This is a genomic window from Actinoplanes sp. G11-F43, from assembly GCF_050589265.1.
Taxonomy (GTDB): Bacteria; Actinomycetota; Actinomycetes; order Mycobacteriales; family Micromonosporaceae; genus Actinoplanes.
The window spans coordinates 40271-97941 of record NZ_JBNZCE010000029.1 but is presented as its reverse complement, the minus strand read 5'-3'; the positions used below and the strand labels follow the sequence as shown (position 1 = coordinate 97941).

Here is a 57671-nt window from a genome sequence, read left to right as displayed (position 1 = left end):
CCACGGGTAGATGACCGCGGACATCACCAGGTCCGGCACCGGCTGGTCCATGAACACCGTGCCCGGCTCGGCGGCGGCCAGCTCGGCCTGGGTGTTGCGGATGTAGTCGCGGGCCGCCTTGGACGACCAGTCGGCGGCCCAGTCGCGGCTGCTCCAGACGCTGTTGGCGACCAGCAGCACCAGGCACACGCCGAGCCCGACGGCGAACTGCTGCGGGAACCGGCGCACCGGCGCGGGCAGCGGATCGGCGGCCGGTTCCGGCGCGTCCCCGGGCCGGCGCAGCCCGCACACCGCGACGCCGACGCAGAGCGCCGCGACCAGCAGGACGTCACCGAGGTAGCGCGGGACCAGGCCGGCCACGCCGCTCATCTCCGAGCCCAGACGGGTGGTGGCGATCAGCCCGGCGGCCAGCCCGGCGAAGACCACCATCAGCGACCAGGCCCGCACCGCCGTGGCCCGGCGCAACGCCACGGTGAGCGCGACGACCAGGGCGATCACCGCCCAGGAGATCCACTGCGCCTGGACCGACGGCGCGGCGACCGCCGGGCCGTCCTTGGCGTCCAGCCAGCTCCACGGGCCGCCGATCAGGCCGGAGGCCAGCGACGAGCCGTAGAACTGGGTGAGGAAGTCACCGATCTCGGCCGCCGACCGGGGCACCCGGGCCGACGATCCGGTGGCGGTGCCCAGGTAGGCGCCGATGAACAGCAGCGAGATCACGGTCAGCATCGCCCAGGCCGGCCACCAGCGCTTGATCGTGGTGACCACGGCGCGGACCGGGCCGCCCGGGGCGTACAGGAAAAGCGTCGCCAGGAAGACCATCGGCACGATGAGCAGCGACTTCTCGAAGAAGAGCAGTCCCACCAGGACCGCTGCGGCGAGCGAGACCAGGTGCCTGCGGTCGCCGGTGAACACGTATTTCACCTGGGCGCCCATCGCGATCACCATGGCCAGCTGCATCGGCAGCATGTTGACGCCGACCGCCCACCACGCGCTGATCTCCAGCGTCATCGGGGCGAACAGGAACAGCGCCAGCGGCACCAGCTGCCCCCAGCCGGACGGCAGCATCAGCCGCAGCAGGCGCCAGAAGGCGATGCTGACGGCCAGCTGGCCGAGGATCATCAGCGCGGCGTACGGCCAGTACTCGTAATCGGTGAACCGGTCGACCAGATAGGTGACCAGCCGGCCGGCCGGCATGAAGTGGTTGTTGTAGAGGGTGAACAGACCGCTCAGCCCGTACTCGTCGGCCTGGGCGATGATCGCGAAGTCGTCCGCGGTGAGGTAGCCGCGGCCGGTGACCGAGGCCCGCCAGAGGACACTCGCGACGATCAGCACGGCCGCCACCGCGCCCACCGGATCGAGTCGTGGAGCCGTCGCGACCGGGGTCTCCGGCTGAGTGGTGCTGGTGCTCATCGATTTATCCGCAGCCTCTCGCGGGCGCCCGGTGGTGGGCGGCTCACCTGCCATGGTGACGAACCATAGCGTCTCAGCTACGCGCCAGTAGCCCCGCGGTTGGCTCGGTCAAGCAGCCACTAGACCCGAAGTTTCCTCACCAGTAACCTGCACGAGCCGACACCCAGCCGACACAACGCCGTCACAGAGCGGCATCGAGGCGATTTGCGAGGCGTGATGACCGATTCCCCGGAAACCACCGGCGTGGACGTGTGCGTGGTCGGCGGATGTGGCCGCGTGGGCCTGCCGCTGGGCATCGCGCTCGCCTCGCGGGGTCTGACCGTGCTGCTCTACGACATCGACCAGGCCGCGGTGGACCGGGTCAACGCCGGGGTCCTGCCGTTCGACGAGCCGGGCGCGGCCGGCCCGCTGACCGAGGCGCTGAGTGCCGGGCGGCTGCGGGCGAGCACCGCGCCGGAGACCGTCGGGCGGGCCGAGGCCCTGGTCGTGGTGGTCGGCACCCCGGTCGACGAGCACCTCAACCCGGATCTGGGTGCGGTGCCGCGGGCCATCGAGCGCTGTGTCGAGTTCCTGCACGACGGGCAGTTGATCGTGCTGCGCAGCACCGTCTACCCCGGAGTGACGGCACTGACCGAGAAGCTGCTGAAGAGTCACGGCCTCGACGTCGACGTGGCGTTCTGCCCGGAACGGATCGCCGAGGGCAAGGCGATGACCGAGCTGTTCACGCTGCCGCAGATCGTCTCCGGGCGTACCCCGCAAGCCCTTGATCGTGCCGAGAAGCTGTTCCGCCGGCTGACCGACTCGATCGTGCTCCTCGAACCCGAGGAGGCCGAACTGGCCAAGCTCTACACCAACACGTGGCGCTATCTGAAGTTCGCCGCGGCCAACCAGTTCTGGATGATGGCCAACGACTTCGGGCTGGACTTCGCCCGGATCCGGCACGCGGTCGCCCACGACTACCCACGCGCGGCCGACCTGCCGATGCCCGGGTTCGCCGCCGGGCCGTGCCTGCTCAAGGACACCATGCAGCTGGCCGCGTTCAACCGGAACAACTTCGTGCTCGGCCACTCGGCGATGCTGATCAACGAGGGGCTGCCGCTCTATCTGGTGTCGCGGCTGGAGGACCGGTTCGACCTGGGTGAGCTGACCGTCGGCATCCTCGGCATGGCGTTCAAGGGTGGCAGCGACGACTCACGGGACAGTCTCGCGTACAAACTCCGCAAGATTTTGACCTTGAAGGCGAAAGAGACACTCTGCACCGATCCGTACGTCCGGGACGACCGCTTCCGGCCGCTCGGCGAGGTGCTGGAGCGGGCCGATCTGCTGGTCATCGCCGCGCCGCATCCGGAGTACGCCGAGCTGCGCACCGACCAGCCGCTGATCGACATGTGGGGCCTGACCGGGCAGGGGGTGCGGGTGTGACACCACGGGTCTCGGTGGTCATCCCGGTCTACAACGAGGGGCCGGAGGTGGTCCGCCACCTGGAACGGATCCTGCGCGAGGTGCTGCTGCCGGCCGAGATACTGGTCGTGCACGACATGCCGGAGGACACCACCGTGCCGCACGTCGAAGAGCTGCGGCGCAGTGATCCACGGGTGCGGGCGGTGCTCAACACGTACGGCCGCGGGCCGGCCAACGCCATCCGGTTCGGCATCGACGCGGCCCGCGCCCCGGTGGCCGTGGTGACCATGGCCGACGGCTGCGACGACCCGCGGCAGATCGACGACCTGGCCCGGCTCGTGGATCGCGGGGTGGTGGTCGCGGCGGCGTCCCGCTACATGCCCGGCGGTCAGCAGGTCGGCGGCCCGCGGTTCAAACGGATCGCGTCCCGGTGGGCCGGCAAGACGCTCAAGCACTTCGCCCGGGTCGGCACCCGGGACGCCACCAACAGTTTCAAGGCGTACGACACCGATTTCGTCCGGGAGGTGGGCATCGAGTCCAACACCGGTTTCGAGATCGGCATCGAGCTGACCGCGAAGGCGACCCGGCTGCGCCGGCCGGTCGCGGAGATCCCGACGATCTGGCTGGACCGCCAGCTCGGGGAGTCGCACTTCGACGTGGGACGGTTCCTGCCGAGCTACCTGCGCTGGTATTTTTTCGCGTTCGGCCGGCGCATGACCGACGAGCAGATGACCGCCCGCTGGGCGACGAAGAGGCCACAACCGGCCCGGCAGAAAGAGGACACCCCCGCATGAAGGTCCTGGTCACCGGCTCTGCCGGCTTCATCGGCGGCTACCTGGTGGAGGAGTTGCTCGGGCGGGGACACCAGGTCGTCGGGCTGGACGACTTCTCCAAGTACGGGCCGGTGTCGCACAGCTACGACAGCCACCCGAACTACTCGTTCACCCAAGGTGACGCCCGGGACGCCGACCTGGTCACCGCGCTGCTGGACGGCTGCGACCACTTCGTCGCCGGCGCCGCGATGATCGGCGGCATCTCCTACTTCCACGCGTACGCCTACGACCTGCTCGCCACCAACGAGCGGATCATGGCGGCCTCCTGCGACGCGGCGATCGCGGCACACCGGGACGGGACCCTGAAGAAGGTCACCTACGTGTCGTCGTCGATGGTCTTCGAATCCACCGACCGCTGGCCCAGTAAAGAGGGCGACCAGCATCAGGTGCCACCACCCAAGTCGTCGTACGGGTTCCAGAAGCTCGCCGTCGAGTACTACGCCCGCGCCGCCTGGGACCAGTACAAGCTGCCGTACACGATCGTCCGCCCGTTCAACTGCGTCGGCATCGGTGAGGGCCGGGCGCTGGGCTCCGCCGAGGTGATGTCCGGCAACGTCAAACTGGCCATGTCGCACGTCGTCCCGGACCTGGTGCAGAAGGTGCTCAAAGGCCAGGACCCGCTGCACGTGCTCGGCTCCGGCGAACAGGTGCGGCACTACACCTACGGCGGCGACCTGGCCCGCGGCATCGCCACCGCGATCGAACACGAGTCGGCGGTCAACGACGACTTCAACCTGTCGACCGCCGAGTCCACCACGGTCCTCCAGCTGGCCGAGCTGATCTGGCGCAAGATCAAAGGCCCGGAGACCCCTTTCCGGTACGTCAGTGACGAGCCGTTCGCGCACGACGTCGCGATGCGCGTCCCGGACGTCACCAAAGCCCGCGACGTGCTCGGCTTCACCGCCGGCACCAGCCTCGACACCATGCTCGACGAGGTGATCCCGTGGATCGAGCAGGCGGTCGCGGAGGGCCGGCTGTAACCGGACCGCCGGCCGCCCGCCAGGTCGGGATCGGAGCCGCCGCGGTCGCCGTGGCCAGTGTGGTCGCCAGCGCCTTCGGCTACCTGGTCCCGGTCCTCGGCGCCCGCACCCTGACCGCCGCCGACCTGGGCGCCCTGGCCACCGTGCTGGCCATCGCCGGGATCGTGGCGATGCCCGCGATGGGCCTGCAGATCGCGGTGGCCGTGCACCGGGCGAAACGGCCGGGCGCCACCGCCGGGCGGGCCGCCCGGCTCACCGCCGCCGCCTGCACCGCCGTGGTCGCGGCGCTCGCCCCGTTCGCCGGGCCGCTGTTCGACCTGCCCGCCACGGTTCTCCTGCTGCTGGCCGTCTACACCGGCGCGATCGTGCTGTCCGGACGGTGGCTCGGCGAACTCCAGGGCGACGAACGGTTCCTGCCGCTCGCCGCCGGCATGGCCATCCAGGCCGCCGGGCGGTACGGCGGGCTCAGCGCCGGCCTGCTCCTCGGCGCCGGAGTGACCGGCTCGATGCTGATCGGCACCGTCACCACCCTGCTGGTCCCGGCCGCCCTGGCCGTCCTGCACCGGGCCGGCACCCCGGCCGGACCGGGCATCACCGTCCGGCAGGTGCTCACCGCCTGCTCGGCGGCACTGGCCATGCTGGTGGTCTCCTACGCCGACCTGCTGATCGCCCGGGTGCTGCTGCCGGCCGCCGAATCCGGGGCGTACTCGGTCGGCACCGTCCTCACCAAAGGCGCGATGTGGGCGCCCCAGGTGGTGACCGTGCTGGTCCTGCCCCGGCTCGCGCACCGCAGCCGGCGGGCGCTGCTGCTCGCCGCCGGCCTGGTCACCGCCTCCGGGGCGGTCCTGGTGACGGCGTCGGCGCTGGCCGGCGGGCTGGCGTTCCAGGCGGCCGGCGGCCCGGACTACGTCCATCTAGGTCGGTACGCCTGGGTGTTCGCGGCCACCGGCGCCCTCTACGCGCTGGTCTATGTGCTGGTGAACGCCCAGGTCGCGGCGGGAGCGAGGTGGCCGTCGGCGCCGTTGTGGGCGGGGACCGGGGTGCTGCTCGCGGTCGCCACCCTGATCCCGCACACCTTCCCGGCGATCATGTGGTCGGCGACCGGCACCGCGCTCCTGGTCCTGGCCGCCACCACGGTCTCCGTACTGCGGCGATCCTGAATCGAATCCGGCGTGAACGCGCGTCTCAGCGCGCGGTCCCGTGCCCCACTTCTCTAGGGTGATCACATGAGCACGGGTCTTAACTCCCGCAAGACCAGGAACACGCTGCGGACGACGGCGAGCATCTCGCTGCAGCTGTTGCTGGTCCTGCTGATGACATGGGTGGCCTTCCACCTCCTCGGGCAGGCGTGGTCGGTGATCTGGCCGGTCGTCATCGCCCTGCTCCTCACCACCCTGACCTGGCCGCCGGTGCGGTTCCTGCGCAAACACAAGTGGCCACCGGCACTGGCCGCCGCCCTGGTGACGCTCCTCTTCCTGGTGATCGCGATCGGCACCATCGTGGGCATCGCGGTGCCGGTCGGCGCCAAGTCCGGGGAACTCGCCGACCAGGTGGTCGCCGGGATCGGGCAGCTGCGGGACTGGCTGAACGGCCCACCGTTCAACATCAGCGACGCCGAGGTCAACGAATACCTGAACACCGGGGTCGCCAAGCTTCAGGAGAGTGTCGGCAGCATCGCGTCGGCCACGCTCACCGGGGTCGGCTCGTTCTTCAACGGCCTGCTGAACACCGTACTGGCGCTGTTCCTGATGTTCTTCTTCCTCAAGGACGGCCCGCGGTTCCTGCCCTGGCTGGCCCGTCAGCTGCCGGGCCGTCTCTCCGCGGACGTGCCGATCGTGGCCGGGCGCAGCTGGGAGGCCCTCGGCTCGTTCGTCAGGTCTCAGGCCATCGTCGGCCTGCTCGACGCGGTCCTGATCGGTATCGGTCTGGCGGTGCTGGGCGTCGACCTGTGGCTGCCGCTCGCCGTGCTCACCTTCGTCACCGCGTTCGTGCCGATCGTCGGCGCCCTGTTCGCCGGCTTCGTCGCCGTGATCATCACCTTCGTCACCGACGGCTGGGTCGACGCGCTGATCGTGCTCGCCATCATCGTCCTGGTCCAGCAACTGGAGGGCAACGTCTTCCAGCCCATGCTGCAGAGCCGGAGCCTGGGCCTGCACGCCGGTGTGGTGCTGCTGGCGGTCACCCTGGGCAGCAGCCTGTACGGCATCGTCGGCGCCCTGCTGGCCGTGCCGGTCGCGGCGATGGTCGCGGTGTTCTGGATCTACCTGCGCGAACAGCTCACCGACGCGCCGCCGCCCCCACCCACCGTCGAGCCGGACCCACGGCCGGACCCCACCCCGGACCCGATGCCCACCTCCCCCTCGCCGCCGTCCGCGCCCGACTCGCCCAGCTCCCCGGCTCCAGCCTGATCTTTATCGACGCTCACCGATGTTAGGGTGGCTCTGGGTTCTGCCCCGCTCTCCGGGACAGGACCCAGAGGCTCTCCGGGACGGGACCCGATGGGGTGAGCGCCGTGGTCCGACCACCGAGCGACCTCGTCACCGACGACATCCGGCTGCGTGACCGGCTGGTCTTCGGCGACGAGGCCGCATTCTCCGAAGTGACCGAACGATTCCACACGCGGGCGCAGCGGGTGGCCCTGCGCGTCACTCGCGACGCGACGGCTGCCGACGCCATCGCACAGAACGTTCTTTCCACCTTGTGGCGGAACCCGCTCGCCTTCGACCCGGCCGACGGCCCACTGGCCGACTGGATCACCCGGCTCGCCCATCGGCGAGCCGTCGGCGCCCTCCGGCACCCGCCACCCCCTCCCCCGGCCACACCGCCGCCAGACTCCCATCCCTCAACCACACCGCCGCCAGCCCCACCTCCCCCGGCCGCACCACAGCCGGCCACACCTTCCCCGGCCGCACCACTACCGGCCACACCTTCCCCGGCCGCACCACAGCCGGCCACACCTCCCTCAACCACACCGCCGCCAGCCCCACCTCCCCCGGCCGCACCACTACCGGCCACACCTTCCTCAGGGGCACCGCCACCGGCCACACCGCTGCCGGCCTCCCCTTCCTCAGGCGCAACGCTTCATCGGCGGCCCGCACCGGCCGCGCCCCGATGGGCCGAGCCGTATGTCGCCCAGGTGGCGGCACTCGACCTGCTGCTCAGCGATTTGGACGGCGCGCGCTGGGGCCGCGAGCGGAGCATCCACGACCTGCTGCGCCACCTCGCCACCGCGGACGCCGAAGTGGCGGCGGCTCTCGCCGCACCCAACCCCGCGTCCGCCTCGTCCCGCGGCCTGAACGACCAGCTCCGGGACGGCCAGATCGAGGACCGCCGGATCGAGGACCGCCAGATCGAGGACGACCAGAACGGGGACGACCAGAACGGGGACGACCAGAACGGGGACGACCAGAACGGGGACGACCAGAACGGGGACGACCAGAACGGGGACGACCGGGACGGGGAACCGGAAGCGATCCGCCGGGTCTGGTGGGCGCATGCCGAGCGCCTGTGCGCGTCCCTTCCGGGCACGCCCGGCCGGTCGGTGAACGGCACGCCGATCCAGGACGCGCTGGCCGCTCGGGCCTTCGAGACGTGGATTCACCGGGAGGACATCGCCACTGTCATCTACCGGCCTACCGTGACGCCGCTTCCGGAGCACCTGCATCCGATGGCTGACCTGGCGATACGGATCCTTCCGCTGGTCACCGCCGCCCGGGTCGCCGACCCCGACGAGGAGCGGTGGGTGCGCGCCGAACTGACCGGTCCGGGCGGCGGCATCTGGATGGTCCCGCTTCTCCCCGGAGGGGACGGCGCCCGGCAGATCGCCCCGCCACCCGCCACCGGCACGGAACCGGTGGCCGCGTCCGTTCCGGATCCGGCGGTGACGGTCGTTCTGGACGTCGTCGATTTCGGGCGGCTGGCGGCGGGGCGACGGGACCCGAATGCGCTATCGGTGACGCTCAGCGGTGACACCCGGCTGGGGCTGGACTGGCTGGCCGCCGTTCCCGCCGTCGCCGCCACCCTCGCTCTCCCCCTGGCCTGAGGGCCGATCCGCGTGCCACCACCAGCGGTCGACCACCACTTCCGACAGTTCGGTCAGCCACGGCGGTGGGGTGCCGGCGGCCACGGCCAGCTGGATGTCGGAGGCCAGGTGGGTGGCGTGCCGGACTTCGCACTCGTACCGCAGGAGGTCTGGTGGGGTTCCGGTCTCTCTGGCCACCACGTCCAGGACCGCCTCCCGGTGCCGGCCGCTGGAGGAGATCACGAAGAACCAGTCGTCGAGTGGATCGCCGTAGCGGGCCCATTCGAAGTCGAGCAGGGCGGTCACCGTGCCGTCGGCGGCGAGCCAGTTGCCCCAGTGGCTGTCGGCGTGCACCGGGACCGCCTCGCCGGCGTGCATCGGCGCGCCCTCGGCGATCCGGGACAGGCCGGCCACCACATCGTCGGTGAGAACCGCGGAGATGCCCTCGATCAGTGCGAACAGCCCGGCCCGGTTGATGAAACCGCCGTGGTCCAGGGGGTCCCGCAGGATCCGCTCGGCTTCCGGACCGGGAACCCAACTATGGAGTACGCCCAGACGCCGCACCGCCTGCGCGGCCAGCGAGCACGCGGTCTCGACGTCGACGCCGGGCAGGTCCATTCCGGGGCTGACACCCGGCACCCGGGCGTACGACGCGTAGCGGCTCCCGTCGTCGCCGACCCCGCTGGACAGCAGGGGCGCGGTCAGCCCGGCCGGCAGATGCGGCACCAGTGCGATCTCCCGGTCCAGCCGGGTGTGCTGTCCGGGATCGATCACTTTGACGACCACGTCGGCGGCGAGGAACACCTGGTGTGAACGGCTTTCGACGGCGGTCAGCGGGCCGGGGTCACGGCCGAGGGCGGTGGTGGCGATGGTCCGGGCGAGTTCCTGTGCATGGCTCACGTCAATCCACCGATCATCGAAGTCGACCCCTGTCCGCCGCATACCGTAGGCCGCCGAGATCCGGAACGGACGTTCCTCTTATTCTCGTACGGCCACTGAGCCAGCGAACGAGTCCTTACCCGTTTCTCGCCGTGCCCGATCGTCCCCGGCCGTCGACGCCCGGCTGAGCCGCCGATCGTGACCCTCCACTGCGGGCTCCGCACCCCGGAACCAGTGATCCACAGCACTCGAATCGCGAGCGGGCCGGGGGCCGGTACCCCAGGATGGATTCCTGTGCGGACCCTCCTGGCGGCCCTGAGCTGCGCCATCCTGACCCCGGCACCCTCGGCGCCCCCGGCTCCGGCCGCCGTGCACGTGATCCGCCCCGGCGACACACTGTCGTCAGTGGCCGTTCGGCACCGTCTCCGAACCGCCGATCTGCGCGCCTGGAACGGTCCGGCCCCACTACGGATCGACGGCCTGCTCCGGTTGACCCCGCCGCCCACGCCACTGCCGCGCTGGCGTACCCGGGTGACGACGGTGACCCCGGCCGAGGCCAACGGCGACCCGGCCAGACGGTGCCCGCTCCCCGCCCGTGAACTGCGCCGGATCGAGGTCCGCTACCTGGGCTTCGACAGCCGCGCCCACGACGGCCATGTGATCATGCACCGGACGCTGGTGGCACGGACGCAGCGCGCGTTCGCCACCCTCTACCGCTGGCGTTTCCCGATCATGGCGATGCCGCCCGCTGTCGTTCCCGACAAGACCGTGCTGACCCTGGGGTACGAGTGCCGCTACGTGGCCGGGACGAAACGGTGGTCGCAGCACGCGTACGGCCGGGCGATCGACATCAACCCACGGCAGAACCCGATGATCCGGGGAACCTACCTGGACCCGCCGAACAGCGCGAAGTGGATCCCGCGCACCAACCACCACCCGGGCATGCTGCACGCGGCCGGGGCGGTGCCCGCCTTCACCCGGGAGGGCTTCACCTGGGGCGGACGCTGGACCACCTTGAAGGACTACATGCATTTCAGTACGACCGGCCGCTGACCGGCACGCGGGTGTGCGCTGTGGGCCGGAAAGGGTGCACTGTGAGCCTGCGGGCGGCGGCGACTCGGTGCTTACCGTTCGTGATGTCATGGGGCTGCTGGGGCGGGACGGGGAGCGCCGGAGACTTCGGGAGTTCGCCGCGGCGCTCCGGATCGGGGCCGGTGCGGCACTGGTCGTCACCGGTGATCCCGGCGTGGGCAAGACCGCCCTGGTCGAGCAGATGCTGAACCGGCTCACCGGGGTTCGGGTGGTTCGGCTGCCGGGAGTGGAGTCCGAAGCCGGATTCCCCTACGCCGGGCTGCATCGCCTGCTGGTCCGGCATGTCCGGGACGGCACCCCCGGACAGCGGCTGATCCTGGAGACCGCCTGGGGCTCGGCCGGCGGATCCGATCAGCACCGGGTCGCCGGCGCCGCGGCGGGACTGCTCGGCCGGGTCTTCCGGGACGAGCCACTGCTCTGCTTCGCCGATGACGCTCAGTGGATCGACGTGGAGTCACTGGCTGTGCTCGTCCATTGCGCGACGGTCACCGCCGGTGTCATCTTCGCCCACCGTGGCGGCGCCCTCGGACCACCGGCGGGGATCGGAGTACGGGAGGTCCTGGAGGTCGGCGGGCTCGGCGTGACGGACGGTGTCGCCCTGCTGCGGACGGTGGTCCCCGGAACCCTGGATCAGACGGTGGCGGCGCGCATCGTGGCCGGCACCGGCGGCAACCCGCGGGCACTCGTCGACCTCGGGCGGGAACTACCACCGGACCAGCTGGCCGGGGCCCGGTCGCTGCCCGATCCGATTCCGGCCGGCAGCCGGCTGGAGGGGGTTCATCTGCGGCGGGCGCGGGAACTCCCGGAAGCCACCCGGACCTGGCTGTTGCTGGCCGCCGCCGAACCGGAACAGCCCCTGGTAGAGGCAGCCGCAACACTGGCCGGAGTCACCGTGGACGACGCGGCTCCGGCGGTGGCGGCGGGCCTGCTGACGGCCGGCGCCCCGGCCCGGTTCACCGATCCACTGATCCGGTCGGCGCTCTATCACGGCGCCACCGGCGGCCAGCGGCGCGCGGCCCACACCGCACTGGCCGAGGCGACAGCCCGAGCCCCGGAAAACGAGGCGACGGTCCGGACCGCGGACGGCGCAGCGACGGCTACAGCAGCGGAGGGTGAGGTCGCGGCCACAGCCGCCGAAGACGAGGCGGCGGCCCGGGACGGGTATGCCGATCTGCGGGCCTGGCATCGGGCCGCGGCATGCCTGGAGCCGGACGAGGATGTGGCCGCTGATCTGATTCGGACCGTTGCGGAGGCGGCTGCCCGGCGCGGGTATCCGGCCCGGATGTCGGTGCTGGCCCGGGCCGCGGAACTCACCCGCGACGACGTCGTCCGGGCCCACCGGATGCTGGACGCCGCCGAGGCCGCTCTGCGTGCCGGCTCGCCGCGGCAGGCGTTGTGGCTGGCCGACAACGCCGCGGCAGCGATACCCGGCACGGCCGGAGAACGAACCGGCGCGGCCGGCGAAAGACCAGACCTGGGCAGCGAGGAGGCGAGGGCCGGCATTCTTCGCGGGCGGGCGCTGGTGGTTCGGGCGGGGGCTTTGGTGATGCAGGGAGGTGAGGGGGCGTACTCGCAAGGGGTGTCGCTCTGTCTCGCCGCTGCCGTCGCCTTCGGTGAGAACGCGGCGGACCTGGCGCGGGAGATCCTGCTGGTAGCCGTGGAACACACGGTGCGCGGCGCTGACCCGGCGAAAGGAGCGGGCCCGGCGAAAGGAGCGGGCCCGGCGAAAGAAAGCGGCGCGGCAAGAGAAAGCAGCACGGCGAAAGAAGGCGGCGCGGCGGACAGTGTGGGGGCGGCGCAGATCGCGGCGGCCGTGCGGAGCCGGATCGTCGTCACGACAAAGCGACAAAACGGCATGAACGCCGGAGGCGAGGATCGCGGCGGCACCGGGGGCGAAGGCGGGAACGATACCGGGGGCGACCGTGCGAGTGTGGTCGATCAGCAGCTCCGGGCGTTCGTGACGCTCGTGGAGGACGGGGTGGTGGCGGCCGTTCCGCAGATCCGGCGGGCGGTGGAGACTCTGGTGGATCCGCGGACGCCGGACGACGTGGTGGCGCGGCATCACCTGACCGCGGTCACGCTGAGTGTGCTTTTGTGGGATGCCGGGCTGGAGCGGGCCCTCCGGCGGCGGGTTCCCGATGCGGTCGCCGCCGAGCCGGCCGGGGAGACGCCGATGGTCGTGGCGCTGGGGCGTGGGGACTACGCGCGGGCCCGAACCCTCGGCATGGCGATCGCGGAAGCTGACCGGTTCGGCGTGTATTCGCGGATGCTGCCGGATCTGGTGGAGGCCTCGGTGCGCAGTGGGGACCGGCTGACCGCGGCCCGCGCCCTGGACACCCTGACCGCCCGGACCGCCGCCGCCGGGACCGGGTGGGCGCTGGGGGTGCAGGCCCGCACCCGGGCGCTGCTGGCCGGGCCGGGTAGCGCGGAGCCCCTCTACCAGCGGGCGATCCAGCTGCTCGACGGCACCGGGACCGATTCGGGAGACGGCACCGGGACCGATTCGGGAGACGGCGCCGGGATCGATCTGGGGCGGGCCCACCTGCTTTACGGCGAGTGGCTGCGGCGGGGGCGGCGGCGACGGGACGCGCGGGAGCATCTGCGGGCCGCGCTGCGGATCTTCGGGGTGACGGGGGCCGGCCACCACTACACGACGCGGGCGGAGCGTGAGCTGGCGGCGGCCGGTGGGCGGCCGCCGCCGACCGGGCTGACCGCGCAGGAGCTGACGATCGCGAGCCTGGCCGCGGGCGGTGCCACCAACGGGGAGATCGCGGCTCAGCTCTACCTCAGTGCGAACACCGTCGACCACCATTTGCGAAAGGTGTTCCGGAAGCTGTCGGTGACGTCGCGCCGTCAGCTGCCGGCGGTGCTGGAACGCGCTATGGATGAGGGATGAAACGACGACTGCTGCTCACCGCGGGTTCCGGTGTGCTCGGGGTGACCGTCCTCAACACGATGTCCGGGTGCACGCGAACGCCGGCGAAGAAGGAGGAACAAGCGAACCCGAACGCGGTGACCGGCGACTGGCAGCGGGTGAATCTGGACTTCGTGTCGGTCTATCTGCTGGTGCGCGGCGGTGAGGTGGCCGTGGTCGACACCGGCACCCCGGGGTCGGCCGCCTCGGTGGAGGACGGGCTGAGGGCGGCCGGTCTGGGCTGGTCCGCGGTCAAGCACGTGATCCTCACCCACCAGCACCAGGATCACGCCGGCGGGCTGGCCGAGATGGTGCCGTTGACCGCCGCCACGCTGTACGCGGGTGAGGCCGATGTGACCGCGATCGGCGATCCGGGTGGCGGGCGCGGATTGCGGGCGGTCAAGGACGGTGACGAGGTGTTCGGGCTGCGGATCATCGGGACGCCCGGCCACACGCCCGGCCACGTCTCGATCTTCGAGCCGGCCACCGGGGTGCTGGTGACCGGCGACGCGCTGCGCAATCAGAACGGGCTGGAGGGTTCGGCCCCGCAGTACACCGCGGACGAGACGCAGGCCGCGCAGTCGGTGAGGAAGATGGCCGCGCTGGACGTGCGGGCGATCCTTCCCGGTCATGGGGAGCCGCTGACCACCGGCGCCCGGGACGCCCTGCGGAAACTTGCCGCATCACTGTAAGGATCCTGGCCGGCAACCGTCGCGCACCCGGCCGGAGTGATCGTTACCGGGTGATCTCCTCGGTGGACGGGAATCGCGGCCGGCGTCTGCTGCTGGCCGCCGGTGTGCTGCTGGCCCTGGTCGCGCCGCTGTTGTCGGCGACGGCGCGCCAGGTGGCGTACGTCGTGGTGGCCTCGACCGCGCTGGTGGCGGTGCGGGGTGGCCTGCGCCGGTACCCGCGGGCCCGGCACTGGGCGTGGTGGCCGCTGGGTGCGGCGATGCTGTGCGGCGCGGTCGCGAACGCGCTGTGGGGTGCCGGGCTGGCCGCCGGGATGCTGGTGCCGGATCACCTGACCGTGGTCGACGTGGTCTATCTGAGCATGTACCCGCTGCTGGCGGCCGGTCTGCTGGCGATGCCGGAGGGGCGTGGCCGGGTCGGCTGGGCGGGCATGACCGAGGCCGGGATCATGGTGTGTACCGGGACGGTGCTGGGCTGGGTGCTGCTCTACGACCCGTTCGTGAACGACGGTGGCGCCTGGCCGGGTGCGGTGAGTGTGCTGGCGTACCCGGTGCTGGATCTGCTGGTCCTGGCGGCGGTGACCCGGATGGTGGCGGTGCGGCGGACGCTGACCGGGCCGGACCGGGCCCTGCTGGCCGCGGTGTCGGTGCTGACCGTGGCCGACGTGATCTATTTCGTCTCGACCGCGTCCGGCGGTTCGTGGGCCGGGCCGGGGTGGAGTGCCACCGGCTGGCTGCTGGCGTTCCTGCTGATCGCGGTGGCCGCGTGGCTTCCGGACACGGCGGGACCGGCCCGGCCGGCGCGCCGTGGCGCCGGGCGGGGGCGGCTGAACGTGGCGGCCGGGGTGGCGCTGGTGCTGCTCGGCCCGGTGGCGGCGGTCTGGCTGCTGTTCACCGGGCGGGAACCGGCCGGCCTGGACCGGGTGGACCTGATCCTGCCGTTGACCACCACCGCGTGCACCGCCCTGTTGCTGGTGTTGCGGCTGATCCACGCCGGTGGCCTGGCCGGGCGCCGGGCCGCGCAGTTGCGGGCGGCTCACGAGGAGCTGTCCCGGCAGGCCCGCCGGGACGCGGTGACCGGCCTGCCGAACCGGGTGGCGCTGGAGGAGCGGCTGGCCGGGACCGGGGCCGGGGCGCTGATCGCGGTGGATCTGGACGGGTTCAAGGAGATCAACGAGACGCTCGGGCATCCGGTCGGGGACGCCCTGCTGGTGGTGGTCGCCGGCCGGTTGCGCGGGCTGCTCGCCGCCGGGGAGGTGGTGGCCCGGCTGGGTGGGGACGAGTTCGCGCTGCTGCTGCCGGGCGCCGGCCCGGACCAGGCGGCCGCTCTCGCCGAGTCGCTGCTGGCCGTGCTGCGCGAGCCGGTCGCGGCGGCCGGGCACACGGTGCGGGTGACCGCGAGTGCCGGGGTGCGGGTGTTCGGCCGGACCGCCGATCCGGTGCAGGTGTTCAGTGACGCCGACCTGTCGTTGTACGCGGCGAAGGCGGCCGGCAAGGACCAGTTCACCGTCTTCGACGTCGCGCTGCGCCGGGAGCAGGCCGAACGGGTCCGGCTGTTGGAGCGGCTGCGGGTGGCGGTGGAGTCCGGCGAGTTCGCGGTGCACTATCAGCCGATCGTGACGCTTGACGACGCCCGGCCGGTGGCGGTGGAGGCGCTGGTCCGCTGGGTGCCGCCGGGGCAGTCGCCGATCGGGCCGGACCGGTTCATCCCGGCGGCCGAGGACAGCGGGCTGATCGTGACGCTCGGCGAGTGGGTGCTGCGGCAGGCCTGCGCGGACGCCGCGGTCTGGCACCGTCGGTGGGGTACCACACTGACCGTCAACGTGTCGCCCCGCCAGCTGGTCGACCCGCACTTCACCGTCAAGGCGCTGGCCGCGCTGCGGGACGGCGGGCTGCCGCCGGGCGCGCTCACCCTGGAGATCACCGAGGGGGTGCTGGTCCGGGCCGGGATCGAGGCCCAGCAGGCGCTGACGCACCTGTCCGCGTTGCGGGCCGAGGGGGTCCGGGTGGCGATCGACGACTTCGGCACCGGGTACTCGTCGCTGGCGTATCTGCGGGACCTGCCGATCGACGTCCTCAAGATCGATCGCTCGTTCATGCCGGCCGACGACGCCGACACCCAGCAGGCGGCTCTGGTCCGGGCAATCGTCGACCTGGCCTCCGGGCTGGGCCTGACCACGGTCGCCGAGGGGGTGGAGACCGCGCACCACGCCGACCTGCTGCGGGGCCTGGGGTGTGAGCGCGGGCAGGGGTATCACTTCGCCCGCCCGATCCCGGCGGGAAATCTGACCGAGCTGCTCTCCGACGCGGATGTTCAGGAGATTCCGGTTCCGGCCGAATGAGTATGAAGTGACGGATACCGGGCTGAGCGGGCTGGTTCTGGCCGGGGAGATCGGCCGTGGCGCGTTCACGATGGTGCACGAGGCCCGGCGCGGTGACCGGTGGTACGCGGTGAAGCGCCCGCTCGCCGACGCCTCCGCGTATCCGGAGATCCGCACCGCCTTCGCCCGGGAGGCCGCGCTGCTGGCCTGTGTCGACGACCCGGCCGTGGTGCGGGTGCACGCGGTCGGCGACCTGGACGGGGTGCCCGCCCTGGTGCTGGAGCATCTGCCCGGCGGTTCGCTGGCCGACCAGCTCGGCGGCGGCCCGCCGGCCCAGGAGTGGCTGGTCGGCATGGCCGCCCGGCTGGCCCGGGGGCTGGCCGCCGCGCACCGGCTCGGCCTGGTGCACCGGGACATCAAGCCCGGCAACATCATGGTCGGTCCCGGGCAGCCGGCCAAACTGATCGATTTCGGGCTGGCCCAGATCGGTGCCGAACGGGGCGACGCCGATCAGGCGGCCGGTACGTTCCTCTACTCCTCGCCGGAGCAGTCCGGCATGCTGAAACGCCCGGTGGACGGCCGCTCCGACCTGTACTCGCTCGGGGTGGTGCTGTTCGAGTGCCTGACCGGGCGGCTGCCGTTCGAGTCCGACGACGTCGGCGAACTGCTCCGCCTGCACCTGGCCGCCCCGGTGCCGGACCTGGTGGCGCTGCGCCCGGACACCGGCCCGGCGCTGGCCGCGGTGGTGTACCGGCTGCTCGCCAAGGACCCCGACGACCGCTATCCGGACGCCGCCGCGCTCCTCGACGACCTGCGGCACTGCCCGGGCGGGGAGGCCGCCGCCCAGCCGGCCGTCTCCGGCTGGCCGCTGCGCGGGCGGGCCACCGAGGCCGGCCGGCTCGGCCGCCGCTGGGAGCGGGCCCGCGCCGGTCAGGGCGGGGTCGCGGTGATCCGGGGCGCGGCCGGGTCGGGGCGGACCCGGCTGGCCGCCGAGATCGCCGCCGAGGCGTCCGGGGCCGGGCTGCCGGTGCTGTGGGCGACCGGCCGGCCCGACGAGGCGTCCCCCCTCGCGGTGCTGCGGGAGGCGGTCGGGTCGTGGCGGGCCGGGGTCCGCCGGCTGCCACCGGCCCGCCGGGCGGTGGTCGAGAAGCAGATCGCCGACGCGTCCGCCGTCGCCGGCCCGGCCCTGCTGGACCGGCTCCTCGGCGCCGCGGCCGGGCCCTCCCCGGAGCACGTGCTCGGCGCCGGCACCGCGTTCCTCGGTGAGCTGGCCGGGCTCTCCGGCGGGCTGCTGCTGGTCGTCGACGACGCCCAGCACCTGGACTCCGGCACCCGCCAGCTGCTCGGCCGGCTCGCCGCCGACCTGCCCTCCCTGCCGATCCTGGTGCTGCTCACCGCGCCCGACGGCGACGACGACCCGGCCGCCGGGATGGACGGCATCGGCACCCTGGAGGTGTCCTGCGTGCCGCTGCCGGCTCCGGCCGTCGCCGAGGTGATCGCCTCCCGGCTGCCCGGCGCCGAAGTGCCTGTCGAACTGGTCCGGCACGTCACCGCCCGCACCGACGGCACCCCGCTCGCGGTGGTCAGTCACCTGTTGCGGTTGCTGGACGCCGGGCTGCTCAGCCCGCAGTGGGGCACCTGGTCGCTGGACGTGGCCGGTGCGGACGCGCTGCCCCCGGCCGAGGGCCTGCGCGAGATGATCGCCACCCGGCTCACCGGGCTGCCGGAGAGCACGCTGGACTGCCTGACCGTGGCCGCTGCGGCCGGCGTCCGGTTCCGGCCGGAGACGCTGACCCGGCTGGACGACAGCGGGTCCGGCCGGGTGCTCGCGGCGCTCACCGCCGCCACCGACCGGCGGGTGCTGGAGGCCCGGCCGGGCGGCTGGTACGCGTTCGTCCACCCGCAGTTGCGTGACGTGCTGCTGGACCGGATCGGCGGCGACGAGCTGCGCCGGCTGCACGCCGATCTGGCCCGGGCGCTGCAACGACTGCCGGAGGACCTGCGGGACGAGGGCCATCCGTACGCGGTGGCCCGCCACCACCGCCGGGCCGGGGACGCCGCACCGGCCGCCGACCGCAGGCGCAGCGCCGCGATCGCCGGCCGGCAGGCGCTCGCCGACCAGGCGCCCGCCGAGGCCATCGACTACCTGACCGACGCCGTCGACGGCGATCCGGCGCCCGCCGTCGACCTGCTGCACGCGCTGGCCCGCGCCCACCTGGCAGCCGGGCGGATGGACGACGCGCACGCCGTCCTGGACCGGGCGCTGGCCGCCGAGACCGACCGGACCGCCCGGGCCCGGCTGCTCACCACCCGGATCGAGCTGCACCACACCGCCTGGGACGACGGCCGGGCCCTGGACACCACCCGGCAGGCCCTGTCGGAGCTGCGCCGGCCGCTGCCGACCGGGCTGTTCGCCCTGCTGACGACGCTGTGCATCGCGTTCGCGGGTGGGCTGGTCCGGCGTACCACAATCGGGTTCGGAACCTCGTCCGGCCGGGACCGGGAGGCCCACGCCGCGCTCGCCGCCGTCCTCGACGCCGGTGGCTACGCCGCCGCGGTCGGCCTGCGCCCGCGGGAGGCCGGGATGCTCTCGATGCGGGCGCTGTACGCGGTCAACCGGCTCGGCCCCTGCCCCGAGTACGTCCGGGTGTACAGCCTGATCGGCTACGTGACCGCGATGATCCGGCTGCGCGGCACCAGCGAGCGCTGCCTGGCCCGGGCCGCCGCGGTGGCCGCCGGGCTGGGTGATCCGGGCCTGGGCGCCTATGTGGAGTGGCTGCGCGGCTGTGCCCTGCTGTTCAGCGGCGCCGACGACGGCAGCGTCTGGGAACGGACCATCACCCGCAACGTGCGCTGGTACGTGCCCGCCCAGCTGATCCCCGGCTACTCCACCCTCGGATTGCGCTATCTGCTGCGCGGTTACGTCGACGAGGCGGCCCGCGAATACGAGCGGGGCATCCGCCGGCTCGCCGACCCGGAACTCGCCCTGGGCACCTCGCTCGGCATGCTCAGCGTGATGATCCCGGCCGGGCAGAGCCGTTTCGGGGACGCCGCGGCCGCCCTGCGCCGGCTGCGCGCCGCCTTCCCGCCGGGCACCGGCACCCCGGTGCAGCGGGCCACCATCCTGACCGCCGCCGCCTGCCTGTCGGTGGAGCAGGGTGACGTCGGCCCGGACCTGGAGAAGATCTTCGCCGAGTTCCACGAGCTGGGGTTGCGGGCCCAGGATCTGATGCCGCAGCACCGGTGGTTCTACGTCTATCAGGCGCACGCCCGGCTGATCCAGTTCCGGTACGCGCCGGACGCCGAACGGCCGGCCCGGCTGGCCGTCGCCGCCCGGTCGGTACGCGCGCTCGGCCGGGTCGGCGGCACCCCGCTGCTGCGGGCGGTGCACCTGACCACCCGGGCGTCGCTGCACCTGGCCGCCGGGGATCCGCGGCGGTGTATCAAGGTCGCCGACGAGGCGGAACGCCGGCTGCGGCGGATGGACGCGCCGTTCATCCAGTACGAGGTGTTCCGGATCCGGGCCCGGGCCATGCGGGCACTCGGGCTGGTCAACGAGGCGGACCGGCAGGCGCGGTTCGCGTTCGGGCTGGCCGCGTTCCACGGGTGGGAGCAGCGGCGGCGGCAGACCCGTACCGAATTCGGTGTCGACGAGGGCGCCGGAACGCATCGCCGGACCGTCGCGGAACGCCGCCCGGCCACCGGCCGCAACCGGCACCTGGAAGCGTTGCAGCAGGTCGGAACGGCGGCCGCCACCATCCTGGACCCGCAGCAGCTGGCCAGTGTGGCGCTCGACGAACTGCTGCGCATCCTGGGCGCCGAGCGGGCCCTGTTCTTCCTGGTCGACGAGAACGGCGAGCCGGTCCGGTACGCCGGGCGCGACGCCGACGGGGACCTCGCGGACACCCCCGGCTACGGCGCCAGCCTGGTCCAGCGGGTCGCCGCGTCCGGGGAGCCACTCGTCGTCTCCGGCACCGACCAGGCCGCCGCGCTCGGCTCCCGCAGCGCCGTGCTGCACGGCCTGCGCAGCGTCCTGATCGCGCCGGTCCAGTTCAAGGGCCGGCTGGTCGCGGTGGTCTACCTGGACAGCCGGCTGGCCCGGGGCATCTTCACCGACGACGACGTGGCCGTGCTGACCGCGGTGAGCAGCCATGTCGCCGTCTCCCTGGAGACCGCGCGGGCCGCCCGGCTGCACTCGGCGGTGGAGGCCGCCCGGCGGCAGCAGGAACTGGCCGAGACGCTGCGGGCCAGCCTGGCCGAGTTGAGCGCCATCCTGGAACCGGACCGGCTGCTCCGGCATCTGTGCGAGTCGCTGCGGACCGCGCTCGGCGCCGACGCCGGCTGTCTGCTCGGCGTCAACGGGGAGGTGCTGGCCACGGTCGGCACGGCGCCACCCGACGGTGCCGGGTCGTTCGTGCCGGTCACCGTGGGCGACACCCCGGAACTGACGACCGCGATCGGGGTACGGGGGAGGCTGCTCGCCGGTGCGCCCACCGCGCTGCTCGTGCCGCTGACCGGTCACGACGGCCCGGTGGGAGCGGTGCTGATCGGTGGGGCGGCACTGGACGACACCAGCCGGCAGGTGGCTGCGGCACTGGCCACCCAGGGAATGGCGGCCTACCAGAACGCGCGCCTGTTCAGCCGGGTCCAGGAGCTGGCCACCACCGACGAACTGACCGGCCAGCACAACCGCCGGCATTTCTACGCGATCGCCGGGGCGCTGGTGCAGGCGGCGTCCCGCAACGGCCGTCAGCTCGCGGCGGTGATGCTGGACATCGACAAGTTCAAGAGCATCAACGATGCGTACGGCCATGGGGTCGGTGACGAGGTGATCCGCACCGTGGCCGCCCGGATCCGGGGGCGGCTGCGGCACTCCGACGTCCTCGGCCGGTACGGCGGTGAGGAGTTCGCCGCGGTCCTGCCCGACCACGACGGGAACGCCGCCGAACTGGCCGAACGCATCCGCCTGGCGGTCTCCGACGAGCCGGTGCCGACCGCCGCCGGGCCGCTGCCGGTGACGATCAGCGTGGGCCTGACCGGGCTGCTGCCGGCCGACACGTCCCTGGACGACCTGCTGGCCCGCGCCGACCACGCCCTCTACCGGGCCAAGGAGTCCGGCCGTAACCGGGTGATGAGCGACTGACCTGGACCGGGTGGTCTTCTGTGGCTCGAATCGGGCCACAAATGACCACATGGCCGCTCTCTAGAGGGTGGTCAGCACCGCTGCCAGCAGCAGGGTGGACAGCACCCCGACGATCACCGCGAAGACGGCCCGGCCGGTGCCGTGCGCGTTCTCCCGGCGGGCCCGGACCAGAGCCCACCCGCCGAGGCCGAGCGCGACCGGGCCGAGCGGCCAGACCACGATCGCGAAGAGGGCCACGTAACCGGCCGCGATCGACTGCCAGGACCGCCCGACCGGCAGCATCCAGTGCGTCGCGCCGCCCGGCCCGTGGTTCACCGGTGCCGTCGCCGTGACCTGGGCCGGGACCGGTGGGAGATACGGGCCGGGTTGCAGGGTGGCGGCGCCCGCCGTGGCGTACTGCCGGGCGGGCACCGGACGCAGACCGGTCGGCGTGCCGCACCCGGTGCAGGTGTGCGCGTCGACCGGAATGGCGTAACCACAGGCGGTGCAGAACATCGGTCTCCTCGTTCTCCGGGGCCGGGAGCATCGGCGCCGGAACACCGGATCTGAGGAGTCCCGCAACTGTTCGGCAACCCGATGGATCAGCGCTTCTCGCAGGCGACCCCGTCCTTGTCGCGGTCCATCTTCTTGTTCGCGTTGTACAGCGCGGTGGACACCTTGAAGTTGGTGACCGGCCTCGTCGAACCGCGCACCTTGTCCTTGGCGCCCTTCTTGCCCACCCCGTGCTTGTACGTCTTGTTCAGGGCGGTGCAGTTCTTGAACTTCTTCGCCGCCGCCTCGGCCGGGCTGACGACGAGGGTGGTGCCGCCGACGGCGAGGACACCGGCGAGCAGACCACGCATGAGGACGTTGAGCATGACGCTCCATCTCTAGGCTGTACGAGGGAACGCCGGAAGGTTATCGAAATCGGTCACCGGCACGGCCCGGATCCGATCCGTCGTTCGGCCGGAAGATGTCGCCACTCGCAGTCCCCCACAACCCACGTGGACACTTGCGGCGCGATCCGCACCACTGCGCGGCACACGACCGGCGAACCCAGACCGCGTGGACACCTGCGGCGCGATCCGCACCACTGCGCGGCACACAACGAGCGAACGCGGACCGTGTGGACACCTGCGGCGCGATCCGCACCGCTGCGCGGCACACGACTGGTGAACGCGGACCGTGTGGATACTTGCGGCGCGATCCGCGCCGCTGCGCGGGGCAGGGGCGGTCAGTGGGGGTGGCGGGCCTCGGTGGAGGAGCGGCGCAGCTGGGTGGGGGTGACGCCGTAGCGGGATTTGAAACGGCGGGTGAAGTGGGTCGGGTCGCGGAAGCCCCACGAGTGGGCGATCGCCGCGATCGGGCGGTGCCGGTGCGCCGGGTGCAGCAGGTCGTGACGGGCGCCGCGCAGGCGCTCGGTGATGATCCACTGTTCCAGGGACAGGTCGGCGCGGGCGCAGATCTTGTAGAGCTGCCGGAGCGAGACGTTGTGCGCGGCGGCGATCCGGGCCGGGGTCAGGCCAGGGTCGGCGAGGTGGTGGCGGACGTAGGCCCGGATCCTGGTCAGCAGGGTCTCGGCCAGGGCCCGGCGGGTGTGCCGTTCGGTGCGGGCGGCCGAGGCCAGCAGCGCACGGGTCAGGTCGACGGTGGCGGTGGCCACCGCGACGGCGGCCGGGTCGGCGGTGATCCGGGCCCGGTCCCGGGCCAGGGCCGCGACGTGCGCGGTGACCAGCCGGTACAACGGGCTGTGCCGGAGCCCGCCGAGAGCCTGCCGGACGGTGTCGGCGGGCAGGTCCAGGCGATCGAGGGGGATCTGGACGCAGCCGGCCCCGCCGTCACCGGACCACGAGTAGTCGTACGCGCCGGACAGGTCCACCCCGAGCAGTTCACCGGGCGGGGTGACCTGCTGGTGGCCGTACTGGTCGAGGCGGCCGAACCCCTGGGTCTGCACGGCCAGCGACACCACCGGCATGGCGTCCTGCCGGGCCAGCCGGGCGGTGCGGAGCAGGCGCAGTCCGGACGAGCGGCAGGTGAAGATGTTGGCGTCGCCGAGGTCCCACACCTCCAGCCGGGCGTGCACCGGGCCGTCCGGGTCCTCGTGGATGACGTGGCAGGGCGCGGAGGCGTACAGCATCGCGGTGTGGACGGCCTCCACCCGGTCGGTGGCGGGCAGGGTCCCGGTGTCCAGAACGTACGCCATGATCGTCGCTTTCGATGCCGATGCCGGTGTCTGCTGTGAACGGTAGGCCAGTCACCGCATTCTCAGGGTGACGGTGAGCAGGACCGCGGACAGCACCTGGGTTCCGGCGAAGACCGCGGCCAGGGTGGTGAGCGACTGTTCGTAGAGGACACCGGCGAGCGCCCCGCCGGCCAGCGCGGCGGCGCCCTGGACGGCGGCGAACACCCCGTAGGCGGTGGCCCGGCGCGGTGCCGGGACCAGGTCGGCGACGAGTGCCTTGACGGTGGAGTCCTGGACGCCGGTGGCGGCGCCCCAGAGCAGGGTGCCGGCCACGATCGCGCCGGTGCCGCCGGACAGGGCGAGCGCGGGGGTGGCGGCGGCGAGGGCGGGCAGGGCGTACAGGACGCGGGCGCCCCACCTGTCGTACAGGTGCCCGCTGGCCAGGGCGGACACCGCACCGGCGGCCATCGCGGCGGCGTAGAGGACCGGCACCAGTGCGATCGGGAGCCGTCCGGTCTGACTGGCGTGGTAGGAGATCAGCCCGAAGGTGAGCAGGCCTCCGGTGGCGAGCCCGGCGGAGGCGGCGAACCAGTGGAAGCGGCGGGGAAGCGTACCGGCGGCGGGCTTCGTCTTGTGGTCCTGGTGGGACGGTGCCGGGAAGCGCGGCCGCAACCAGAGCAGCAACAGCATCGCGGCGGCGCCGGGGATCGCCAGCGACGCCAGCGCCGGCCAGACCGTGCCGGCGGCGACGGCGACGATCCCGGCGACCAGCAGCGGCCCGGCGAACGCGCCGACCTGGTCGAGGGCTTTGTGGACGGCGAAGCCGCGGCCGCGCCCGACCGCGCCGGCCGCCGAGGCCAGCAGCGCAGACTTGGCCGGTGACCGGATCGCCTTGCCGATCCGTTCGGCGACGATCAGCACGGCGGCGACGGCCAGCCCGGCGCCGCCGAGGAACGGGGCGAGGGCCAGCAGCGGTACGCACACCGCGGTCAGTCCGTACCCGAGGATGGTGAGCCCCCAGTATCGGGCGGTGCGGTCGGCGAGCGGGCCGGAGACCAGCCGGAGCAGCAGCGCGGCGGCCTCCCCGGCCCCGGTGATCAGGCCGACGGCCAGGGCGGACGCGCCGAGCCCGGCGAGCAGCGGGCCGGTGATCGAGCGGGCTCCCTCGTAGACCATGTCGGCGGCGAGGCTGACCAGGCCGAATCCGAGGATCGCCGGCCAGGGGCGCAGGACTGTGGACGTGGTGGGCACGTCCAGAAGATACGAGAGGGGTGAGCAGCCGCCCGGACCGCGGGCGGCTGCTCGTCGGAGTCAGCCGTGCCGGTGCCGCCGGGCAGGCGGCGACAGGGCGGCGATGCTGATCACCATGGAGACGACCAGCAGTGTGCCGAGCAGGATGTCGACAAACATGGCACCACCTCCTGGGAACCGATGTCTCCACGATCCCGCTTCCAGCCTCCGCCCGCCACCGGAAACCGGCAATAGGCAGGAAGGCCTGGTCTGCCCGGCCCGGCGTGGTTATGGTGCGAGCAAGGGGGCTTCGCCGTGTCCGATCTGCCGTCCATCGCCTCGCCGCAGCTCTGGGCGATCAGCGTCGCCGTGCTGCTGGCCCTCCTCGCCACCGACTTCGTGATCACCCGCCGGCCGCACGCGGTGGAGATGCGCGAGGCGGTCGGCTGGTCGGTGTTCTATCTCGCGCTGCCGGGTCTGTTCGGGTTGCTGATCTGGCAGCTGTACGGGCGGTCGCCCGCCGTCGAGTTCTACACCGGGTACGTGGTGGAGAAGTCGCTGTCGGTGGACAACCTGTTCGTCTTCATGCTGCTGCTCGCCGCGTTCGCGGTGCCACCGGAGCTGGCGCAGCGGGTGCTGCTCTACGGCATCGCCGGCGCCCTGGTGCTGCGGGCGGTCTTCATCGCCGCCGGCGCGGTGGTGCTGCGGAGCGGCACATGGGCGTTCCTGCTGTTCGGCGCGGTGCTGCTGCTGACCGCGGGCAAGGTGTTCCGGGAGGCGATGCGGCACGAGGAGTACCAGGTCGACATCGAGCGGATGCGCAGCGTACGGCTGATGCGCCGGTTGATGCCGGTGACCGGGAGCTACCACGGCGGCCGGCTGACGGTGACCGCGAACGGCCGGCGGGCGCTGACCCCGATGGCGCTGGTGGTGGTCGCCGTCTTCGTCACCGATCTGGTGTTCGCGGTGGATTCGGTGCCCGCCGTGTACGGGGTGACCGAGGACCCGTACCTGGTGTTCGCCACCAACGCGTTCGCGCTGCTCGGGCTGCGGGCGCTCTACTTCGTGCTGCACAGTGTGCTGGACAAGCTGCGGCACCTGAACTACGGGCTGGCGCTGATCCTGGCGTTCATCGGGGTGAAACTGCTGCTGCACTGGGCGCACGGGATCTGGGCCGGGGTGCCGGACATCCCCACCGAGGCGTCGCTGGCGGTCATCGGCGCGACCCTGGCCACGGTCACCGCGACCAGCCTGTGGGCGGACCGCCGGGACCGGATCAGGACCTGACCGGGGTACGCCGGATCCGGTCGGCGGCCACCCGGACGGTGATGATCGCCGGGCGGGCCTCGGTGAACGATGCGACAGCGGCGGTCAGGTCCCCGGACCGGGCGTCCGCCTCGATCCGGCCGCAGGCGGCCGCCGCCCCGGCCGCGCCCAGGTTCGCCAGCACCCCCATCAGCTGGTGGGACTCGGCGCGCAGCAGATCGGCGTCCTCGAAGGCGAGGGCCTGCTGCATCCGGTCCAGATGCTGGGGGATCTTGCCGGAGAGGGTGGCGAGCAGCCCGGCCAGGGCGTCCGCGGTGGCCGCCGGGTCGGGGCCGCGCAGCTGGTCCAGGCGTCTCTCGATCTGGGCGGCGACCGCTGTCACCGCGGTGTCCGGTGGCAGGGCGGTCCAGCGGGCCAGCACCCGGGCCACCTCGGCCGGGATCAGCGGCTTGGCGATGTGCTCGTCCATCCCGGCGGCCAGGCAGCGGGACCGGTCCTCGGCCAGGGCGCTCGCGGTCAGCGCGATGATCGGCACGTGCCGGCCGGGTGCTTCGCGGTGGCGGATCGCCACGGTGGCCTGGTATCCGTCCATCTCCGGCATCAGGCAGTCCATCAGGATCGCCCGGTAGTCGTGCCGGAACGCCATCTCCACCGCCTCCCGGCCGTTGACCGCGACGTCGGCGGTGTAGCCCAGGTTCGCCAGGACGCCCAGCGCGACCGTACGGTTGATCTCGTTGTCCTCGACCAGCAGCAGGTGGCCGCGGACCGGCGGGTGCTCGCCGGCGGCGCCCGGGGCCGGGTCGGCGGGCGCTTCGGCGACCAGGCCGACCAGGGCGTCGTAGAGCTGGGACTGGCGCAGCGGTTTGGCCAGGGCGGCCGACACCCACTCCGGGCCGGGCTCGCCGGGCAGATGCCGGGGGTCCTCGGCGAGCAGGATGGTCTTCGGGGCCGGGCAGCCCGCCGGGAGGATCGCCCGGGTGTCCTCGGGCGCGGTGTGCTGGTCGACGATGAGCAGGTCGATCGGGCGGCCGGTGACGGCGGCGTCCTGCAGCACGGCCACCGCCCCGACCGTGTCCGGCACCCCGACCGCGTCCATCGACCAGGCGCTGAGCTGCTCGGCGAGCACGGTCCGGTCGTCGTCGTCGCGGTCCACGATCAGCACCCGCAGGCCGTCCAGCGAGTGCCGGTCGGACAGGTCCAGGCCGTCGCGGGCGGTCCGCAGCACGACGGTGAACCAGAAGGTGCTGCCCCGGCCCGGCTCGCTCTCCACCCCGATCCGGCCGCCCATCAGCCCGACCAGGTCGCGGCTGATGGCCAGGCCCAGCCCGGTCCCGCCGAACCGCCGGGTGGTGCCGGCGTCGGCCTGGGTGAACGCCTCGAACAGTTCGTCCCTCTGGTGCTGGTCGATGCCGATGCCGGTGTCGCGCACCGCGAACCGGACCGGGACGGTGCCCGGTACGGCGGACACCTCGGTGTCCGGGACGGCGGTGACGGTGACCCGTCCGCACGGGGTGAACTTGACCGCGTTGCCGGCCAGGTTGAGCAGCACCTGGCGCAGTTTGGCCGGGTCGCCGCAGACGGTGGTGGGCAGCCGCGGGTCGCAGGAGCCGGTGACGGTCAGCCCGTCGTGGGTGTCCGGCGGGGCGACCAGTGCCACCACGTCGCCGAGCAGCCGGCCGAGCTGGAAGTTCGCCTCCTCCAGCAGCACCTTGCCGGCTTCCAGCTTGGAGAAGTCGAGCACGTCGTTGATCACCGACAGCAGCGCGGTCCCGGCGGCGCCGATGCCCTCGGCGTACCGGCGCTGGCGGTCGTCGAGATCGGTGCCGAGCAACAGTCCGGCCAGCCCGATCACACCGTTCATCGGGGTCCGGATCTCATGGCTCATCGAGGCCAGGAACTGCGACTTCAGCTCGGCCGTCGCCAGGGCCTGATCGCGGGCCTCGGCCAGTGCCTGCGCGGTCTGCCGGCGGGCGGTGATGTCCCGGACGAAGCCGTGGAAGTGCGGGCCGCCGTGGTGCCGGATCCGCCACATGGTCAGCTCGACCGGGACCTCGTGGTCGTCACGGTGGGTGGCGGCCATCTCGGTGGGCCGGTCCAGCAGCCATTCCAGGCGGCCGTCGAGCAGCCGGTTCAGGGCGGTGCGATAGCGGCCCGGCAGGATGGTGCCGATCACGCTCCGGCCGAGGATCTCCGCGCGGGTCCAGCCGAAGACCTGCTCGGCCTGCCGGTTCCACTCGGTGACGGTCCCGGAGCCGTCCATGGTGAAGAACGGGTCGCTGGCCGCCTGCATGATCATTTCGAGCTGTTCGCGCTCGCCGCGGCGGCGCACCTCGGCCTGCACCCGGGAGGTGATGTCGTGCGCGACGGTGGAGACGCCGACCACCGTGTGCTCGGTGTCGCGCATCGGGGCCATGCTCAGCGACACCTCGATGACGGTGCCGTCCTTGCGCCGGCGGCGGGTCTCGTACCGGCTCAGGGCCCGGCCGCCGAGCACGGTGGCGAGCAGGTCCCGCTCCTCACCGGGGCGGTCGGCGGGCAGCAGCCGGCTCACATCGCTGCCGACCATCTCCTCGGCGGTCCAGCCGTACAGGCGCTCGGCCCCGGGGTTCCAGGTTTTGATGGTCCCGTCCGGGGCCTTGCTGATGATGGCATCCTGGGAGGCCTCGACGATGGCGGCCAGCCGGGCGTTCGCCATCGTCTCGAACCGCCAGCCCGCCTCGGCCCAGGCCAGCGCGCGCCGGGACCGGCGGGCGGTCAGCACCGCGGTGGCGCCCACGGCCACTCCGGCCAGTAGGTACACGGCCCTCCGCAGCACCCGTCACCTCCGCTGGATCCGAATCCGATTCAGCATCAACGTACATGCCACCTTTCTCTGCTTTAGCCTTATTACGGACATAGCACTCACCGACCCGCAGCGAGGGAGACGCGGTGGCGACAGTTATGGTCGTCGATGACCAGGCCGCGAACCGGGACATCGTGCGCATGCTGCTCGGCTTCCGGGGACACGACGTCATCGAGGCACACGACGGGGCCGAGGCGCTCCAGCTAGCCCACACCCACCACCCCGACGTGGTGGTCTCCGACGTGCTGATGCCCGGCATCGACGGCCTGGAGCTGGTGCACCGGCTGCGCGCCGACCCGGACCGCACCGCGGCCCAGGCCCCGGTCATCTTCTACACCGCCAACTACCTGGAACCGGAGACCCGGCCGATCGCCGAGGCCTGCGGGGTCAGCCAGGTGGTGCTGCGCTCCCAGGACCCGGACGCCCTGCTGGACGCGATCGAGACCGCCCTGGCCGGCGGCCCGGTCGACGTCAGCGCCACCGCCGACGAGGAGTTCGCCCAGGCCCACCTGCAGATGGTCAACGCCAAGCTGATCGAGAAGGTCCGGGCGCTGCACGACACCGAACGGCTCTTCGTGGCGATGGCCGCCGCCTCACCGGTCGGCATCGGGATCATCAACCGGGCGGGCGACGCCGACTACGTCAACCCGCGGCTCGCCGAGATCGTCCAGCAGCCGGTCAAGGACCTCCTCGACCGCGGCTGGCTGACCTGCCTGGGCGGGCCGGCCCGCAACGCCGCGCTCGCCCTGCTGCGCGGCGGCGACACCACCGAACTGCGCTTCACCCACCGGATCACCTGGGCCGACGGCACCGTCCGGTCACTGCGCATCCACCTGCGGCAGACCCACGACGACGACGAGGGGCTGACCGGCGGGGTACTGATGGTCGACGACGTCACCGACGTCACCCAGGCCGAGGCCCGGCTGCTGGAGGAGACCCGCCGCCGACAGGACGAGGCCCGGCACCGCGACGCCGAACGCCTGGACAGCCTGCGCCGGATGGCCGGCGGTACGGCCCACGACTTCAACAACATCCTCGGCGCCATCCTCGGCTACACCAACCTCGCCATCGAGACGATCAACGACGGGCGCGACGACGGCACCATCCCGGCCGACGTGGTCGAATCCCTGCTCGGCGACCTGATCCAGGTGGTCAAGGGCGGCGAACGGGCCCAGACCCTGACCCAGAAACTGCTCGCCTTCGGCCGCCGCGAGGTCAACAAGCCGGTCGAGGTGGACGTCAACGCCCTGCTGCACGAGTGCGCCGACTCGCTGCGCGCGGCCGCCGGACCGGGCAACGACCTGATCCTGCGCCCCGACCCCGGCACCCCGAAGGTCAAGGCCGACCCGGCCCAGCTCGTCCAGGTGCTGCACAACCTGGTCCGCAACAGCGGGGACGCGATGCCCGGCGGCGGCCCGGTCACGATCACCACCAGCACCGCCGGTGACCAGCTCGTCATCGAGGTCAACGACATCGGCACCGGCATGCCCCCGGACGTGCTGGACCGGGTCTTCGAACCGTTCTTCAGCACCAAGTCCACCACCGGCACGGTCGGGCTCGGCCTGTCCACCGCGCACGGCATCGTCAGCCAGGCCGGCGGCCGGATCACCCTGACCTCCGAGGTCGGGCGGGGCACCACGGTCACCGTCAGCCTCCCGGCCGTCGCCGGCAGCTCTCCCCCACCACCCCCGGCCACACCACCGAAGGCCGCGCCCACCGAACGCGGTGGCGGCGAGACCCTGCTGCTCGTCGACGACGAGGAGGCGGTGCTGCAGGTGACCGCCCGGATGCTCGGCGGCGCCGGCTACCGGGTGCTGACCGCCCCCGACGCCGCCGAGGCGCTGCGCCTGCTGGAACGGCACGGCGGCGAGGTGGCCGCACTGGTCACCGACGTGATGATGCCCGGCATGGACGGCCGCCAGCTGGCCCGGATCGCCTCCGGCCGCCGGCCCGACCTGTGTGTGGTGTTCGTCTCCGGGTACGCCGAGTCACTGCTCGACGAGCACGGCAACAACCTGGAGCCCGGCTCGACCATCCTGCCCAAGCCGTTCGACCGGGAGAAGCTGGTCAGCACGGTACGAACCGCGCTCGGCGCCGCCCAGCGGGCCTGAACCGCTTGATCTGCCCGTGACCACCGTCGATTACAGTTCCTGGCTCGCCGCCCACGACCTCTGAGGAGGCCCGGTGACCACCGCCAGTGACCGGCAGCCGACCGTTCGGTTGCCGCTACAACATTCCCCTACACACGACGACATCCCGCCGTCACCGTCCGTGGCAGAACCCACCGGACCGGGACGCGGGCGCCGCCGTCTGCTCATCGGCGGATTCACCGCACTCGCCCTCGCCGCCGGTATCGGAGGTGTGGCGGTCTACACACTTCGGGGTGACATCCCCCGCGGCACCACCGTGCTCGGCACCGACCTCGGCGGCATGACCCGCGCCGAGGCCACCACCGCCGTCCGCGACCGCCTCCTCGCCGACTCGCGGACCACCGCCGCCCTCGACATCCGGGTCGACGGCAAAGGCGCCACCCCGCGCCCCGCCGACATCGGCCTCGCCGTCGACGTGGACGCCACCGTCGCCGCCGCCGCCGAAGGCAGCCCCACACTGTTCGGCACCCGCACCGTCGACCCGGTGGTGACCGTCGACGCCGACCGCCTCGACGAGGCCCTGCGCAAGGCGATCGGCAAGGTCGGCACCGCGATGAAGGCCCCCGCCGTCACGTTCACCGGGCTCACCCCCAAAGCCACCCACCCGGAACCCGGCCGCGGACTCGACCCGGCCACCACCGCCGAGATCGTCACCGCCGGCTGGCTCGCCGGCGGCCCGATCACCGTGCCGCTCACCGAGACCCACGCGGCCACCACCGCCGAACAGGTCGACCAGCTGGTCGAGACCGTCGCCGAACCGGCCGTCAGCGGCCCGGTCACCGTCACCTCCGACGCCGGCACCCTCACCATCCCGCCGGCCGCCATCGCCAAGAGCCTGGTGCTCACCGCCGACAAGACCGGGCTGATCACCCCGCGGATCGACCCGAAGAAGCTGCGCGCCGCCGTCGCCTCCCGGCTCTCCAAGATCGAGAAGCCGGCGAAGGACGCCCGGTTCACCTTCGCCGGCGGCAAACCGAAGATCGTCGAAGGAGCCGAAGGCCGGGGCTTCGACCTGGCCGCGATGGCCCCCGCCCTGCTGACCGCGGCACAGAGCGGCGACGACCGTACCGTAGCGGGGTCCCTGACCGCCGCCGCACCCGCGCTCGCCGCCGCCGACCTGGAAAAACTCGGCGTCAAGGAGAAGGTCTCCACCTTCACCACCAAGTTCACCGGCGGCCTCGGCTCGTCCCGCAGCCAGAACATCGTCACCGCCGCCAAGAAGGTGCGCGGCGCGCTGGTGCTGCCCGGCAAGACCTTCTCGCTGAACAAGTACACCGGGGAACGCGGGTACGCGCAGGGTTACAAGGACGCCCCGGTGATCGTCGGCGGCCACCTCACCCCCGGCGTCGGCGGCGGTGTCTCACAGTTCACCACCACGCTCTTCAACGCCACCTACTACGCCGGGCTGAAGGACGTCGAGCACAAGCCGCACTCGTACTACTTCGACAGGTACCCGTCGGTCATCGAATCCACCATCTTCTGGCCCGACCTCGACTTCAAGTTCAAGAACGACAGCCCGCACGGGGTCCTCATCGACACCGCCTGGACCAGCAGCTCGATCACCGTGTCGGTGTGGAGCACCAAGGTGTGGGACAAGGTGACCACGGACTGGAGCCCGCGGCGCAACATCACCTCCCCGTCGACGATCACCAAACCGGCCGGCCCGAGCTGCATCGCGACCAGCGGCCTGATCGGCTTCACCCAGGACGCGTGGCGGCTGTTCCACAAGGACGGCAAGGTCGCCAAGCGCGAGAAGTTCTCCTGGAAGTACGCCCCCGAGCCCCGCTTCGTCTGCGGCGGCCCCGCGGACGACTGAGGGGTTCCGGCGGGGGTGTGGCTCACGGCGTGAGTCACACCCCCGCGTCACAGCCTCGCCGGATCGCGAACCCCGATGGCGTCGTCGAGTTCCGGATCCACCATGCTCAGCGCGGCGTCGAAGCGGTGTTGCAGGTTGCACACCATCCGGGCCACCGTGTTGCCGCAACCACCTTTTTCCAGGTAGATCCTCATCCACTGCTCCCCGATGTCCAGGCGCAGCCGCTGACCGACATGCAGGTCCACGGCCTCGACCTCAGCCGTGCCGTCCGGCGTGATCGACGGCACCCCCCAGAGCCGGAACGGGACGCGCGACGAGAACAGTTCGGTAAGGAAAGCGGGCTGGTCGGTGATCGGCCGGCTGAACCTCAGCGAGATCGGCCCGCCGGCAAAACTCCCGCCACCCTCGCCGTTGCCGAAATCCGACCAGCCGATCGCTTTCTCCTCGCAGAGGCGCACCAGCTTGCTGTAGCGCGAGACCACCGAGCCGACGAACTGGGTATGCAGGGCGAAGGAGTCGCCTGAGACAGCGAACCGGCCCTCCCGGTTGACCGCCTCACGAGCCGTCCCGAAGTCGGGATCGGAGATGGTCATCTCGATGCCGTCATAGGAGAAAGCCGATGCATAAGCACTGCTCTCGATGAACTCCAGGAAGGCCTCAGCATTTCGGCCGGACATCTGAAGCTGAAGATCCTCCGTGTCGGCCCCGCCGGATCCGAGAAGAGCCTTGCCTCGGAAGTCCGTTCGCACCCGCCTCGGCACAGCACCGGGCCAGGCTTGCCGAAGATGCTCGGAAGGCAGCCACATCTTGTCGAGATCGCGATGCGTGGAAACCCAGCGATTGATGATGGCGGAAGCTTTCTCCGCCCTCATGTCCGTGTGGAAGCTCCAGAACCGGGGGTCGAGCTGATCCACCCAGAAGTCACCGCTCTCGGTACGCACGCTGAGCAGGAAGGCGTCGTCCGACTCCTCGACGCCGACAACGCCCTCAAGCCTTCTCAGGTAGTCGCCGGGGTCGTCGGTGTGTGCCTCCAACACAAAAGTCTTGGTCGGCGACGAAGGGCTCAGTGCCAGATCGGCTGCCATGCTCGCGCGACTGGTCACCGTTCCTCCTCCGCACCATGGACAACCGGGTCGTCCTCATCATTGTCGCCGACCTCGAGCTCACGCAGCAGGTCCAACTGGTTCGGATCCGCCGTGTGCCGAGACCGGCCGGACCGCCCGAGCGCCTGGTACGCCTGGGTCCGTCCACGACGGTCGAGATCCTCTGGCGTCCTCAGGAACCGGACCAGGCCTTCGGGACGGACTCCGGTCTTTCGGTCATGGGCGAAACGGTCGGGTGCGGCGGCCACCACCCGGTCGACGGCGGAGGCAACCTTGACTCTCAGCGCCTGTTGCGCCCTATGGGCATAAAGTCCGTAATGTCGTGCGACTGACTCCGTCAATGACGTGACGGTGACCACCTCTCGGCGGTGAGCCAGCATCGCGACCATCTCTGCTTGCACAAACTGCTCAACGACCTCGACGGGCGACTCGTGGTCGAACGGAATCAGGCGGGGCGGCGGGCCGATCAGGTCGACCCCGCCCTCGAGAGCAGCCGAGATCGCCTTCGAGGCGAACTCACCGTCCAGAAGCTCGATCCGCCGAGGCGCCACCGAGAGGACAGGAAACGGAACACCTGCCGCCTTCAGACCGAGCCGGATCCGCCCCGCATGCTCAGCCAGGCAGACATAGAGGGTCTCCGCGGTCGGTTGGGATCGGCTCCGGACGGTGACATAACCGGCCTGGACCGCAGCCGCCGGCGGCAGATCACGATAGGTCCGGGCCTGCCCTTCCTCAATATTGGCACCCGACTTCGACTCCACCAGGACCAGGTGGTTGGTCACCTCGTTGAAAAGAAGAACGTCGATGACCACCTTGCGGCCGTGCGCGGCGGCCGGCACCTCCAGACCGGCGATCCGAAAACCAGCCTCAGCCAGGACAGCCCGATTCACGTCTCCCGCGGTGACGAGACCGACAAGGCCGTTGACCGGCAGCAGACGGGACTCCAACCACACCACCTCACTCGTAGTGTCCAAACTCTACCGACAGACGACGACGTTCATGGACCCCGTTCAGCCCGCGTTCCCACTGGCCGATGACGGTTTCCGGCCTTCACCGGCAGAGTTCACCGCACGTCTCACGGCCGCGAACTCCGGCGACTCACAGTGATCTTGAAAGCCCGGGAACTTTGGCACGGGTGGTGGCGACTAACGGGCGTTCCCTCGTACGGGGGAGAAACGAGCTTTGGGAAGAAGATGCTGACTCGTACTGTCGTCGCCGTCGCGGCGCTCGCCCTGACCACCCTGGCCGGCTGCGGCTCCTCCTCCGAGGCCACCTCGACGGCCGCGCCGGCGAGCACCGCCACCACCACCTCGGCTCCGGTGGCGGCTGCTGCGCTGACCGTGCAGAACCCGTGGGTGAAGGCGGCCGACTCGGGGATGACGGCGGCGTTCGCCACGCTGGTCAACAACACCGGCGCGGATGTGACGATCGAGTCGGCGACCTCGCCGGCCTCGCCGCTGGAGTTGCACACCATGGAGATGAAGGACGGCCAGATGGTGATGACGCCGAAGGAGGGCGGCTTCGTGATCAAGGCGGGTGCCACGCACGAGCTGGCGCCGGGCGGCGATCACCTGATGCTGATGAAGCCGTCGGCCGCGATCAAGCCGGGTGACGAGCTGTCCTTCACGCTGAAGCTGACCGGTGGCGGCACTGTCGACTTCACCGCTGTCGCGAAGCCGTTCGCCGGGGGCCAGGAGAGCTACGCCCCGGGTCACTCGTGACCGTCTCCCGGCGGGCGCTGCTGGCCGGGGGCGCGATGGCCGGGCTGGGTACGGCGGGCGCGGCCGGCTATCTGGCCGCCGCGCCGGCCGCCCCGGCTCCGGCCGCGGTTCCGGTGCCCGACTTCCAGGACATCGGCACCGGCATCGTCCCGTTCCACGGCAGGCGGCAGGCCGGGATCACGAACGAGCCGCCGGCGCACGGCTCGTTCGTGGCGCTGACCCTGGCCAAGGGCACCGACCGGGCCGCGCTGGGCCGGATGATGCGGCTGCTCTCCGACGACGCGGCCCGCCTGACCCGGGGTGAGCCGGCGCTCGGGGACACCGAGGCGGAGCTGGCCGTGCATCCGGCCCGGCTGACGGTGACGTTCGGGTTCGGGCCGGGCTTCTACCGGGCGGCGGGGCTGGAGTCGCCGGTGCGGGATCTGCCGCCGTTCTCGATCGACCGTCTGCAGGATCGCTGGAGTGGCGGCGATCTGGTGATGCAGATCTGCTCCGATGACGCGCTGACCGTGACGCACACCCAGCGCATGCTGATCAAGGATGCCCGGCCGTTCGGGGCGATCCGGTGGGTGCAGCGCGGGTTCCGGCGCAGCGCGGGGGTGCACAAGGCCGGGTTCACCCAGCGCAACGTGTTCGGGCAGCTGGACGGCACGGCGAATCCGAAGGACGCCGAGATGGAGACCGCGGTCTGGAATCCGGACGACACCACCCGGTTGGTGGTACGCCGGGTCCGCACCGACATCGAGACCTGGGATCTGCTGAGTGTCGGTGACAAGGAGAACTCGACCGGGCGGAGGATGGGTTCGGGGGCTCCGCTGTCCGGGACGGCCGAGCACGACGAGCCGGACTTCGCGAAGGTGGACGCGACCGGCCTGCCGGTGATGCCCGACCACTCCCACGTGACCAGGGCGCACGTCACCGATGCGAAACTCAAGATCCTGCGCCGGCCGTACAACTACGACGAGGCGCCGGACGCGCAGGGCCGACCCGATGCCGGGCTGGTCTTCGCGTCGTACCAAGCTGACATCGACCGGCAGTATCTCCCCATCCAGCGGCGGCTCGCCGAGAAGGACCTGTTGAACGAATGGACAACACCGATCGGATCCGCGGTCTTCGCCATTCCGCCCGGCTGCGCCGAGGGCGGCTGGATCGGCGAGCGGGTGCTCGCCTGACCCGTGCCCTGCTGGCGCTCACGGCGATGCTGTTCGTGCTGGTGCCGGGGGCGCCGGCGTGGGCGCACAACGCGCTCGCCGAGGCCAGCCCGGACAAGAAGGCCACCGTCGAGAAGTCGCCGAGTGAGGTCAAGCTGCGGTTCCTGCAGAAGCTGGACCCGGAGTACACCACGATCGTGGTGAGTGACGCCGCGAAGCAGAAGATGCCCACCTCGGATCCGAAGGTGGACGGCGCCACCGGTGTCGTCACCATCGACGAGCCGCTGGCGAACGGGGTCTACACGGTCGCCTACCAGGTGGTCTCGAACGATGGGCACACGGTGAAGGGCTCGTACGAGTTCACCGTCGACGACCCGTCGGCGACCGCCTCGCCGGAGCCGACCACGGCCGCGCCGACCACCGGCGCCCCGTCCGCGGAGCCGCCGGCCACCACTGCGCCGGCGGTCGCTGCCGAGACCAAGTCCGATGAGTCGAACACCACCCTCATCGGCATCATCGTCGGCATCGTGGTCGTGGTGGCCGCTGTTGCCGGTTTCCTGCTGATCCGACGCCGTAAAGCATGAGAGGTCTCCCCCCGATGAAGCAGACAGCGCTGCGCCGCGCCGCCACCGTGACCGCGGTGGCGGCCGCTTTCGTGTTCGGCCTGGCCGGCCCGGCGGCCGCGCACGTGACCGTCAACCCGGACACCGCGACCCAGGGTGGCTACTCCAAGGTGACGTTCCGGGTGCCGAACGAGAGCGACACCGAGTCGACGAACAAGCTGGAGATCAACCTGCCGGCCGAGGCCCCGATCGGGTCGGTCTCGCTCAAGCCGGTGCCGGGCTGGACCGCGACGACCGAGAAGTCGAAACTGGCCACCCCGGTGAAGGTGCACGACAGCGAGATCAGCGAGGCGGTCATCAAGATCACTTGGACGGCGGCCTCCGGCTCGGAGATCAAGCCGGGCACCTTCCAGGAGTTCGACCTGCAGCTCGGCCCGCTGCCGGCCGTCGACCAGATCGTCATCAAGGCCCTGCAGACCTACACCGACGGTACGATCGTCCGCTGGATCGACGAGCCCACCACCGACGGCACCGAGCCGGAGAGCCCCGCCGCGGTCCTCAAGCTGACCCCGGCCGGCGCCGCCGCGGAGACCACCGAGCCGGCCCCGGCCACCGAGGCCGCCGCGGAGACCGAGTCCGGTGGCGGCGGCTCGGCGTGGGGCGTCGCGGGCCTGGTCGCCGGTCTGGCCGGCCTGGTCCTGGGCCTGCTCGCCTATCGCAAGGCGGCCACCGCGCCCAGCGCCTGACTCATCCCTCGGGGCCGGCCACCAGGTCGGCCCCGAGGTCGTCCGGCGCCCGCATCCGCCAGGCGTCGGTGATCAGCTCGCTCAGCCGTTCGGACGAAACCCGCTCCAGCCGCACCATCACCAGCGGCAACCCGTCGTAGCCGGATGTGGTGAAGAACATCTCCGGCTCGCCGAGCAGCAGGGCCTGCTTCTCCGCCTCGTCCCCGACGAACAAAACCGCCACATCCGTACGGATCACCCGCGGTTTTCCGGGTAGACGTTCCGGATATGACCACACGAAACCCTTCCCATCCACCCGGAAGTCGAACCCGTCACTGTCGATCTCCACCGTGTGCGGGAGGGCCAGGGCGATCCGGCGCACGTCGTCAGCGTCACTCACGGTGGTCATTCTGCAACATGTCTGTCGACGCCTGTGGTAATTGATGCCTTGCCTACGTGGTAGCTAGGCTTCTATTCTCCGATCCAAGAAATAGGAAATCCCCTCCCTCCCAGGCGGTCGGCACATGCAGAAACTCCTACTCCTAGCTCTTGTCGGACTCGGCGCACAGCTGGTCGACGGCAGCCTGGGCATGGCCTACGGCGTGACCTCGACCACCCTCCTCCTCGCCATCGGCACCAACCCGGCGGCCGCCTCGGCCACCGTGCACCTGGCCGAGATCGGCACCACCCTGGTCTCCGGCCTCTCCCACTGGCGGTTCGGCAACGTCGACTGGAAGGTCGTCCTCAAGATCGGTGTGCCGGGCGCGATCGGCGCCTTCGCCGGTGCCACGTTCCTGTCCAGCATCTCCACCGAGACCGCCGCGCCGCTGATGGCGATCATCCTGCTCGTGCTCGGCCTCTACGTGTTCATCCGCTTCACCTTCCAGGGCCTGCCCAAGGGCCAGCTCGGCAAGCCGCTGCGCAAGCGCTTCCTCACCCCGCTCGGCCTGGTCGGCGGCTTCGTCGACGCGACCGGTGGCGGCGGCTGGGGCCCGGTCGGCACCCCGGCGATCCTGGCCAGCGGCCGGCTCGAACCGCGCAAGACCATCGGCTCGATCGACACCAGTGAGTTCCTCGTCGCGATCGCGGCCAGCCTCGGCTTCATCTGGGGCATCGGCAGCGAGAACATCGACTACGGCTGGGTCCTGGCCCTGCTCATCGGCGGTGTGATCGCCGCGCCGGTGGCCGCCTGGCTGGTCCGGCACATCCCGCCGCGGGTGCTCGGCGCCGCGGTCGGTGGCGTGATCATCCTGACCAACAGCCGGTCCCTGCTGCGCAGCGACTGGATCGACGCGCCGGACGCGGTGCGCTACCCGATCTACGGCGTCATCTACGTCGCCTGGGCCGCCGCGATCGTCTACTCGGTGCTCCAGTACCGCAAGAACGCCGCCGAGGAGCGGCAGATCATCGCCGAGGCGGAGGCCGCCGCCGGCGACACCCCCGACGACAAGGACAAGGCCCCGGTCGGCGCCTGACCCCCACCCGGACCCACCACTGAGCCGGAACTCCCCGGGCGGAGTTCCGGCTCAGCGCGTCTCCAGCGCGGTACGGCGGACGCAGCACCGGAAGCAGCGTGGCATAGGCGGCCCGCCGGCAACCGATCCCTCCCGGATCCGCACCTCCGCCCGCACCCGCCGGCTCCGAACATCCCGGCGTGATCCTCAGCGTCGTCCGGTCGGTTCTGGCCGCCACCGCCCTGGCCACCGTCACTCTCGGTCCCACCGCACCGGCGGCCGCGGTGGTCCCCTGCCGGGCCGGGGAGAAGCCGCACGCCGCGCCGTACACCCCGCCGGCCGACCCGGACACCGTCCGGATCATGCCGCTCGGCGACTCGATCACCCGCGGGATCGGGTTCACCCCGCTCGACGGCTACCGCGCCGACCTGCGCTCCCGCCTGGTCGCGGCGGGCTGGGCGGTCGACATGGTCGGCTCCGGCACCGACGGGACCGGCCCGGACGGCGACCACGAGGGCCACCCCAGCTGCACCATCGGCGAGGTCACCGCGATCGTCGCGGACCGGCTGGCCGTCTACCGCCCGGACATCGTGCTGCTGCACCTGGGCACCAACGACATGCGCAGCCCGGCCGAGGCGGCGCGGGCCCCGGAGCGGATGCGGGACCTGCTGACCCTGATCGCCCGGCAGGCCCCGGACACCGAGGTGTACGTGGCCCGGATCATCGGCGCCCAGTCGTACGGCCCGAAGAGCCCCGGCGGCATCCGGCAGCGCGGCGCCGACCTCCTGAACCGGGCCCTGCCGGGTCTGGTCGCGGCGGCCGGCCCGCGCTTCCACACGGTCGACATGCGCGACATCGGCGGGCTGGACCTGACCGACGTCGTACACCCGGACCGGTACGGCTACATGAAGATGTCCTGGCGCTGGTACCAGGCCCTGAAACGGCCGCACGACCGCGCCGGCCACGACCCGTACACGGCGACGAGGATCCTCCGTTGCATCCGGAGCACCGCGGCCCCGTTCGCCCGCGCCGCCGCCGGCTGCCACACCTGGCACCGGCGTTCCGGCGTCTGGCAGGTCCGGACCGCGAAAGGCTGGGTGACCGGCTGGTAGGACCTCAGTGGTCCGGCGTCCCCGGCGGGGCCATGATCCGCAGCGCGTTGGCGTCGACGGCGATCCGCAGTGGGGTCCGCCCGCACGGCTCGCCGTCCACCTCGACGTGAGCCGGCCGATCGGTCTCCAGCCACAGCTCGCCGACCGCGATGAAGGGGCGTTCCCGCAACGTACGCCGATGCCCGGTGAGCACGTTACGAGCCGTCTCCCGGATCAGTTCGCGGCGCGGCGCCCCACCGACCGGATAGGCCACCAGCAGACGGTCGTCGGCGTGCGCGTCGGCGGTGATCGGGCGGCCGGCGTGGAAACCGCCGTTCGCCACGTACATCTGATGGGTGGTGAAGACGATCTCCTGGTCGCCGGCCCGCAGGGTGGCCCGCAACGGTCGGTGCCGGGACAGCAGCCCCAGCGCGGTGAGCGGGTAGGCGATCCGCCCGATGATCCGTTTCAGTCCGCTCGGCACGTTGCTCATGATGTCGGCGGACAGCCCCACCCCGACGTGGTTGGTGAACGGCATGTCCCCGGCGATGCCCAGATCCACGTCGATCACCGCGCCGTCGACGAGCGTGGCCACCGCCTCGTCGAGGCTGGGCTGGATGCCGACCGTACGCGCGAAATTGTTCGTCGTCCCCAACGGCAGCAGACCCAGGGCGATGTCCCGGTGTGCCAGCATCCGCCCGGCCGTGCTGATCGTGCCGTCACCACCACCGGCGACCAGCAGATCCGGCTGGTGGGCGAGGGCGGCGCGCATCGAGTTCTCCAACTCGCCCGGACGGTCCACCGCATACGATCCGAGCAGGTCGAATCCGGCGTCGACGAGACGGGCGTGGGCATCCGCGTACAGCTGGCGGCCCCGCCGCGACCGCGCGTTGACCACCAGCGCCGCCCGCCGCCCACGCCGGATGTCCTCGGTCAACTCCTGCTTCGTCCGCACCGGCTGACCCTATCTGCTGGAGATCACGGAAAGATGAGACGCACGGCCGCGTATCCGCGCAGCACGAACCCCGGACTGCGCACCGGTTCGGCGGCGAGTTCCATCCGCGGCCCGCGGTCCAGCAGCGCGGTCAGTGCCGCCCGCAGTTCGATCCGGGCCAGCGGCGCGCCCAGGCAGAAATGCAGTCCGGCCCCGAAACCGAGGTGCGGGTTGGGCGCCCGCCCGGCGTCGAACCGGTCCGGTCGCGCGAAGACCGCCGGGTCCCGGTTGGCCGCGCCGAGCAGCGCGGCCACCTCCGCGCCGGCCGGCACGGTCACCCCGCCAACTTCAAGATCGATTGCTGCGGTACGGGTGAACAACTGCGACGGCGAGTCGTACCGCAACATCTCCTCCACCGTGGTCGCCACCAGCCCCCGGTCGGACCGCACCCGGGCCAGCTCGCCGGGATGCTCCAGCAGTGCCACCATCCCGTTGCCCAGCCCGTTCACCGACGCCTCGTGACCCGCGTTGAGCAGCAGGATCGCCGAGGCGACCAGTTCCTCACCGGACAGCCGGTCCGAACCGTCCCGCACCGAGACCAGGTGACTGATCATGTCGTCCCCGGGCTCGGCGGTCTTCCTCCCGGCCAGATCACCCATGTACTCGGCGAACTCCCGGCACGCCTGGACCGCGGCCGCCTCGGTCTCCGGTGTGCGGCCCATCTCGTACATCCGGACCATCGCCGCCGACCACGGCCGCAGCCGGTGCCGATCGCCCGCCGGAACCCCCAGCAGTTCCGCGATGACACCGACCGCCAGCGGTTCGGCGAAATCGGCCAGCAGGTCGAACTCCCCGCCGGTCTCGTTCAGCAGCCGCACCGCCTCCGCGGCGACCGCCGGGCGCAGCCGCTCCACATGGCCGCGCGCGAACGCCTTGGCGACGAGCCCCCGAAGCCGGGTGTGCACCGGTGGCTCGTTCTCCATCATCTGATTCCGGTGCAGGGTGTTGAACGGCTCGAACACGTCACCGGGCGTCTCGTCCCGCCAGAACCGCCCCAGCCGCCGGTCCCGCAGCACCGCACCGGCGACGGCATGCCCACTGGCCAGCCACCGCCCGGTCGCCGGGTGGAAGGTCAGCGGCCCACGTTCCCGGAGCCGACCGAGCACCGGGTACGGATCGGCGAGAAACCCGGCTTCCGCAAAGTCGACGTCCACCCCCGAACGCTATCGGCCCCCGATGTGGGGTGGTCAGCGGGCGGCCAGGGCCGCGTGGCGGCCGTGGCGCCAGAGGGCTCCGGCCTCGGGGAAACCGGCGGCCCGGGCGGCGGCCGCGTGCCAGGACAGGGCCGGGGTGAAGCCGGCGGCCGGGCGGGTTTCGAAGATCTCCGCACGGCGTCTCATCAGGGCGCTGAGTTCCGGGACCTCGGCGACGGTGGACCACCAGCGGGTCCATGACGGGTCGGTGGCCGCCGGCGGGGTGAGGGTGCGCATCACGGCGGGCAGGCCGTCGTCGGGCATCACGTCGGCCACCACCAGCAGACCACCGGGTGCCAGGAGGCCGCGGATCGTCGCGTACAGGGCGCGGGCCGCGGCGGGGCTCAGGTAGTGGACGGTCATCACCGCGGTCACCAGGTGGTAGCCGGTTCCCACTCGGGCCGGCCAGCACGGATCGGTCAGGTCGGCTTCGGTGACCGTGACCGAGACGGGTACCGCGGCCCGGGCCAGGGCCAGCAGGACCGGGTCGATGTCGGCGAGGGTGATCCGGGCGGCCGGCCAGCGGACGGCCAGGCGTTCGGCGAGCAGGCCGGGGCCGCCGCCCAGGTCCAGGACCCGGGCGGGTGGGCCGGAGAGGCGTTCGGCGGTGGTGACGATCGCCTGTTCGAGGTCGGGGAGGGCGGGGAGGTAGCCGGCCATCACGGTGTTCCAGGCTCGGCGATGGCCGGCCACGTCGGCGGGGAGTAGGGACGGCATGACCACCTCGGGGCTACTGGTTCGGAACGACAATCGTTTCTAACCAGAGGTGGACCTTGATGGTCGCGGTTCGGCGGATCCCGGCCGGCCCGCGCGGCGAGACACCGGCCCGCGCGGCGAGACGCCGGCCCGCGTGCCGAGTTGCGGGGCGGAGCGCGCCGCAACTCGGCACGCGGTTTCAGTGGTCCAGACGGGCGAGCGCCTCCAGCAGGCGGTCCACCTCGTCGACCGTGTTGTAGACGTGCAGGCTCACGCGTACCGACGCGGTCTTCTCGCCCTGGGCGCCCTGGCAGTGACCGTCGGCCCGGACCAGCAGCCCGTCGCCGGCCAGGATGAAACCGAGGTCGTTGGAACCGATCGACCGGTGCCGGAACGTCACTATCCCGTGCCGCTGCTGCACCAGCGAGTCGGCGGTCAGGCTGCGCTGACAGCCCAGCACCTCGTAGGCGGCCAGTTTCGACAGGCCTTCGGTGAGGCGTACGCCCAACGCCTGGTTCCATCGGGCGACCCGGTCCAGGCCGGCCTTCTCCAGCCAGTCCATGGCGGCGGCCAGGCTGATGATGCCGCTGGTGTTCGGCGAACCCTGCCAGCCGGCCGGCTGGTACGCGGGACCGCGCTGGTTGCGGGCCCAGATCGCGCCGGTGCCGGGCAGTGCCATCGCCTTGTGCCCGGAGAAGACCACGAAGTCGACGTCGAGCTCGCGGACCGACAGTGGGATGTGCCCGAAGCTCTGTGCCGCGTCCAGGCAGATCGGCACGCCGGGGGCGAGGGCGCGCAGCCGCTGGACGTTCATGTCGTTGCCGTAGACGTGGTGGACGTGGGTGGCGGCGATCATCCGGGTCCGTGGGGTGACGGTGATCCGGCGGTGGTCGTAGTCGTGGGCCGCGTCGTACGGGATGGCCCGCACCGCGATGCCGGCCAGGGTGGCCGCCTCCACCCAGGGCATGCTGTTGGCGTTGTGGTCGGCGAACGGCACCAGGATCTCGTCGCCGTCGCGCAGCTGGGGCAGCAGCCAGTCCCGGGCGACGGCCCGCAGCCCTTCGGTGGTGCCGCTGACGAACTGGACGGTGGACTCGTCCGGCAGCGGGTCGTCGAGGAAGCTCTTCAGCCGGTCGCGGGCCTGGTCGATGCGGGCGGTGGTGCGGTTGGCCCAGGGGTAGGTGCCCCGGGAGGCGTTGGCGTTCCCGGTGGTCAGGTAGGTGATCACGGTGTCCAGCACGGACTGCGGCTTCTGCGAGGTGGCGGCGCTGTCCAGGTAGGCCACATCCGGGTTGGCCTCGATCATCGGGAACTGGTCGCGCAGGGCACGCTGCCAGGGGGCGAGGTCGTCGAGTGTGGTCATGGTCAGTCCCGGGCCGGTTCGAGGCCGGCGATCAGGGCGAGCGCTGTGGCGGTGTGGCCGCTGGAGGGTTCCACGACGGTGTCGTCGCGTTCGGCGGCACCGGGCGGCAGGGGGCGGGCCATGGCCCGGACGGCCCGGTCCTTGACCGAGCCGAAGGGGCTGGGCAGTTCGAGCTCGGCGTGGAGATCGATGTTCTCCAGGCCGTGCACGGCGGGGTCGATGCGCACCAGCGGGGTGGTGCCGATGGCGTCGACGATGGCGTCGAATCTCATGGGGGCTCCGAGGGCGGGTGGATGGGCCGGTGACCCGCCCGGCCGGAAGGCGGCAACCCTCCGGCCGAGCGGTTGAGGACGGGCCGTGGTGGCGCTGCGGCCCGTGAAGCAGCCGGCCGTGCCGGCGAGGACCCGAGGGTCGCCGGGCACGGACGGGCCGATGGACCTGCCGCCGGGTGATCAGGCCGGGTTCCAGGCAGAGATTCCCTAGAAGATAGACGCCGACCGGGGCAAAATGAAAATCATTCCGCCTAACAGGTACGGGATCCGCCGGCGCCCAGGCGGCGATCGGTCCGCCCCGGTCGAGCAGATCACCCTCGTCGAGCGGGGACTGCGTGACAGATCCGACCCTCGGCGTCAGGAGGAGCACTCCCCCAACGTATCCGCCGTCACCACTCTCCGCAAAGGAGTGAACACCCAGAGTCAGATAGTACGCAGGTCCAGGGTGTGCCAGACCGGCGCCTCGGCACCACCCGTCGACCACCAGAGCATGCCGTCCTTGGTGGCGGCCAGATCGGCGGCCACCGCGAGCGGCACGTCCCGGCCGGTCTCCAGGTCATGCACCAGCAGAGCGGCGGTGCCGGTCAGATCGGCGTTCGGGCCGGGCACCGAGAGGATCTCGAAGCGGTCCAGCACCGCCACGTCGTTCACCGCGGCCTGGGTGTCGGTGCCGGCCACCCGGCGCCGCTGCGAACCGTCCGGGCGCATCAGATCCAGCCGGGCGGTGCCCTCACCGGTCATCACACTCACCCGGCACCAGGACGGGCCGCACATGCCCCACTCGGCGCCGGAGAACGGCACCGCCACCGTCCGGCCGTCGTCCAGATTGAGCATCCGCACCGTGCCGGACTGCCCGCCGCTGTCGTCGGTCAGCCACGGCCACGCCGACAGCGCCCACTGGCCCTTCACCTCCCGCACGGTCACCTTGCCGCCGCCGGTGGCGATCGACCGGACCTGGGTGGTGGCGTCGCCCTCCCCGGCCACCCAGTGCACCCGGCCCTCGGCCACCACCAGGTCGTGCTGGTTGCCGTAGAACAGGGTGTTGCCGGTGTCCACGGTCAGCCGGCGCGGCGAGGCACCGTCGCGGCCCACCGTCCAGATCTCGACAGGCTTGCCGTTGACCGATTCGGCCCAGAACAGCCGGTCGCCGGCCGAGGTCATCGCCTCGAACCGGGGATCGTCGTCCGCGGGCAGGTCCCGCAACTCGCGGGCGATGCCGTCCCGCTCGATGAACAACTTCACCCGGCCGCCGGAGGTGACCGTGCCGACCGCCGTGGAGGCGTCCAGGAAGTGCACCGGCTCGACGCTCAGATCCTTCAGGTCGGCGCGGTCGGCGTCCGGCCAGGCCTGCTCGACGGTGATCCGGGCACCGGCCGCCGGGGCCGGCTGCGGGGCCTCCGGGATGGTCCCGGCCAGCAGCGCGCCGGCCGCGGCCAGCGCCACCACCACGCCGATCCAGGGGCGGGCCCGGCTCACTCGTACTGCTGCTTCGGTGGGGTGATCGGCTGCCACTGTTCGACCTCGAGATAGGCGATGTCGGCCTGATTGACCGGATCCTTGCCGCGCTTGTCACTGAACCGGCCGGTGACCTCCAGCCACGTGCCGGCCGGCACGTCCACCACCGGGCCACCGGTCAGCCCGACCTTGATCGGGCGGCCGTCGGCGGCGCAGCAGCTCACCACGATCCGGGCCAGCATCACACCCTCCGGGCCGGTGGTGACGAAACCGGTCAGCTGCAGACGGCGATCGGTCAGGCTGCGGCCCTCGTCGTAGATCACCCGGGAGGCGTAGTCGATCAGGCTCACCCGGGCCGGATCCCCGTCCGGCAGCGGGGCGTAGTCGGAGTCCGCACTCACCTGCACCGTCCCGGACTGGCCGGCGGTGTACGAGCCGAGCGCGGGCGGGGCCACCAGCAGCAGGCCCAGCACCGGAAGCAGGAGCAGCCAGCCGACCCGGGGCTCGTGGTGGGCGTGGTCGTCCTCGGCGTCGCCTTTGAAGGAGTACCAGAGGGTCATCACCGCGGCCGCGACAAGGGCCAGACCCGCGGCGATCAGGAACGGACGCAGCCCCTCCTTGACGTACCGCAGATAGAGATCGCCGGCCGACGCCTTCAGCACCGCGCCGCCGAACAGGAACAACACCACCGCCTGCGCCTGCCGGTTCACAGCAGCACCGCCCCGAAGCCGACCGCCACCAGGATCGCCACCACGAAGGTGACCGGCGCGAACCGGGTCGCGAAGCCGCGCCCGAAGACCCCCGCCTGCATCGAGATCAGTTTGAGGTCCACCATCGGGCCCACCACCAGGAACACCAGTCGCGAGGTCAGCGAGAACTGGGAGAGCGAGGCGGCGACGAACGCGTCCGCCTCGCTACAGATCGACAACAGCACCGCCAGCACGGCGAGAGCCAGCACCGACAGCACCGGCTGCGCGGCCAGGGTCTGCAACCACGCCTCCGGCACGACCACGTTGATCGTCGCGGCGGCCGCGGCCCCCACCACCAGGAACCCGCCGGCGTGCACCACGTCGTGCCGGCAGGCCGACCAGAACGCCCGGGCCTTCGACGCGCCGTCCAGGTCCGGCCGGTGCGGCAGCTTGATCCACTCCGACTTGCCGAGCCGCAGCCACAGCCAGCCCATCAGCACCGCCACCACCAGGCTGGCCAGACCGCGGGCCACCACCATCTCCGGGTTGTCCGGGAACGCCACCGCGGTCGCCACCAGCACGATCGGGTTGATCGCCGGGGCGGCCAGCAGGAACGCCAGCGCCGCCGCCGGGGTCACCCCCCGGCGGATCAGCGAACCGGCGATCGGCACCGCGCCACATTCACACCCCGGGAGGACCACCCCGGCGACACTCGCCGCCGGGACCGCCAGCACCGGGTGCCGGGGCAGCGCCTTCGCCCAGAACGAGCGGGGCACGAACACCGCGATCACCGCGGACAGCACCACCCCGAACACCAGGAAGGGCACCGCCTGCACCAGCACCGAGACGAACACCGTGGTCCAGGTCTGGAACAGCGGGCCGGAGACCAGGCCGGCCAGCTGCCCCCGGAAGATCACCAGAAGCACCAGAACCACGGCGAGGACCTCGACCTCGATGGATCTGGTTCTGGTTTTCGTCTTCAGCCCCTCCGTCACCCGGAGGAATTTACCCGTTCCTGTCGATCACGGACGCGCCGCCGGTCCCGCCGATCGAAGACTCACGGGCTCGCGGCCAGGAACAGGAAGACCGCCATCAGGCTCAGGTGCAGGCCACCCTGGAGGATGTTGGCCCGGCCCGGCACCACGGTCAGCGTGCCCACCGCCACGGTCAGCACCAGCAGCACCATCTCGGTGCCGCCCAGACCCAGCGTCAGCGGCCCCTCCAGCCAGATCATCGCCACCGCGATCGCCGGAATGGTCAGGCCGATACTGGCCATCGCCGAACCGAGCGCCAGGTTCAGGCTGGTCTGCATCCGGTCCCGGGCCGCCGCCCGCACCGCGGCGATGGTCTCCGGCAGCAGCACCAGCAGCGCGATCACCACACCGACCACCGCCTGCGGCAGACCCGCCCCGGCCACCGCCGACTCGATCGTCGGCGACACCCCCTTGGCCAGCCCGACCACCGCGACCAGGGCGACCAGCAGCAGGCCGAGGCTCTGCAGAGCGGTCTTCGACGACGGCGGCTCCAGGTGCTCCTCGGCGTCGATCACCTCACCGGCCGTGGTGATCGGCATGAAGTAGTCCCGGTGCCGTTTCGTCTGCACCGCCACGAACAGCAGGTACAGGCCGAGCGAGACGACCGCGGCGAAGGCCAGCTGGGCCGGGGTGAACTGCGGGCCGGGGCTGCTCTTGGTGAACGTCGGCAGCACCAGGCTGAGCGTGGCGATCGCGGTCACCGTGGCGAACGCGGCGCCGGTGCCCTCCGGGTTGAACACCGCGTACTTCCGGCGCAGCGCACCGACCAGCAGCGAGATGCCCAGGATGCCGTTACAGGTGATCATCACGGCGGCGAAGACGGTGTCCCGGGCCAGCGACTGCGCCTTCTCACCGCCGCTCACCATCAGCGTGACGATCAGGGCCACCTCGATGACGGTGACCGCCACCGCGAGGATCAGCGAACCGTAGGGTTCACCGACCCGGTGCGCCACCACCTCCGCGTGGTGCACGGCGGCCAGCACCGCGCCGGCCAGCAACAACGACACCACGATCACGACGTACGGGGGTAGGTCGCGCCCGAACGTGGCTATCAGTGCCACGAAGGCGAGCAGGGGAACGTACAGCGTCCAACGGGAGATCACCCGTCCGACTCTGCCAAACTCCGGCTGGACTCGCCGGACTTGTGCCCATCACTGTGGCCCAGCGAACGTCCTGGGGCGATCCGGTCCCGGACCAGGCGCTTCAGATGGGCCAGCTCGGGGAAGCCGCCCTCGGCCTTGCGCGACCACAGCGTCTCCTCGCCGAGCCGCACCTCGAACACCCCGCCGACACCCGGCACCAGCGCCACCTCGCCCAGGTCGGTGGTGAACGTGGTGAGCAGCTCCTGCGCCGTCCAGGCGGCACGCATCAGCCAGCGGCACTGCGTGCAGTACTCGATCTCCAGGCGGGGCTCTCGCGACGTCATGATGGCAAAGTATGCCGGAACACGGAGTTCGGAGAAGGAGACGCATTGAAGGCACGGCACACCACCGCTGCTCTGCTCGTCGCGGTGGCCCTCACCGCCGCCGGCTGCGGCAGCGAGGACGAACCCCTGGAGACGGCGGTGACAGCCACCGACTTCGTGGCTCTCGGTGACTCGTACGCGGCCGGTCTGGGCGCGGGCAACTACAACTCGGACGCGAACTGCCGGCAGAGCCTGGACGGCGGCTACCCGCAGTTGTTCGCGAAGCAGCAGACCACCCCGTTCGGCAAGGTCACCGACGCGTCCTGCGCCGGTGCGGTGATCAACGACGTGCGGTACGAGCAGCTCGACGCCCTCAGCGACACCACCGGCGTGGTCACCCTGACGGTCGGCGGCAACGACGCCGGCTGGACCACCTCGGTCCAGGAGTGCCTGTTCGCCGACGACAAGGCCTGCGCGGCCTCGGTGGAACAGAACATCGGGAAGGCGAAGAGCACCCTGCCGGCCGCGCTCGACGATCTCTACGAGTCGATCCGGAGCAAGGCCCCGAACGCCAAGGTGTACGTGCTCGGCTACCCGCACCTGGTCGCCCAGCCCGGCAAGTCCGGGGTGACCTGCCAGCAGCTCGGCGACGCCCGGCGCGAGGCGCTGAACGAGGGCGCCGACGACCTGGTCGAGCTGATCAAGGGCCGGGTCGAGGCCCAGCAGGGGTTCGTCTTCGTCGACGTGCGCGAGGCGTTCCGCGGCCACGAGGCGTGCACGAAGGAGCCGTGGATCCACTCGGTCGGCGCCGACCTGGCCGAGTCGTTCCACCCGAACGCCGACGGGTACCAGGCGTACCTGAAAGCACTTCTGTCCGTCGCCGGCTGATCCCCCGCCGTTGGCGTGGTGTACGCCTTCCCGGGTTGGGATGGGCCGTGCACCACGCCAACCACTACTACGGTCACGCCCGTGTGCTGGCCCGCTACTGCGGATCCGGCGACGAGCTGCCACTGATCCGGGGCTACCTCCAGCACGGGTGGAACATCGGCGACGGGATGGCGCCCGACCACGAGTACACCCCCGGCATGCCGTCGTTCCTGTGGAGCGAGCGGACCCGGCGGCGGGCCTGGTCGATGGGGCGGCGGCGGCTGTACGTGACCGGGGCCCCGTGGGCGTACCTGGTGGCGATGACCCCACCCGCGCCGGACCAGAAGCGCGAGGGCACCATCTTCTACCCCTTCCACGGCTGGGAGGGCCAGCACGTCCAGGGTGACCACGACCGGCTGATCGCCGAGATCCGCGACACCGAGACCGGGCCGGTCACGGTCTGCCTGTACTGGCAGGAATACCGGACCGTCGCCGTACGCCAGCGGTACGAGCAGGCCGGCTTCCGGGTGATCTGCCACGGCTACCGGGGCGGCTGGTGGAAGAACCTGGACCCGGCGTTCCTCGACCGGCAGCTCGCCGAACAGCGCCGGCACCGCCGGGTCGCCTCCAACCGGCTGTGCAGCGCCATCCTCTACGGGGTGCTGGCCGGCTGCGAACCGGCCGTCTACGGCGACCCGATGCAACTCGACGGCGAGAAGGACCTGTTCGGCGGCCGATCCCGGATCCGGCGCCAGTGGGCGGCCATGCACGGGCCCACCATCGACCCGGCCACCGCCCGCACCGTCACCACCGAGGAGCTCGGCGCCGACCGGCTGCTCTCCCCCGCCGAACTCCGCCACCTGCTGAACTGGACCCCCGCGTGACCGCGCTGATGCTCGGCGGCGAGATGCCGCACTGGTCCGACGACACCCCGGTCCGCGGGGAGGTGCTGCGCGGCCTGCTCTCCACCGCCTCCGGCAGCACCCTGGTGGTCGGGCCACACCATCCGGACCTGGTCGCCGCGATCCCGGCCCGGCAGGTCACCGTGCTGGTGCGCGGGGTGCCGGACGCCACCCGGTACGCGACCCTGCCCGGCGTCCAGGTGTGCTGCGGAAGTCTGGAGAAACTGGCGGCGGTCCCGGCGTACGACACGGTCATCGCCCTGGACGGCCTGGACCGGACCGGCTCCACCGAGGACTCCGCCGCCCTGTCCTGGGCCGACGGCCTGGACCGGCTGCTGAGCGTGCTGCGCCCCGGCGGCCTGCTGCTGCTGGGCCACGGCAATCCGCTCGGCCTGCACCGCCTCTACGCGGGCGCCACCACTCCCGGTGACGCCGACTGGGCGGTGGCCGACGACCCCGGCCGTCCCGCCCGCCTGGAGACGCTGTCCGCGCACCTGCACCGGGCCGGGCTGTCGGTGACCGGCGAATACGCGGCGTACCCGGCCCCGCGCACCCCCACCACCCTGGTCAGCCGGGCCGCCCTCGCCGACCCGGGCCGGCACGGCCATCTGACCTCGGTGCTGCGCCGGGCCGGAATCCCCGGCGGCCCCCTGCTGGCCGACCCCCGCCCGCTCGCCGCCACCCTGCTCGACGCCGGCCTGGCCGCCGCGCTGGCCCCGTCCTGGCTGGTGGTGGCGGCCCGCCCCGGTCACCCTCCGCTGTCGTTGCCGGAGGTGCTGCGCACCGACGGCCTCACCGGCTTCGCCGAAACCACCGGCCGAACCGGTTCCGCGGAGACCACCGGCCGGCCCGGGTTGGCGGCGACCGTCTCCGGGCCGCCGGTGCCGCGTGGACGGTGCCTGCATGACGCGCTGCTGGCCGCGTCCCGGGCCGGCGACCGCCCGGAGATGCGCGCCCTGCTCACCGCGTGGCAGTCCGGCGACACGGCGGGCGTCCCGGCCGACGCGATCATCGTCGGCGAGGACGGCCGTCTGCACCCGCTGGCCCCACCGTCCGACCCGCCGGCGGTACTGCACCGGCTGGCCGCCGCATTGCGCGACGAGGGCCAGGCCGACGAGGACGCCGCCTGGCTGGCCACCATGGCCGGCATCGAGATCCCCCTCTCCTCGACCTCCACCCCGGAAACCCTGCGCGAGGTCAGCGCGGCACACGACCGTCTGGCACTCCAGGTCAGCGACCTGCAGAGCCAATTGCGCTGGTACGAGTCCCGAATAGCCGCCCTCCGCTCCGAACTGGCCCGCGCCGACCGCATCATCGGGGTCCTGAAGACCACAGTCCCCGGCAAGGCCGCCAAGGCAGTCCTGACCGGTGCCCGCACCGTCATCCGCCGCCTACGCCGCTGACCCCACCATCGCCGGCTCCCTCGCCCGCGACCCGGAAGCGTTCGGCGAGGTGGGCGAAAGCCCTGGACAGCTCGGGTGGCCCGACCACCTCGACATCCGCGTCGTAGCGGGCTACCGCCGCCGCGAGCCCTGTCCAGGACCACGATCCGAGGGTGAGCCGGCAGCGACCGGGACCGGCCTCCTCCACGACACCGTCGCGGGTGTAGAGGGCCACCTCGGCAGCCGGCCGGTCCAGCAGCACGGTCCCCCGGCAGGGCCGGCCGGCTCCGGCCTCCGACCCGCGGAACTTCGCGATCACATAGCCCGCGACGTCACCTCCGGGCAGTTCACGTGGGGTGAAGCGGGGCCCGTTCGGGATGCGCGGGACGATCCGGTCGGCCCGGAATGTTCGCCAGTCGTCCCGGTCCAGGTCCCAGGCGATCAGATACCAGCGCCCGTCCCAGGTGACGACGTGGTGCGGCTCGGCCCGGCGCGGGGGCCTGTCGCCGCTCCCGAGGGCACCACTCCCGAGGGTGTCATTCCCAGGGGCGTTACTCCCGAGGGCGTTACTCCCGACCGCATCGCTGCCGTAGTCGAAGCGCAGGATCTCGTGGCGGCGCACGGCCGTGCTGATGGTGAGCAGCACGTCTCCGGTGACCGGGGTGGACGGACGGGTGGTGGGCCGTTCGACGGCGGTGACGTCGAGGGCTTCGACCCGGTTGCGCAGCCGGGTGGGCAGCACCTGGCGGATGGTGGTGAGGGCGCGGGCGGCGGGTTCGGCCAGCCCACCGGTGCCACCCGCGGCGATCTGCAGCGCGACGGTGAGCGCGACCGCCTGCTCGTCGTCGAAGAGCAGTGGCGGCAGGTCGGCGCCGGCCCGGAGCCGGTACCCGCCGTCCGGCCCCTTGATCGCCGCGATCGGGTAGCCCAGTTCCCGCAGCCGGTCGACGTCCCGCCGTACGGTACGCAGACTGATGTCGAGCCGATCGGCGAGCACCCCACCGGGCCAGTCCCGACGGCTCTGCAGCAGCGACAGCAGAGCGAGCAGACGCGCGGAAGTCTTCGGCACCCCCCGATCATGCGCGCGGTAGGTGCCAGTTCCTGTCACCTACCCCACCGAGCCGCGGGATCCACCACCCAGCTGGAATCCTGGCGAGGACACCCACCGGCAGAGCCTTGTTCTCGGCGGCTGGGCGGCTCGCCGCCGATCCCCGCGCGAGCGCCGTCTCCTGACCCCACCCTGGCCGATCTTGGCCGATTTCCCACCGGAACGAGTCTTCCTCCGGTCGGCCGGCCCGTCCGCGGTCGATTCCCCGCGCGAGTGTCCGCCTTCCAGCTCCGCCCTGGCCGACCTTGGTGTCTTTACCACCGTTTTCGGTGGTAAATCCGCCAAGGTCTCTGCTGAGCGGGTCGCCCGCATGAGGGATTGACCGCAAGTGATCAGGCGGCCGAGAGCGAGACCCGAAAATGGTGGTAAAGCCGCCAAGATCGCCAGGATGGGGTCAGGAGACGGCGCTCGTGTGGGGGCATCGACGGCAAATCGGGTGCCGGATCAGCCCGGCGGGCGCCGGGCGGTCTGGAGGGGCGCCTGCCTTGCGGGGACCGGACGGGGCTACCCGATTTCTGGGGGCCGACGAGCGTACCGGAAACGGGTTTGATGATGACGCGGACCGGACGCGGGGCGCGGACGGTGAGCTGCGCGGGCCTACCCTCTTTCGCGTGCCGTCACCTGGTCGTAGAGATCCTCCAGGCGGGCGGTCTGGGTGGCCAGGTCGAAGTTCGCGGCTATGTGGGAACGGGCGGACGTGCCGAGCCGGTGGCGCAGGGCGGCGTCGGCCAGGAGGGCGGTCAAGGCGGTGGCCAGGGCTTCCGGGGCGTTCTCCGGGACCAGGGCGCCGGTTCGGCCGTCCAGGACCGCCTCCGGGATGCCGCTGTGTCTGGTGGCCACCACCGGCAGTCCGAGGGCGCCGGCTTCCAGAATCGTGGTGGGCAGGCCCTCGGTGTCGCCGTCGGGGGCGGTCTTGGACGGCGCGGCCAGGATTCGGGACGCGGCCAGGTGCCGCTGGACCTCGCCCGGGGGCAGGCTGCCGGCGAAGGTGGCGTCCACCCCGAGGCGGCCGGCCAGTTCCCGCATCGAGGGCAGGAGCGGGCCGTCGCCGATCAGCAGCACCCGAGGATCCGGCAGCCGGGACAGCGCGGTGATCAGGTCGTCGACGCCCTTCTTGGCCACGAACCGGCCGACGAACACGACGTCCCAGCGTTTCGGGACCTCCGGGACCGCGGCGGGGACCGGGACCCCGGTGTAGTGCACACGGATCCGGTCCGGGTCGGCGCCGCGGGCCAGCGCCCGTTCCCGGATCACCTCGGAGACCGCGATGACCAGGGCGGCCCGGTCGAACACGGTGCGCAGGTTGCGCCGGTACCGCACCCCGTGCGCGCCGGGGCTCTCCGGCTGCCGGGTGACGTCGTGCCCGTGGACGGTGACGATCAGTGGGACGCCGAGCTGGGCGGCGGTCCGGCTGACCAGCCAGCCGTCACCGCCGAAGTGGGCGTGCACCAGGGCGGGCCGGACTCCGGCGAGCACCGACCGCAGCCGGGGGCTGGCCCCGGTGAGTCGCAGGCGCAGGAAACCACGGCCGCCGTCCGGGTAGGTGATCACGTCGTCCGGCCGGGTCAGCGCCGACTCGATCCGGGTCGCCCCGACGTAGGTGGGCGTCCAACGGCGCAGCGCGTCGCCCTGGGCCCGGATGAACGTCTCGGAGCCCAGTAACAGTCCGCTGCGCCAGACAGCGACCCGGTTATCCGGTGACATCAGCCGAGGCCGGGGCGGTGGCCGGGGCCGGGGCGGTGGCCGGGGCCGGGGCGGCGGCCGAGGCCGGGGCGGTGGCCGGGGCCGGGGCGGTGGCCTCGCCGGAGGTGGAGCGGCGGCCGACGGCCAGGTCGCGCAGGCGGGCGCGGACGGCCGGCGGCAGCGCCCAGATCTGCAGGTGGGTGAGGTAGTCCAAGGCCCGGGGCCGTCCGTGGGCGCGGGCTTCGGCGAGCAGTTCCCGGAAGTGGGCGCCCTGCCGGGAGGGTGCGGCCATCGAGCTGAGCACACTGAGGGTGAAGGCGGCGTAGGCACGTTCGGTGAACAGGTGCCGGCTGCCGCGCAGCCAGGCGAGCTGTTCACGGTACGGGTTCTGCAGGCTGATCCGTTCCCGGTCCTCGTCCTGATGCCAGAGCACCAGCGGCTCCGGCGCGTAGATCAGTTCCACCCCGTCCTCCTGGATCGCCCGCAGTGCCCAGTCGAGTTCCTGCTGGCGGCGCAGGCCCACGGTGAACGGCACCCGGCGCAGCAGTTCGGTGGGGGCCATGATGGTGGAGGTCTGGATGAATCCGTCGCCGTAGAACAGTCCGCGGCGGACGGTGAAGTACTCGCTGAGCGGCTGGCCGGGTTCAGGCAGCCGGCGGGGCATGATGGAGTCGGCGCGCGGGGTCCGGTTGATCAGCCGGGTGGCGACGACCGGGAGCGCGGCCCCGGAGGCGCCGGCCAGCCCCAACTGCACCTCGATCTTCTCCGGCAGCCATTCGTCGTCGTCGTCGAGCAGCGCGGTGTACCGGCCGCGGGCCTCCCGCGCGCCGACGTTGCGGGCGTTCGGGGCCTTGCCGCGCTCCGGCAGCACCACCACCCGCAGCCGGGGGTCGCGGATCGCGCCGAGCACCCCGGTGGTGGCCGGGCAGGGGCCGTCCACCACCACGATCACCTCGAGGTCGTGGTGGGTCTGTGCCAGGGCGCTGCCGACCGCGCGGGCCGCCAGGTGCGGGCGGTCGCGGGTCGGGATGACGACGCTGACGTCCGGTGCAGCAGACATGTCGATTCGCCTTACGCAGGGGCGCCGCGCGGGGCGGCGCGGCCGGGCGTGATCGACTCGACGCTAAAGACGGCAGGCGGCGTACGGGTGAAGCGCGGGCGCTGTCCACAAGAGCACTGTGGTGACTGTCGGCGCACGCCAGGCGAACGGCAGGTGACGTGCCCGGCTCAGCCCCACATCCGCGAGTCGGGTCGCGAATTGATGGGCCCTCCTTCGGGCGCCGCCGGGAGCGTTGCCGGCTGGCGTTGTGCCGGTCCGGGCGGGGTGGGCAAGACGGCGTTCACGGTGCGTCTGGCGCACCGGATGCGGGAGCGGTTCCCGGACGGGATGCTCCACGCCGACCTGCCCGGTTCGCTGCGGATCTGGCGGGCGCTGGGCGAACCGTGGGCTGCGGCGCTGTGCCCGGCCGCGCTCGGCGCCGCGCACGACGCGGCCGGCGAACCGGACGAGGCGCGGTCGGCCCGCGACCGGCTCCGCGAGGTGGGCGACGGCAGCGTGGCCGACCGGATGACCGTGATCGGCTGACGGCCCGCCCATCCCACCCCGTGTGGTCACTTTCGGTCCGATCCGCACCGAAAGTCGGCACACAAGAAGGAGGGCGCTCCCCCGTGG

Annotated in this window: 47 protein-coding genes and 1 pseudogene (1 of these 48 cut by a window edge); 25 read left to right on the top strand and 23 right to left on the bottom strand. The window is 72.0% G+C overall.

Annotated features, from left to right (window positions below; translation table 11 throughout):
* On the bottom strand, positions 1–1410 hold the 5' portion of the coding sequence (locus ACQ0O7_RS32230) for a hypothetical protein (RefSeq protein WP_430787670.1). It extends 441 nt beyond the left edge of the window; the window shows 1410 of its 1851 coding nt (coding positions 1–1410); its start codon is at positions 1408–1410; the stop codon falls past the left edge of the window.
* Between the two features lie 216 nt (positions 1411–1626).
* Here ACQ0O7_RS32230 and ACQ0O7_RS32225 point away from each other — a divergent pair, with 216 nt between their 5' ends.
* The 7 genes and pseudogenes from ACQ0O7_RS32225 to ACQ0O7_RS32195 all read left to right on the top strand — a co-directional run bounded on the left by ACQ0O7_RS32225 (position 1627) and on the right by ACQ0O7_RS32195 (position 8666).
* Entirely contained in the window at positions 1627–2832 is a 1206-nt protein-coding gene (locus tag ACQ0O7_RS32225; protein WP_430787668.1) for a nucleotide sugar dehydrogenase, read from the top strand.
* On the top strand, positions 2829–3605 hold the full coding sequence (locus ACQ0O7_RS32220) for a glycosyltransferase family 2 protein (RefSeq protein ID WP_430787666.1): 777 nt from the start codon (positions 2829–2831) through the stop codon (positions 3603–3605). The genes ACQ0O7_RS32225 and ACQ0O7_RS32220 overlap by 4 nt, the downstream gene beginning before the upstream one ends.
* Positions 3602–4624, top strand: a complete 1023-nt coding sequence (locus ACQ0O7_RS32215; RefSeq protein WP_430787664.1) for an NAD-dependent epimerase/dehydratase family protein — start codon at positions 3602–3604, stop codon at positions 4622–4624. Before ACQ0O7_RS32220 ends, ACQ0O7_RS32215 begins: the two co-directional genes overlap by 4 nt.
* On the top strand, positions 4588–5784 hold the full coding sequence (locus ACQ0O7_RS32210) for a polysaccharide biosynthesis protein (RefSeq protein WP_430787662.1): 1197 nt from the start codon (positions 4588–4590) through the stop codon (positions 5782–5784). Before ACQ0O7_RS32215 ends, ACQ0O7_RS32210 begins: the two co-directional genes overlap by 37 nt.
* A 66-nt stretch (positions 5785–5850) precedes the next feature.
* Complete coding sequence (locus ACQ0O7_RS32205; RefSeq protein WP_430787660.1) at positions 5851–7032, top strand: AI-2E family transporter; 1182 nt, start codon at positions 5851–5853, stop codon at positions 7030–7032.
* Positions 7033–7127: 95 nt separating this feature from the next.
* Positions 7128–7406: pseudogene (locus tag ACQ0O7_RS32200) on the top strand (sigma factor); the annotation flags it as partial.
* A gap of 354 nt (positions 7407–7760) precedes the next feature.
* Positions 7761–8666 (top strand): hypothetical protein, encoded by a 906-nt coding sequence (locus ACQ0O7_RS32195; RefSeq protein ID WP_430787872.1) that lies wholly within the window; start codon positions 7761–7763, stop codon positions 8664–8666.
* Here ACQ0O7_RS32195 and ACQ0O7_RS32190 read toward each other — a convergent pair.
* Positions 8571–9545 carry a phosphotransferase family protein gene (locus ACQ0O7_RS32190; protein ID WP_430787658.1) on the bottom strand — a complete coding sequence of 325 codons (975 nt, stop codon included), beginning with the start codon at positions 9543–9545 and terminating at the stop codon, positions 8571–8573. The genes ACQ0O7_RS32195 and ACQ0O7_RS32190 overlap by 96 nt on opposite strands.
* A gap of 273 nt (positions 9546–9818) precedes the next feature.
* On the opposite strand from ACQ0O7_RS32190, the gene ACQ0O7_RS32185 reads away from it, so the two are divergent.
* From ACQ0O7_RS32185 to ACQ0O7_RS32165, 5 genes are all read left to right on the top strand, one after another.
* A complete protein-coding gene (locus tag ACQ0O7_RS32185) occupies positions 9819–10577 on the top strand; it encodes a M15 family metallopeptidase (RefSeq protein ID WP_430787656.1) in 759 nt (252 codons plus the stop codon).
* A gap of 88 nt (positions 10578–10665) precedes the next feature.
* Positions 10666–13512 (top strand): AAA family ATPase, encoded by a 2847-nt coding sequence (locus ACQ0O7_RS32180; protein WP_430787654.1) that lies wholly within the window; start codon positions 10666–10668, stop codon positions 13510–13512.
* The gene (locus ACQ0O7_RS32175; protein ID WP_430787652.1) at positions 13509–14222 is read left to right on the top strand and encodes an MBL fold metallo-hydrolase; all 714 of its coding nucleotides are present in this window, start codon (positions 13509–13511) and stop codon (positions 14220–14222) included. Before ACQ0O7_RS32180 ends, ACQ0O7_RS32175 begins: the two co-directional genes overlap by 4 nt.
* A 50-nt stretch (positions 14223–14272) precedes the next feature.
* Positions 14273–16561: a putative bifunctional diguanylate cyclase/phosphodiesterase gene (locus ACQ0O7_RS32170; RefSeq protein WP_430787650.1), complete on the top strand. Its 2289-nt coding sequence runs from the start codon at positions 14273–14275 to the stop codon at positions 16559–16561.
* 7 nt (positions 16562–16568) lie between these two features.
* Positions 16569–21683, top strand: a complete 5115-nt coding sequence (locus ACQ0O7_RS32165; protein WP_430787648.1) for a diguanylate cyclase — start codon at positions 16569–16571, stop codon at positions 21681–21683.
* 60 nt (positions 21684–21743) lie between these two features.
* On the opposite strand, the gene ACQ0O7_RS32160 is transcribed toward ACQ0O7_RS32165, so the two are convergent.
* The 4 genes from ACQ0O7_RS32160 to ACQ0O7_RS32145 all read right to left on the bottom strand — a co-directional run bounded on the left by ACQ0O7_RS32160 (position 21744) and on the right by ACQ0O7_RS32145 (position 25020).
* The gene (locus ACQ0O7_RS32160; RefSeq protein ID WP_430787646.1) at positions 21744–22178 is read right to left on the bottom strand and encodes a zinc ribbon domain-containing protein; all 435 of its coding nucleotides are present in this window, start codon (positions 22176–22178) and stop codon (positions 21744–21746) included.
* Between the two features lie 86 nt (positions 22179–22264).
* Entirely contained in the window at positions 22265–22540 is a 276-nt protein-coding gene (locus ACQ0O7_RS32155; RefSeq protein ID WP_430787644.1) for an excalibur calcium-binding domain-containing protein, read from the bottom strand.
* A gap of 356 nt (positions 22541–22896) precedes the next feature.
* Complete coding sequence (locus ACQ0O7_RS32150; RefSeq protein ID WP_430787642.1) at positions 22897–23865, bottom strand: helix-turn-helix domain-containing protein; 969 nt, start codon at positions 23863–23865, stop codon at positions 22897–22899.
* 51 nt (positions 23866–23916) lie between these two features.
* Positions 23917–25020: an MFS transporter gene (locus ACQ0O7_RS32145; RefSeq protein WP_430787866.1), complete on the bottom strand. Its 1104-nt coding sequence runs from the start codon at positions 25018–25020 to the stop codon at positions 23917–23919.
* A gap of 369 nt (positions 25021–25389) precedes the next feature.
* On the opposite strand from ACQ0O7_RS32145, the gene ACQ0O7_RS32140 reads away from it, so the two are divergent.
* Positions 25390–26361, top strand: a complete 972-nt coding sequence (locus tag ACQ0O7_RS32140; RefSeq protein WP_430787640.1) for a TerC/Alx family metal homeostasis membrane protein — start codon at positions 25390–25392, stop codon at positions 26359–26361.
* Here ACQ0O7_RS32140 and ACQ0O7_RS32135 read toward each other — a convergent pair.
* Positions 26351–29155: a PAS domain S-box protein gene (locus ACQ0O7_RS32135; protein ID WP_430787638.1), complete on the bottom strand. Its 2805-nt coding sequence runs from the start codon at positions 29153–29155 to the stop codon at positions 26351–26353. The genes ACQ0O7_RS32140 and ACQ0O7_RS32135 overlap by 11 nt on opposite strands.
* A gap of 113 nt (positions 29156–29268) precedes the next feature.
* Here ACQ0O7_RS32135 and ACQ0O7_RS32130 point away from each other — a divergent pair, with 113 nt between their 5' ends.
* A complete protein-coding gene (locus ACQ0O7_RS32130; RefSeq protein ID WP_430787636.1) occupies positions 29269–31293 on the top strand; it encodes a response regulator in 2025 nt (674 codons plus the stop codon).
* A 73-nt stretch (positions 31294–31366) separates the two neighbouring features.
* Positions 31367–33148, top strand: a complete 1782-nt coding sequence (locus ACQ0O7_RS32125) for a VanW family protein (protein ID WP_430787634.1) — start codon at positions 31367–31369, stop codon at positions 33146–33148.
* A 47-nt stretch (positions 33149–33195) separates the two neighbouring features.
* On the opposite strand, the gene ACQ0O7_RS32120 is transcribed toward ACQ0O7_RS32125, so the two are convergent.
* Positions 33196–34251, bottom strand: a complete 1056-nt coding sequence (locus tag ACQ0O7_RS32120; RefSeq protein ID WP_430787632.1) for a hypothetical protein — start codon at positions 34249–34251, stop codon at positions 33196–33198.
* Complete coding sequence (locus ACQ0O7_RS32115; RefSeq protein ID WP_430787630.1) at positions 34248–35198, bottom strand: hypothetical protein; 951 nt, start codon at positions 35196–35198, stop codon at positions 34248–34250. Before ACQ0O7_RS32115 ends, ACQ0O7_RS32120 begins: the two co-directional genes overlap by 4 nt.
* 246 nt (positions 35199–35444) lie before the next feature.
* On the opposite strand from ACQ0O7_RS32115, the gene ACQ0O7_RS32110 reads away from it, so the two are divergent.
* Genes ACQ0O7_RS32110 through ACQ0O7_RS32095 form a run of 4 tightly spaced genes read left to right on the top strand, consistent with a single transcriptional unit; the run spans position 35445 to position 38432 of the window.
* Positions 35445–35972, top strand: coding sequence for a copper chaperone PCu(A)C (locus tag ACQ0O7_RS32110; RefSeq protein WP_430787628.1), 528 nt, complete (start codon positions 35445–35447; stop codon positions 35970–35972).
* Positions 35973–36007: 35 nt separating this feature from the next.
* Entirely contained in the window at positions 36008–37144 is a 1137-nt protein-coding gene (locus ACQ0O7_RS32105; protein WP_430787864.1) for a Dyp-type peroxidase, read from the top strand.
* Positions 37057–37707, top strand: a complete 651-nt coding sequence (locus ACQ0O7_RS32100) for a copper resistance CopC family protein (protein WP_430787626.1) — start codon at positions 37057–37059, stop codon at positions 37705–37707. Before ACQ0O7_RS32105 ends, ACQ0O7_RS32100 begins: the two co-directional genes overlap by 88 nt.
* 14 nt (positions 37708–37721) lie before the next feature.
* Complete coding sequence (locus tag ACQ0O7_RS32095) at positions 37722–38432, top strand: YcnI family protein (protein WP_430787624.1); 711 nt, start codon at positions 37722–37724, stop codon at positions 38430–38432.
* Position 38433: 1 nt separating this feature from the next.
* Here the strand turns inward: ACQ0O7_RS32095 and ACQ0O7_RS32090 are convergent, their stop codons facing one another.
* The gene (locus tag ACQ0O7_RS32090; RefSeq protein WP_430787622.1) at positions 38434–38811 is read right to left on the bottom strand and encodes an MmcQ/YjbR family DNA-binding protein; all 378 of its coding nucleotides are present in this window, start codon (positions 38809–38811) and stop codon (positions 38434–38436) included.
* A 124-nt stretch (positions 38812–38935) separates the two neighbouring features.
* Here ACQ0O7_RS32090 and ACQ0O7_RS32085 point away from each other — a divergent pair, with 124 nt between their 5' ends.
* Together ACQ0O7_RS32085 and ACQ0O7_RS32080 are read left to right on the top strand one after the other, a co-directional pair.
* On the top strand, positions 38936–39886 hold the full coding sequence (locus tag ACQ0O7_RS32085; RefSeq protein ID WP_430787620.1) for a sulfite exporter TauE/SafE family protein: 951 nt from the start codon (positions 38936–38938) through the stop codon (positions 39884–39886).
* A 179-nt stretch (positions 39887–40065) separates the two neighbouring features.
* On the top strand, positions 40066–40977 hold the full coding sequence (locus tag ACQ0O7_RS32080) for a GDSL-type esterase/lipase family protein (RefSeq protein ID WP_430787618.1): 912 nt from the start codon (positions 40066–40068) through the stop codon (positions 40975–40977).
* Between the two features lie 4 nt (positions 40978–40981).
* Here the strand turns inward: ACQ0O7_RS32080 and ACQ0O7_RS32075 are convergent, their stop codons facing one another.
* The 10 genes from ACQ0O7_RS32075 to ACQ0O7_RS32030 form a co-directional block, all read right to left on the bottom strand.
* Entirely contained in the window at positions 40982–41911 is a 930-nt protein-coding gene (locus ACQ0O7_RS32075) for a diacylglycerol/lipid kinase family protein (RefSeq protein WP_430787616.1), read from the bottom strand.
* A gap of 23 nt (positions 41912–41934) precedes the next feature.
* Entirely contained in the window at positions 41935–43104 is a 1170-nt protein-coding gene (locus ACQ0O7_RS32070) for a cytochrome P450 (protein ID WP_430787614.1), read from the bottom strand.
* A 33-nt stretch (positions 43105–43137) separates the two neighbouring features.
* Positions 43138–43860: a class I SAM-dependent methyltransferase gene (locus ACQ0O7_RS32065; protein ID WP_430787612.1), complete on the bottom strand. Its 723-nt coding sequence runs from the start codon at positions 43858–43860 to the stop codon at positions 43138–43140.
* 178 nt (positions 43861–44038) lie between these two features.
* Positions 44039–45202 carry an aminotransferase class V-fold PLP-dependent enzyme gene (locus ACQ0O7_RS32060; RefSeq protein WP_430787610.1) on the bottom strand — a complete coding sequence of 388 codons (1164 nt, stop codon included), beginning with the start codon at positions 45200–45202 and terminating at the stop codon, positions 44039–44041.
* A gap of 2 nt (positions 45203–45204) precedes the next feature.
* Complete coding sequence (locus ACQ0O7_RS32055) at positions 45205–45474, bottom strand: pyridoxal-phosphate dependent enzyme (protein ID WP_430787608.1); 270 nt, start codon at positions 45472–45474, stop codon at positions 45205–45207.
* Between the two features lie 423 nt (positions 45475–45897).
* Positions 45898–46950 (bottom strand): hypothetical protein, encoded by a 1053-nt coding sequence (locus tag ACQ0O7_RS32050; RefSeq protein WP_430787606.1) that lies wholly within the window; start codon positions 46948–46950, stop codon positions 45898–45900.
* Positions 46947–47639 (bottom strand): TIGR03943 family putative permease subunit, encoded by a 693-nt coding sequence (locus tag ACQ0O7_RS32045; protein WP_430787604.1) that lies wholly within the window; start codon positions 47637–47639, stop codon positions 46947–46949. Before ACQ0O7_RS32045 ends, ACQ0O7_RS32050 begins: the two co-directional genes overlap by 4 nt.
* Positions 47636–48613: a permease gene (locus tag ACQ0O7_RS32040; RefSeq protein WP_430787602.1), complete on the bottom strand. Its 978-nt coding sequence runs from the start codon at positions 48611–48613 to the stop codon at positions 47636–47638. Before ACQ0O7_RS32040 ends, ACQ0O7_RS32045 begins: the two co-directional genes overlap by 4 nt.
* A gap of 62 nt (positions 48614–48675) precedes the next feature.
* Entirely contained in the window at positions 48676–49755 is a 1080-nt protein-coding gene (locus tag ACQ0O7_RS32035; protein ID WP_430787600.1) for a calcium:proton antiporter, read from the bottom strand.
* A complete protein-coding gene (locus ACQ0O7_RS32030) occupies positions 49752–50078 on the bottom strand; it encodes a SelT/SelW/SelH family protein (protein ID WP_430787598.1) in 327 nt (108 codons plus the stop codon). Before ACQ0O7_RS32030 ends, ACQ0O7_RS32035 begins: the two co-directional genes overlap by 4 nt.
* Before the next feature lie 45 nt (positions 50079–50123).
* Here ACQ0O7_RS32030 and ACQ0O7_RS32025 point away from each other — a divergent pair, with 45 nt between their 5' ends.
* From ACQ0O7_RS32025 to ACQ0O7_RS32015, 3 genes are read left to right on the top strand one after another with little or no spacing between them, the layout of a single operon-like run.
* Complete coding sequence (locus ACQ0O7_RS32025; protein ID WP_430787596.1) at positions 50124–50945, top strand: SGNH/GDSL hydrolase family protein; 822 nt, start codon at positions 50124–50126, stop codon at positions 50943–50945.
* A 47-nt stretch (positions 50946–50992) separates the two neighbouring features.
* The gene (locus ACQ0O7_RS32020) at positions 50993–51808 is read left to right on the top strand and encodes a hypothetical protein (protein ID WP_430787594.1); all 816 of its coding nucleotides are present in this window, start codon (positions 50993–50995) and stop codon (positions 51806–51808) included.
* Positions 51805–53229, top strand: a complete 1425-nt coding sequence (locus ACQ0O7_RS32015; protein WP_430787592.1) for a hypothetical protein — start codon at positions 51805–51807, stop codon at positions 53227–53229. Before ACQ0O7_RS32020 ends, ACQ0O7_RS32015 begins: the two co-directional genes overlap by 4 nt.
* On the opposite strand, the gene ACQ0O7_RS32010 is transcribed toward ACQ0O7_RS32015, so the two are convergent.
* From ACQ0O7_RS32010 to ACQ0O7_RS32000, 3 genes are all read right to left on the bottom strand, one after another.
* Positions 53207–54277 carry a helix-turn-helix transcriptional regulator gene (locus tag ACQ0O7_RS32010; protein ID WP_430787590.1) on the bottom strand — a complete coding sequence of 357 codons (1071 nt, stop codon included), beginning with the start codon at positions 54275–54277 and terminating at the stop codon, positions 53207–53209. The two genes, ACQ0O7_RS32015 and ACQ0O7_RS32010, sit on opposite strands and share 23 nt — an antisense overlap.
* A gap of 636 nt (positions 54278–54913) precedes the next feature.
* The gene (locus tag ACQ0O7_RS32005; RefSeq protein WP_430787588.1) at positions 54914–56020 is read right to left on the bottom strand and encodes a glycosyltransferase; all 1107 of its coding nucleotides are present in this window, start codon (positions 56018–56020) and stop codon (positions 54914–54916) included.
* Positions 56007–57059: a glycosyltransferase family 2 protein gene (locus ACQ0O7_RS32000; RefSeq protein ID WP_430787586.1), complete on the bottom strand. Its 1053-nt coding sequence runs from the start codon at positions 57057–57059 to the stop codon at positions 56007–56009. The genes ACQ0O7_RS32005 and ACQ0O7_RS32000 overlap by 14 nt, the downstream gene beginning before the upstream one ends.
* Before the next feature lie 285 nt (positions 57060–57344).
* Between ACQ0O7_RS32000 and ACQ0O7_RS31995 the strand changes: the two genes are divergently transcribed.
* A complete protein-coding gene (locus ACQ0O7_RS31995; RefSeq protein ID WP_430787584.1) occupies positions 57345–57584 on the top strand; it encodes a hypothetical protein in 240 nt (79 codons plus the stop codon).
* Positions 57585–57671: the final 87 nt, after the last annotated feature.

What these genes read in the sequence shown, in the direction of transcription:
- ACQ0O7_RS32225 (WP_430787668.1), top strand. Translation starts at nt 1,627, where the DNA reads ATGACCGATTCCCCGGAAACCACCGGCGTGGACGTGTGCGTGGTCGGC.
- ACQ0O7_RS32215 (WP_430787664.1), top strand. Translation starts at nt 3,602, where the DNA reads ATGAAGGTCCTGGTCACCGGCTCTGCCGGCTTCATCGGCGGCTACCTG.
- ACQ0O7_RS32205 (WP_430787660.1), top strand. Translation starts at nt 5,851, where the DNA reads ATGAGCACGGGTCTTAACTCCCGCAAGACCAGGAACACGCTGCGGACG.
- ACQ0O7_RS32180 (WP_430787654.1), top strand. Translation starts at nt 10,666, where the DNA reads ATGGGGCTGCTGGGGCGGGACGGGGAGCGCCGGAGACTTCGGGAGTTC.
- ACQ0O7_RS32175 (WP_430787652.1), top strand. Translation starts at nt 13,509, where the DNA reads ATGAAACGACGACTGCTGCTCACCGCGGGTTCCGGTGTGCTCGGGGTG.
- ACQ0O7_RS32160 (WP_430787646.1), bottom strand. Translation starts at nt 22,178, where the DNA reads ATGTTCTGCACCGCCTGTGGTTACGCCATTCCGGTCGACGCGCACACC.
- ACQ0O7_RS32155 (WP_430787644.1), bottom strand. Translation starts at nt 22,540, where the DNA reads ATGCTCAACGTCCTCATGCGTGGTCTGCTCGCCGGTGTCCTCGCCGTC.
- ACQ0O7_RS32150 (WP_430787642.1), bottom strand. Translation starts at nt 23,865, where the DNA reads ATGGCGTACGTTCTGGACACCGGGACCCTGCCCGCCACCGACCGGGTG.
- ACQ0O7_RS32145 (WP_430787866.1), bottom strand. Translation starts at nt 25,020, where the DNA reads ATGGTCTACGAGGGAGCCCGCTCGATCACCGGCCCGCTGCTCGCCGGG.
- ACQ0O7_RS32110 (WP_430787628.1), top strand. Translation starts at nt 35,445, where the DNA reads ATGCTGACTCGTACTGTCGTCGCCGTCGCGGCGCTCGCCCTGACCACC.
- ACQ0O7_RS32105 (WP_430787864.1), top strand. Translation starts at nt 36,008, where the DNA reads ATGGCCGGGCTGGGTACGGCGGGCGCGGCCGGCTATCTGGCCGCCGCG.
- ACQ0O7_RS32100 (WP_430787626.1), top strand. Translation starts at nt 37,057, where the DNA reads ATGGACAACACCGATCGGATCCGCGGTCTTCGCCATTCCGCCCGGCTG.
- ACQ0O7_RS32095 (WP_430787624.1), top strand. Translation starts at nt 37,722, where the DNA reads ATGAAGCAGACAGCGCTGCGCCGCGCCGCCACCGTGACCGCGGTGGCG.
- ACQ0O7_RS32085 (WP_430787620.1), top strand. Translation starts at nt 38,936, where the DNA reads ATGCAGAAACTCCTACTCCTAGCTCTTGTCGGACTCGGCGCACAGCTG.
- ACQ0O7_RS32065 (WP_430787612.1), bottom strand. Translation starts at nt 43,860, where the DNA reads ATGCCGTCCCTACTCCCCGCCGACGTGGCCGGCCATCGCCGAGCCTGG.
- ACQ0O7_RS32060 (WP_430787610.1), bottom strand. Translation starts at nt 45,202, where the DNA reads ATGACCACACTCGACGACCTCGCCCCCTGGCAGCGTGCCCTGCGCGAC.
- ACQ0O7_RS32055 (WP_430787608.1), bottom strand. Translation starts at nt 45,474, where the DNA reads ATGAGATTCGACGCCATCGTCGACGCCATCGGCACCACCCCGCTGGTG.
- ACQ0O7_RS32030 (WP_430787598.1), bottom strand. Translation starts at nt 50,078, where the DNA reads ATGACGTCGCGAGAGCCCCGCCTGGAGATCGAGTACTGCACGCAGTGC.
- ACQ0O7_RS32005 (WP_430787588.1), bottom strand. Translation starts at nt 56,020, where the DNA reads ATGTCACCGGATAACCGGGTCGCTGTCTGGCGCAGCGGACTGTTACTG.
- ACQ0O7_RS32000 (WP_430787586.1), bottom strand. Translation starts at nt 57,059, where the DNA reads ATGTCTGCTGCACCGGACGTCAGCGTCGTCATCCCGACCCGCGACCGC.